The organism is Sphingopyxis sp. 22461, from assembly GCF_052044915.1.
Taxonomy (GTDB): domain Bacteria; phylum Pseudomonadota; class Alphaproteobacteria; order Sphingomonadales; family Sphingomonadaceae; genus Sphingopyxis.
Window position 1 is genome coordinate 1 of sequence record NZ_JBQENY010000012.1, and the last position, 55013, is coordinate 55013.

Below are 55013 nucleotides of genomic sequence, written 5' to 3' on the forward strand. Positions count from 1 at the left end.
GCTGGCAACCTTACTCTACGCCGATAGCGGCCCCCGCCTCCGCGGGGGCGACGGTCATGGGTAGGCTTGCCAACCCCTCGCGAAAACTCGGATAGCGCGGTGTCCAGCCAAGCAATCGTTTCGCCTTGCCATTCGCAACACGGCGGTTCTCGGCATAAAATGCGCAGGCGGCGGGCGACAGGCCGGCTTCTTCCAGCGATTGCAGCGGCGGCGCCGCCACCCCCAACATTGCACAGCCCCATTCGACCAGTTCATTCTGATGGCACGGCTCGTCATCGGCCAGATTATAGACGCCCGCCGGTCCCCTGAACGATGCCATGACCCCGCCCGCGATGTCATCGACATGGACGCGGCTGAAAACCTGTTCGGGCAAGTCTATCCGATGTGCCCGGCCCTCGGCGATGCGATCGAGGATCGAGCGGCCGGGGCCATAGATGCCGGGGAGACGAAAGGTGCGGACATCGCTGCGCAGCATGCCCCAAGCCGCGTCGGCCGCGTTGCGGTCGGGACGACGACCCTTGATGGCGGCACTTTCATCGACCCACGCGCCGCCCGTATCGCCATAGACGCCGGTCGACGACAGATAGCCGACCCAGCCCGCCGGGGCGAGAGCAACAGCCTCGCCATAGCGCGCGAGCACCGGGTCGGCGCCCTCGGCGGGCGGCACTGATGACAATATGTGCGTCGCGCTGCGCAGCGCGCCGAGCACCGCTCGCTCGTCGGCAAAGGCAATACTGCCCTCGCGCCCGTCCTGCGTCGTCCCGGTCACCTCCCAGCCGCGCGCGCGGAGGCGGCCCCCGAGGTGGCTCGCCGCATAACCCATCCCGAAAATCAGCATCTGTCCCATCGCGCGCCTTATTGCGCGTCGGCGGCGCTGTGCCTAGATCGATCACATGACCGACGCCTCCTCAACCCCCGCCATCCCCGTCACCATTCACCGCAGCGACTATCGCGCGCCCGATTGGTCCATCCCCGACATCGCGCTCGATTTCGCGCTCGGGATCGATGCGACGAAGGTCGGCGCGGCGCTGTCGGTGGTGCGGCAGGGCGGCGCCCCGGTGCCGCTGCTGCTGCGCGGCGACGGGCTGACCCCGGCGGCGGTGCGCGTCGATGGCGAAGTGTGGAACGACTGGCGGATGGAGGGCAGCGACCTGATCGTCGACCTCGGCGAACGCACCGCGGCGGCGGTCGAGGTCGACACGGTGATCGACCCCGCATCGAACACCCAGCTGTCGGGGCTCTATGCGTCGGGCGGCCTGCTCTGCACGCAGTGCGAGGCCGAAGGCTTTCGCCGCATCACCTTCCACCCCGACCGCCCCGACGTGCTCAGCCGCTACAAGGTACGGATGGCGGGCGACAAGGCCGCGTTCCCGATCCTGCTGTCGAACGGCAATTGCGTCGATCAGGGCGAAGAGGGGAGCGATCATTGGGCGCTGTGGGAAGACCCATGGCCGAAGCCTTCCTATCTCTTCGCGCTCGTCGCCGGCGACCTCGTCGTCAACAAGGATAGCTTCACGACGATGTCGGGGCGCGAGGTCGAACTCGGCATCTGGGTGCGGGGCGGCGATCAGGATCGCACCGGCCATGCGATGCAGGCGCTGAAGGACAGCATGGCGTGGGACGAGCGCGTCTATGGCCGCGAATATGACCTCGACCTGTTCAACATCGTTGCGGTCAGCGATTTCAACATGGGGGCGATGGAGAATAAGGGCCTCAACATCTTCAACACGCGCTATATCCTCGCCGATCCCGATACTGCGACCGACGTCGATTACGACGGGGTCGAGGGTGTCGTCGCGCATGAATATTTCCACAATTGGTCGGGCAACCGCGTCACCTGCCGCGACTGGTTCCAGCTCAGCCTGAAGGAAGGCTTCACCGTCTTTCGCGACCAGAATTTCTCGGCCGACATGGGGTCGCCCCCGGTCAAGCGGATCGAGGATGTCCGTCTGCTTCGCGCCGCGCAATTCCCCGAGGACGCCGGGCCGCTCGCGCATCCGATCCGCCCCGACAGCTTTCAGGAAATCTCGAATTTCTACACCGCGACCATCTATAACAAGGGCGCCGAGATCATCCGCATGATGGCGACGATGGTCGGCCCCGAGCGCTTCCGTAAAGGCACCGACCTCTATTTCGAGCGCCACGACGGCGAGGCCGCGACGTGCGAGGATTTCGTGCGTGCGATCGAGGAAGGCGCGGGCATCGACCTTGCGCAGTTCCGCCGCTGGTACGAGCAGGCGGGCACGCCGCGGCTCAAACTGTCGCTGGCCGAAGAAGCCGGCCACTGGTCGCTCGATATCGTGCAGACGGTGCCGCCAACGCCCGGGCAGCCCGAAAAGCAGCCGATGATGATGCCGCTCCGCCTCGCCGCCTTTGCGATGGATGGCAGCGGCGATGCGCTCGCCGACACGCTCGTCACCGTGACCGGCGCAACGCAGCGCATCGCGCTCGGCAAATTTGCGGCGCGTCCGGCACTGTCGGTCAATCGCGGCTTTTCGGCGCCGATCATCGTCGATTTCGAGCGTGGCTCTGGCGAACTCGCGTGGCTCGCCGCGCACGACGACGACCCGTTCGCGCGCTACGAGGCGTTGCAGCAGCTGATGCTCGACACGCTCGTTGCTGCAGTATCGGGAAAGACGGGCGATCATCGGGCGGTGATCGACGCGGTCGGCCAGACGCTCGCCGGCGCGGCAAGCGACCCCGCTTTCGTCGCCGAGGCGGTGCTGCTGCCAAGCGAAGCCTTTATCGGCGACCAGATGGTCACCGTCGACCCCGACGCGATCCGCCGCGAGCGGCTCGCCTTGCAAGCCGCGATCGGCACCGCGCTCGAAACGAAATGGCGCGCGATCCTTGCCGGCAGAGCGCCGCCCGCGACCGACCTGTCGAGCAAGGCCAAGGGCGGCCGCCGCCTGCGCGGCGTCGCGCTCGCCTATCTCGCCGCAACGGGGGCCGACGATGCCCCGGCGCTGGCGTTCCGCATCTTTTCCGATGCCGACGGCATGACCGAACGGCAGGCGGCGCTCGCGACGCTCGCGCATGGCGACAGCGACGAGCGCATCGCCGCACTCGACATCTTCTATCAACGCTATCGCGACAACCCGCTCGTGCTCGACAAATGGTTCCAGGTGCAGGCGTGGTCGCTGCGCGGCGACACCGTCGATGCGGTGAAGGCGCTGGCGCAGCACCCCGACTTCACGCTCGCGAACCCGAACCGTGTACGCTCGCTCTATGGCGCGCTGACGGGCAATCAGGCGGCGTTCCATCAGGCCGATGGTGCGGGCTACACGCTGATCGCCGACCTCGTCATAGCGCTCGACCCGAAGAACCCGCAGACGTCGGCGAAGATGATCCCGCCGCTCGGCCGCTGGAAACGGTTCGACGAGGGGCGGCAGGCGCTGATGAAGGCCGAACTCGAGCGCATCCTCGCGCAGCCCGGCCTGTCGCGCGATGTAACCGAACAGGCGTCGAAGAGCTTGTTGGGGTGAGGGCGGCTTAGGGGTGGGGAGCCGTCGATGCTTCCTTACCCTTCGTCATCCCGGACTTGATCCGGGATCCCGCTTTTTTGAGGCATCGGCAGGCTTTGATCTCAAGCGGGACCCCGGATCAAGTCCGGGTGACGAGAGTGTTGGAGGCGGCACCCGGTCGAAAACCGCCCCACGGTCTCGATCAGGCCGTCGAAAACAGCTTGGTCCCGGCGACGCCGATGACGATCAGCGCCATGAATCCGATCTGGACCGCGTTCACCTTCTCGCCGAACCAGAATATGCCGCCGATGATGACGCCGACCGCGCCGAGGCCGGTCCAGATCGCATAGGCGGTCCCGGCCGAAATCCCGCGCATCGCGAACGCGAGCAGCGCCATGTTCAAAAAACTGAGCGAGACGGGAACGACCGATGCCTGCCAGGTCCCGAGCGTCGCAGCCCATTTCAGGCTGAGCGCCCAGATGATTTCGGTAACAACGGCGATCGCGAGGATGACCCACGCCATGGCATAGTCCTTTCAAGTCAGCGGGCTCGAAAGGAAAGGGCACAGCCGGAAACCCGGAAGAGGCTGCGCAGATACAGGCGATATGATGCGGCGCCCTCTAGGCGCAGCGGCACGAAATGGCAATGGGCAGGCCGGTCTAGGTTCTGACCCTAGCCGCCCAGCCAGCCCGTAACTTCGACCGCGACCTTGTTCGCGGCGCGGGTCAGCGCCTCGCCGACGGGCTTCGCCTCGACCTTGCCGCCGATCGCCTCGCGCGCTTCGAAGCGGCGCTGCGTCACGGTCTTGCCGCCCGCCGACACCAGCATCGCCTGATAGACGACGACGACCTCGTTCGTCGCGGCGTCGACGCCGAACTCCATCAACTGCCCCGCTAGCTGTTCGCCCGGCGCGGTCAAATATTGCCCCTCGTCGAGTACGACGCGCGACGTGCGCGCCGACACGGTTTCGGACACCAGCCGCTGGAACAGGCGCGAGGGCGCCTCGACCCATTGCGCGTCCTTCACATAGGCGACACTCGATCCGTCCTGCTGCACCGGGATGCGCGTCGTGCGCAGCTTTTGCGGTGCGGTCGGGATCAGGATCGTCAGTGTCGCCGCTTCGGCCGCGGTGCGCGCACCGCCCGCGCTCGGCGCCGCGTCGGCGTCGAGCGTCAGCAGGAAGGGCGGTGTCTTGCCGCCGAGTCCGATGCAGCCCGAGAGCGTCACAGCCGCGATGACGGCAACCAGCGGGGCGCGGAATGTTCGCATCATGGGCATCCTCATTTCTTGTAGTCGGGCAGCTGGCTGCCGCCGAGAACCGCGCCCGCGCCCTGCTGGTCGAGCTTGTCGGTCAGGCTGGACAGCGAGGCAGAGGTACGGCGTAGATCGCGGATCAGCGCATTGGCTTCGGGAATCGTCGTTTCGCTGAACGTCTTGAGCCCCGGCCGCGCGTCGCTGATCGCGGCCTCGAGCGTCGCCATCGAGGCATTCGCCGATTTCAGCGTATCGCGCAGGTTCGCCATCGCGGGGTCGACGTTGCGGTCGATCGTGCCCTGCGCCGACGCCGCGAGGTTGCCGACCTGTTCGGCGGCGTTGCCCGCTTGCTGGATGGCGATGCGTGTATCGGCGAGCGCGCGTTCGAGCGCCGGCCCGTTGCGCGCGAGCGTCGCGGTGGTCGCTTCGACATTGGCCAGTATCTTGGCAAAGCTTTCCTGATTCTTGTCGTCGGCAAGTTCGGCGAGGCGTTCGCTCAGCGTCGACAGGCGTTGGAGCAATTGCGGCGCGGTGTTGAGCAGTTCGCCGAGGCCGCCGACGCGCGTCGGGATGACGGGCTTGCCCGCGGGCCCTTTGTCGGCGATCGGCGGCGCGCCCTTGACCGCGCCATCGAGCGAGATTTGCGACACGCCGGTAAAGCCGACGCCTTCGAGCGCGGCGGTCGTTCCCTGCAGCACCGGGACGCCCTCGTTCACCTCGATCCGGACGCGGACGAATTGCGGATCTTCGGGCCACAGCGCGATTTCGCGCACCTGGCCCGCGGGAACGCCGGAGAATTGCACCTGCGCGCCCTTGTTCAGCCCGTCGACCGACTGCTTGAAGAAAATGTCATATTCGCGCTTGTCGCCGCCGCTGTCGTTCGCCAGCCAGACGACGAAAAAGGCGAGCGCCGCGGTGAAGAGGAGGACAAAAGCGCCGACGAGGACGTTGTTTGAGCGTGTTTCCATCAGCTGTTCCTATCGCGGCTTCGCGGTTTGGTTCCCGCTTGCCGCAGCACGGCCGCGTGGCCCGTTGAAATAATCCTGTATCCACGGATGCTCGGTGGCAAGCAGTTCCGGGATCGTGCCGACCGCGATCACCTTCTTTTCGGCCAGCACCGCGACCCGGTCGCAGGTGGCATAAAGCGAGTCGAGGTCGTGGGTAATGAGGAAGACGGTAAGGCCCATCGTGTCGGCCAGTTCGCGGATAAGTTCGTCGAACTTCGCCGCCCCGATCGGGTCGAGCCCCGCGGTCGGCTCGTCGAGAAAGAGCAGCGCGGGGTCGAGTGCCAGCGCGCGCGCGAGGCCGGCGCGCTTGACCATCCCGCCCGACAGCTCGGCGGGATATTTCGGGCCGGCATCGGGGGGCAGGCCGACCATCGCGACCTTGTATGCCGCGATCTCGTCGAGCAGCCGCTGGTCGAGGCGCGGATAATATTCGCGCAGCGGAACCTGGATATTCTCGGCCACGCTCAGCGTCGAGAAGAGCGCGCCGCCCTGAAACATCACGCCCCAGCGCCGGCGCAGATCGCGCGATTCCTCTTCGTTGGCGATCGTGTCGAGCGTCTTGCCATACACTTCGATCTCGCCCGCGGTCGGCGTTTGGAGTCCGATGATCGAGCGCATCAGCACCGACTTGCCGGTGCCCGATCCGCCGACGACGCCCAGAATCTCGCCCGAACGGACGTCGAGGTTCAGATCCTCGTGAACCACGGCATCGCCGAACTGGTTCTTGAGCCCGCGGATGCAAATGGCGGTTTCGAACTTTTCGGGCCGCACCGCGTCGGCGGCGGCAAGCTCTTCCTTGATCTCCTGCTCGATCTCTTCGCTCATCAATTCCATCCCAGCGAAGAGAAGAAGACGGCGAACATCGCGTCGAGGACGATGACGAGGAAGATCGCGGCGACCACCGCCGATGTCGTGCGCTGGCCGACCTCCTCGGCATTCTGGCGCACCTGCATGCCTTCGTAACAGCCGGTAACGCCGATCAATATGCCGAACACGGGCGCCTTGATCAGCATGATGTAAAAATCGGTCATCGGAATAATTTCGCGCAGCCGCTGGATATAGGTGAGCGGCGGGATGTCGAGCCCGATCCAGACAAAGGCGCCGCCGCCCGCGATCGCGCACAGGCTGGCGTAGAAACCGAGCAGCGGCATGGTGATGGTCGACGCGGCGACGCGCGGCAGCACGATCGCTTCCATCGGCGACACCCCGATCGTGCGCATCGCATCGATCTCTTCGGTCAGTTTCATCGTGCCAATCTGGGCGGCAAAGGCCGATCCCGAGCGGCCCGCGACCATGATCGCGGTCATCAGCAGGCCAAGTTCGCGGATCGAGGCGCGGCCGACGAGGTTGATCGTGAACACCTCCAGCCCGAATTGTTCGAGCTGCACCGCGCCCTGCTGCGCGATGACGATCCCGATCAGGAAGCTCATCAGGCCGATGATCGGCAGGGCGTCGACGCCGACGGTCTGGAAACGGGTGACAACGGCATTCCAGCGGAGGCGGCGGCGCGCGCGAATCTGGATGCCCAGCGCGACGATCATCGCACCGAAAAAGCCGACGATGCCCAGCAGTTCGTGCCAGATCGCGACGCTGGCATGGCCGACCTGTTCGAGCATCCGCGCCCAGCCCGGGCGGCGATCGCGGTGGACGCGATATTCGCTCTTGTCGCTGGCGAGTGCCTCGAGCAGGCGCTGCGCTTCTTCGCTCGCGCCGACGACCTTCGAACCATGTTCCTTGGCGGTGCGTGTCACGATCCAGGCGCCGACGGTGTCGATGCGCTCGAGCGCCGACAGGTCGAGCGTCCCGATCGGACCCAGCGCATCGAGACGCGCGGGAACGTCACCCAGACGCGCGAGCGTCAGACGGCCAGTGAAGCGAACTTCGGCACCATCGGCACCGTCGCTATGTTCGAAATCCGCCCTGGCAACCATCGTGCGGGAACATTGTCTTATTTGCCCCATGACGGCAAGTGAATCCATGGTTTAGTTTGCCGGGCCTTGGCCGCCATGCCGGGCCACACTATGGGTGGGGGATGGAAGACCCGCTCGCCACGCCGATCCCCGACTATGCGCACCGCGTCGCGATGTACGACATGGACCGGACGATAACGCGTTCAGGGACTTACAGCGGCTTCCTGATGCATGTTGCGCGGCGGCGCCAGCAATGGCGGCTCTTGTTGCTGCCGCTCGTCGGGCTTGCGGGGGCGGCCTATTCGCTGCGCCTGATTGACCGCTCGCGGCTGAAGGCAATCAACCTCCGGCTGCTTGTCGGCAAGCGCTTTCGCCGCACCGAAATCGCGCCGCTCGCCGAAAGCTATGCCGACAAGGTCGTAGCGCGCGGGCTCCACTCCGCAGCGCTCGAGCAGATCGCCGCCGACCGCGAGGCGGGGTATCGGCTGCTGCTCGCGACCGCGTCGTTCCACCTCTACGTCGATGCGATCGCGCGGCGGCTCGGGATCGACGATGTGCTCGCGACGCAGCTCGACGAGCCCGACGGCGCCGACCATATCCACGCGCGGCTCGCGGGCGACAATTGCTATGGCGAGGCGAAGTTCGCGCGGATCGACGACTGGATGGCGGCCAACGACATCACCCGCGATCGTGCGCATATCCGCGCCTATTCGGACCATGTGTCCGACCACCCGATGCTGCATTTTGCCGACGAGGCGGTCGCGGCGACGCCATCGCGCAGGCTGAAATTGCTCGCCCCGCAAATGGGCTGGCAGGTCGTCGACTGGCGCGCGCGGCGCTGATTCTCCCCTCCCGTTTACGGGAGGGGTCGGGGGAGGGCCTGTTTTTCAGAGAGCGCCGTTTCCGACATGCCCTCCCCTAACCCCTCCCACAAGTGGGAGGGGGATTTTTAAACCGCGTCCAATGCCTGCGCGAAATCGGCGATCAGATCGTCGGGGTCTTCGATGCCGATCGACACGCGCACCAGATTGTCGGTTATGCCGAGCGCCTTCTTGCGCTCGATGGGAACCGACAAATGCGTCATCGCGGCGGGATGGCTCGCGAGCGTCTCGGTGCCGCCAAGGCTGACCGCGAGCTTTGCGATCTTGAGCGCGTCGAGGAAACGGAAGCTTTCTTCCTCGCCGCCCTTGATGAACAGCGAGAAGGTCGATCCGGCGCCGGTGCAATGGCGGTCGAAGATGTCCTTCTGGCGCGCGTCCTGAATGAAGCCGAGATAGCCAAGACCTTCGACCTTGGGATGATCGCGCAGGAAGGTGCAGACCTTCAGCGCATTTTCGCCCGCGCGGTTCATGCGCAGTTCGAGCGTTTCGAGGCTGCGCAGCAGCATCCACGCGGTGTTGGGGTCGCAGATCGTGCCGATCGTGTTGCGCATCGGTCGGATGATGTTGAGCAGCCGCTGGTCGCCCGACACGCCGCCCGCGACGAGGTCCGAATGGCCGCCGGCATATTTGGTGAGGCTGTAGACGACGAGTTCGGCGCCCTGGCGGATCGGTTTCTGCCACAGCGGGCCGAGGAAGGTGTTGTCGATCGCGATCGGCGGTTGCTGCTCGCCGGGGAAGGCGGCGTCGCGCGCGCCGCGAACCGCTTCGACGTCGACGAGCGCGTTGGTCGGGTTCGCCGGGCTTTCGAGATAGACGAGCGCGACCTTGCCGCCCTTCTCGTCGGCGAGCGATTTCGCACGCGCCAGAATGTCGTCGATTTCCTCGCGCGTCGCGCCGGCGGGGAAGTCGAGGAAGCTGACCCCGAAGCGCGACAGGATGCGCGCGATCAGCGTTTCGGTCGCGGCATAGAGCGGGCCCGAATGGACGATTACGTCATTCTGGCCGACGAGCGCGAGGAGCAGGGTCGCGATCGCCGACATGCCGCTCGAAAAGACGAGGCTGTCGTCGGCGCCGTCCCACACCGCGAGGCGGTCCTCGAGGATTTCCTGGTTCGGGCCGTTGAAGCGCGAATAGACGAGGCCGTCGGCCGGGCCTTCGCGCTTGCCGGTGATATGTTCGAAGAAGCGCTTGCCCGCCGCTGCGCTTTCGAACGCGAAGGTCGAGGTCAGGAAGATCGGCGGCTTCAGCGATCCTTCGGAGAGCACGGGGTCATAGCCGAGTCCCATCATCAGCGTGGCGGGACTGAGGTCGCGATCGCCGATTTTCTTGGTGTTGTTCTTGGGTTTGCCGCGCATGGCCATGGGAATGCTCCTTGAGGTGTTGGGGCCCTGTATAGCACGCAGGTTTCGTTTGAAACTATATTGCGCGGTTCATCCGACCATCGCGATGGTCCAGATCACCCCGATCAACAGCGGGGCGCCGATAATGTCGAGCGCGAACCCCGCCTTCAATATGCGCGGCAGCGCGATATGGCCCGTCGCCCAGGCGAGCGCGTTCGGACCGGTCCCCGACGGCAGCATGAAGCCCCAGCTCGCCGCCATCGCAACGGGAAGCGCCAGCAGAATCGGGTCGACGCCGGTCGCCGCGATCAGCGCCGCGAGCACGGGCATGATCCCGCTCGCGGTCGCGACGTTGCTCGCGAATTCGGTGATCAGGATGGTGAGCGCCACGATAGTCGCGGCGAGGACGATCGTCGGCACGCTGCCGAGCGGTGCGAGCACCGCGCCGAGCCAGGCGGCGAGCCCGCTTGCGGTGATCGCGGCGGCGAGCGCGAGGCCGCCGCCGAACATCATGATGACGCCCCATGGCGCGCGGTCGGCTTCCTTCCAGAGCAGCAGCGGCCGGCCGGTGCCATCGGGCAGGATGAAGAGCAACAGGCTGCCCGCAACGGCGATCGTGCCGTCGGTCAGCGCGCCCTTGGGCAGCATCGGTTCGAGCCAGGGCTGCGCGATCCACGCGATGAGGACGATCAGGAAGATCGGGACGACGCGGCGCTCGGCGGTCGACCATGTTGCCTGCTTGCCGAGCGCCGCTGCCGCCGCACTGCCGTCAAACGGGTGATCGGCCAGCCGCTGGACGCGCGCGAGAATCCACATGGCGATCGGGACTGAGAGCAGCACGATCGGCACGCCGTAGATCGCCCAGTCGAGGAACGAGATACGCAGGCCGAGCGCCTTTTCGATCAGCCCCGCGGCGATCGCATTGGTCGGGCTGCCGACAAGCGTACCAAGCCCGCCGAGCGAGGCGGCGAAGGCGATGCCCATCATCACCGCGCCTGCGAAACCGCCGGTCTCACCCTCTTGCACGCCGCCCGCGCGCACGACCGCGAGCGCGATCGGGATCATGATCAGCGCGGTCGAGGTGTTCGAAATGAACATGCTGAGCAGCGCGGTCGCCGTCATGAAGGCAAAGAGTAGGCCGCTCGCGGTCGGCGAGGCGCGCTTCAGAAGCGCCAGTGCGAGCCGCCGGTGCAGCCCGACGCGCTCGATCGCGAGCGCCAGAAAGGCGCCGCCGAGGATCAGGAACAGGATCGGCGAATAATATTCCTTCGCGATCGCATTCGCATCCATCACGCCGAAGGCTGGCACGGTGAGGAAGGGCATGAGTGCGGTAACGGTGAGCGGCAGCGCCTCGGTCATCCACCAGATCGCCATCAACACGGTCAGCGCCGCGACGCGCCATGCGGTGACTTCCATCCCGGCGGGTGCCGGGAGCAGAAGCATGATGCAAAAGACGACGAGCCCGCCGATCAACCCCAACCAGCGCGTGCGCGTCATCGGCCCCTTATCCTCCCGTCAGTCCGATCACCGACAATTGGCGGCCGTAGGAGTTCTCTCCCTTATGGCACGCGCGGCGATAGCTGAAATAATCTTGCCCTTCGGCATAGGTGTCCTGTCCGCCGATGGCAATTCGCGTCACGCCCGCCGCGGCGAGCCGCGCCGCAACATAGGCGGCGATGTCGAACATCGCATGGCCGGGCTTGCCCGCTGCGAAAAAACGTTCGTTCGCCGGATCTTCGGCGACGAAGCGCTGTACGAAATTTTCATCGACCTCATAGGAAGCGCGCGCGATGCACGGCCCGATCGCAACCGCGATATTGGCGCGGCTGGCGCCGAGGCTCTCCATCGCGCCCAGCGTCGCGTCGGTGATCCCGGCGATGGCGCCCTTCCACCCCGCATGCGCCGCGCCGACAACCCCGGCCTCGCGGTCGGCGAACAGCACCGGAACGCAGTCGGCGGTCAATATGCCGAGCAAGATACCGGGCGTGCGCGTCGCGAGCGCATCGGCCTCGGGCCGCGCGGCGAGGTCAGTGTCGCCATCGACGATAACGCAGCGATTGCCGTGAACCTGGTACAGCCCGGTCAACGCCGCGCCCGGAAGCACCGCGTCGGCCACGCGCCGCCGGTTCTCGGCGATCAACGCCGGATCGTCACCCGAACCGAGGCCGCAGTTGAGCGAGGCGAGCTCGCCCGCCGACACCCCGCCACGGCGGCCGAAAAAGCCGTGCGCGACGCCCGCCAGCGTTGCCGCGCTCGCAAAGGGCGCGCTCACAGGTCGAGCCGGAAGATGCGGTCCTCGTCGATATGGTTGCCGACGCGAAAGGCGTTGCGGCCGACATCGACAAAACCATAGCGGCGGTAAAAGGCCTGCGCGCGGGGGTTCTCGGTAAAGACCGAAAGATAGAGGATCGACGCGCGTTCGCGCGCCCATGCGATGCCCCAGTCGGTCAGCGCCACCGCGATACCTTTGCCCTTCGCGGCCTCCCCGACATAAAGCTGGTGGAGCTCGGTCGCGTCTTCGAGCGGCTGGCCTTCGGGCAGATCGAAATCGATCGGGCCCATCTTGATGAAGCCGGTGATCGCACCGGTGTCGTCGTGGGCGAGGGCGATCGCCCACGCGGGGTCGGCGATTTGTGCGCGGAGGCGCTCGGGCGGATTCCAGCTGGCGAGGAAGGCCGCGAGGTCGGCCGGGTCATAGATATGCCCGAAAGTGTGGGTGAAGGATGTGCTCGCGAACAGGGTCAGTTCGCCGACATCTTCGTCGCGCGCGAGGGTGATGGTCGTCATGCTGCTGCCTTTGCCCCGAAACCTTCGGGTCGCGGCCAGCCGGGGGCGGAGGCAGCCATGACCTTGAACAATTCGCCCATCGCGTCCGGCTCGACAAGCCGGTCGCGTTGGCCCGCGAGTTCGCCGGCGCGGTCGGGCGCCGCGTTCGTCAACGCCTTCAGCCGCGCGTCGATGCCGAGCGCCTGAAGCCATGCGCCTTGGCTGACCGGGCCGGCGATGGCGACGCCGGCGCGCCTGGCTGCATCGGAAAGCGCGGTGAAGTCGACATGCGTCGTAAGGTCGACCTCGCCCGGATCGGCGAAAGGATCGGTGAATTGATGCGCCTTGACCGCCTGCAGCGTGTCGCCCGCGGCGGGCCCCTGGTAGCCATAGTCGATCACCAGCATCGCGCCGCCCTGGCGCGCGAGGCGAAAAGCGCAACGCTGCATGATCGCGGCCGACACGGGCGCGGTCTCGACGATGCTTCCCACGCGGCCGGTGCGCAGCATCGCGGAGACGCTGTCGTCGGCAGGAACATTGCCCGGCACCGCGGCCAGCTTTCCGTCGGTGCGTTCGACCATTCGCTCGCGCCAGCCGTCGATGGTGCGGATATATTGATGCACCGGCAGGGCGTCGAAAAATTCATTGGCGACGATGATCGCGGCGCCGTCGTCCGGCAGGTCGTCGATATCGTCGTGATGGATCGCGGCGGGCAGGCGCGCCAGCTGCGCCGCGCGGAGCGTCGGGCTCGTCTCGACCAGATGGACGCCCTGCGGTGTGCAACCGAAGCGCGCCATCGCGCGCAGCGCATCGGCGGCGAGCGTGCCGCGGCCCGGGCCGAGCTCGATATAACGAAACGCCGGGCTGCCCGCGCGCGACCAGAGGTCGGCGATCCAGACGCCGATCATCTCGCCGAACATCTGGCTGATTTCGGGCGCCGTCGTAAAATCGCCCGCGGCGCCGAGTGGATCGCGCGTCGCGTAATAATGGCCGTTCGCTGCCGCCATATAGTCGGCGATCGTCGTCGGCCGCGCCGCCGCGATTTCGCCGATCAGCTGCTCGGGGTTCGGCGGTCCGTCACGCAACGCTGTCGAGTCCGGCGACCGGTTCGATCCGCTGGCGGCGGCCCTTCGCGGTGGCGACGAGCCACACACCGATCAGCAGCATCGGCACGGTCAGCGTCTGCCCCATCGTCAGTCCCCACGACAGCGTGCCGAGCTGGACATCGGGTTCGCGGACGAACTCGACCGCAAAGCGGCTGAGGCCATAGATGATCGCTGCCATGCCGAACAGAAATCCGGGCTTGTAGCGCGCATCGGTGCGCCAGAAGAAGAAGGCGAGGACTGCCATCATCAGCAGGCCTTCGAGCCCGGCCTCGTAAAGCTGGCTCGGGTGGCGCGGGTCCATCGTGCCGCTGTCAGGGAAGATGATCGCCCAGGGGACGGTGGTCGCGCGGCCCCACAGCTCGCCATTCACGAAATTGGCGAGGCGGCCGAAGAAGAGCCCGAAGGGAACGACGCACGCGACATAGTCGCAGAAGCGCAGAAAGCTGAGCTTTTCCTTGCGCGTCACATACCAGATCGCGATCAGCACGCCGATCACGCCGCCATGGAGCGACATGCCGCCATCCCAGAGCTTGAAGATTTCGAGCGGCTTCTCGAGATAATTGCCGAGGTTGTAGAACAGCACATAGCCGAGCCGGCCGCCGAGGATGATCCCGAGCATCGCATAGAAGATCATGTCGTCGGCGTGGCGCCGCGCCATCGGGGCGCCGGGCTGCGCGATCAGCCTGAGCAGATACCAGTAACCGACGAAAATCCCGGCGAGATAGGCGAGCGCGTACCAGCGGATCGGCAGGCCGAAGACGCTGAACGCGATCTCGGAGTTCTCACCCATGAGATCGTGAAAGTTCACATATTGCGTTGCTTCGGCTAAGGTTGCAAAAAGAAACATATCGTCGCGCTGTCCTTCCCCAGGAGAGGCCTCCCCATAAGGGGTTAGGCGAGCGAGACCAAGAGGAGAGATAGAAGATGCCATCTGCGCTCGATTTGCGCCTGGAAGCCGCCTATAATCTGATCACCGGTCCGGGCGGACCGATCCAGCTCGGGTCCGTCGAACGTTTCGGCCACCAGCTTCCCTTCATCTCCAACGCGCCGACCAACCTTGCCGATTATGTGGCGTTTTTTGCCGCGCAGCACGGCGATGCGACCTTCCTCGTCGAAGGCGATGAGCGGCTGTCGTTCAAGCAGGTCTATATGGCGGCGCGCCAGGTCGCGGCGGGGCTGGCCGAAGGCCATGGCGTCCAGCGCGGCGACCGCGTCGGGCTTGCGATGCGTAACGCTAATGCGTGGTGCGTCGCCTATATCGGCATTTTGATGGCGGGCGGCTGCGCTACGCTGCTCAACGGCTGGTGGCAGGGCGGCGAACTCGCCGCGGGCATCCTCGACAGCGAAGCGAAGCTGGTCATCGCCGACGTCCAGCGCGCGGCGCGGCTCGAAGAGGTCGAGCACGGCGCGAAAGTCATCACGCTCGACCTAACCCAGCCGATCGATCAGGCAATCGCGCCGATCACCGGTGCGGGCGGCAGCGCCGCCACCGTGCTGCCGACGCTGACCGGGCAGGATCTCGCGACCATCCTCTTCACCTCGGGCTCGACCGGCCAGTCGAAGGGCGCGTATTCGCGCCACGAGGCGGTGTGCCAGGCGATCTTCAACTATGTCACGCAGACCGCGAGCATCGTTCACCTCTTGACCGAAGACGGCCAGATGTCGGACATCCAGCCCGCGACGCTGATTTGCACGCCGTTGTTCCACGTCACCGCCGAAATCCCCGTCTTCCTGCAAAGCTTCGCTCTCGGCCGCAAACTGGTGCTGATGCCCAAGTGGAACGCCGACGAGGCGATGCGGCTGATCCAGGACGAGCAATGCAATTATTTCGTCGGCGTCCCGCTGATGAGCTATGAAATCCTCGTCAGCCCGAACCGCAAGAATTACGACCTCTCGACGTGCAAAAGCTACGCCGGCGGCGGCGCGCCGCGCCCGCCCGAACATGTGCGGCGCCTTGCGTCGGAGATGGGCGAGGCGAAGCCTTTGCTCGGTTACGGTCTCACCGAAACCAACGCGGTCGGCTGCGGCATCATCAACGAAAATTATGTTGCGAAACCGATGTCGACCGGCCCGGCGTCGAAGCCGCTCGTCGATCTTGCGATCCTCGACGACAATGGCGAGCCGGTTGCCCAAGGCGGCGTCGGCGAAGTCTGCATCCGCTCGGTGTGCAATTTCGAGGGCTATTGGAACAATGAAGCCGCAACGAAGGCGGCCTTCTTCGACAATGGCTATTTCCGCTCGGGCGACCTCGGTTATCTCGACGAGGACGGCTATCTGTTCATCGTCGATCGCAAGAAGGACATCATCATCCGCGGCGGCGAGAATATCAGCTGTCAGGAAGTTGAGGCGGCGATCTACGAGCATGCCGAGGTCAACGAATGCGCGGTGTTCGGCTTGCCTGACGAGCGCCTCGGCGAGTGCGTCGGCGCGGTCGTGTGGACGAAGCCGGGCAGCAGCGTGACCGCCGAAGACCTCGTTTCCTTCCTCACCGCGCGGCTCGCGCCGTACAAGGTGCCGTGCCAGATCTGGATGTCGAACGATGCGCTGCCCAAGCTTGGCAGCGAAAAGATCGACAAGGTCAGCTTGCGGAGCCAGTATCGCGAGGAATATGCAGCGAAGGCCGTCGCGTAACCGGAAGCAGAAAAGGAGCGAACCGGGATCATGGCCGAGGCTGAAACTCCCGTCGCTCCCACCCAGCCGGCGCCGCTGCGCGTCTATCGCCACCGATTGCCCGCGCGTATCTGGCATTGGGTAAATGCCGTCACCTTGCTCATCCTCCTGATGAGCGGGCTGATGATCTTCAATGCGCATCCGCGGCTCTATTGGGGCGAATATGGTGCGAATTTCGACCGCGCCTGGCTGGTGATCGGTTCGACACCGGACAGCGGCTATTTGCGCATCGGCGATTATCGGGTCGAGACAACGGGCGTGCTTGGCCGCTGGACCGATGCGGAAGGCGTCCAAAAGACATGGGCTTTTCCGGGCTGGGCGACGATTCCGACCAGCTACAGCCTGGCCGACGGGCGGCGTTGGCATCTGCTGTTCGCGTGGGTGCTGTCAATCGGGCTGACGCTCTACATGGTCTGGACGCTGCTGGGCGGGCATTTGCGCAAGGATCTGCACATACGCCGCGCCGAATGGTCGCCTCGCCATATCTGGCACGATGTGAAAGAGCATGCGCGGGTGCGCTTTCCACGCGGCGAGGCGGCGGCGCGCTACGGCATCCTTCAGAAGCTCAGTTACATCGGGGTGATCTTTGTCCTGCTGCCGCTGATGATCGCGACCGGCCTCACCATGTCGCCGGGGATGAACGCCGCGTGGCCGTGGCTCCTCGATGTTTTCGGCGGGCGGCAGTCGGCGCGCTCGATCCACTTCATCGCCGCCTGGGCGCTCGTCGCCTTCTTCCTCGTCCATATCGCGATGGTGCTGCTGGCGGGACCGATCAACGAGGTCCGCTCGATGGTCACCGGCTGGTTCCGCCTGCCGCCCGAGAGGGGGGAGCGCGCATGAGCGAGATCGTCCTGCCGCGGCGTCAACTCATTGCGCGCGCCGGCGGACTGGTTGCCGCAGCGGGTGCGTTGCCGTTGCTATCGGGATGCGACGCGATCAACGACGCGCCCGCGGTACGCAAGATCCTGTCGATGGGCGAGGAGATGAACCGCGCCAGCCAGCGCGCGCTGATCGATCGCAATGCGCTCGCGCGCGAGTTCGGCAAAAGCGACCTGTCGCCCTATTTCCGTCCCAACGGTACGCGCCTGCCCGCGGGCGCTGCCTATGCCGCGCACGCGTCGAGCGGCTTTGCCGATTGGCGCGTCAAGGTGACGGGGCTCGTTGCGCGACCGCTGTCGCTGTCGATGGTCGACATCCGCACGATGCCGCAGCGTACGCAGATCACGCGCCATGACTGCGTCGAGGGGTGGAGCGCGATCGGGCAATGGACCGGCCCGCAGCTGAGCGATATCCTCGCCGCGGCGGGGGTGCGCGACAGCGCGCGCTATATCGTCTTCCGCTGCGCCGATCGGCTCGGCGATGCGCTCTATTATGAAAGCTGCGACATGGTCGACGCGCTGCATCCGCAGACGATCATGGCGTGGGCGCTTAACGATAAACTGCTCCCAATCGCCAATGGCGCGCCGCTGCGCCTGCGGATCGAGCGCCAGCTCGGCTACAAGCACGCCAAATATGTGAACGCGATCGAGGCGGTCGCCAGCCTCGATCAGATCGGCGCGGGCAAGGGCGGCTATTGGGAAGACCGGATCGATTATGAATGGTATGCCGGGATCTGACGGCAACCATTTGACGCGATGGAGGTTTTTGGCGTTGCAGACATGTCGATCCTAGCTCCGTTTCTTTCCCGCGTGGTGCGTCAGGGGCGGCTGACCGTCATTGCACCCGACGGCGCCGAGGAGCGTTTCGGCACGCCGACACCGGGATTTCCCGAGCTCGTCCTTCGCTTCAAGACCCGCGCCGGGATGCGCCGGATCATCCTCGATCCCCGGCTTGGCGCCGCCGAATCCTTCATGGACGGCGACATGCGGATCGAGGGCGGCGACATCATGGACCTGATCGGCCTGATCCGCATGAACACGCCATGGGATCGCGGCGCCGCGCTCAAGGACAAGACCTGGCTGGGCCAGCGCGCCGACTGGGTGAAAACGCGGATCGGGTCGATCAACCGCCAGCGCCGGTCGCGCGCCAACGTCAGGCATCACTATGACATCGGCAACGACCTCTATCGCCTCTTCCTCGACGACGACATGCAATATAGCTGCGCCTACTGGCCGCGCCCGGACATGACGCTGGAGGAAGCGCAGGTCGCAAAGAAGACGCATATCGCCGCCAAGCTCGCGCTCAAACCGGGGCAACGCGTGCTCGACATCGGTTGCGGCTGGGGCGGGATGGCGATTACGCTGGCGAAGCTCGAGCAGGTCGAAGTGCTCGGGATCACGCTATCGGAGGAGCAGTTCGCTCTCGCGCGCCAGCGCGCCGAAGCGGCGGGGGTCGCCGACCGCGTCAAATTCGAACTGGTTGACTATCGCGACCTCGCCGCGCGCGAGCCGGGGCGTTTCGACCGCATCGTCTCGGTCGGCATGTTCGAGCATGTCGGCGCGCCCAATTTCGAAACCTTCTTTCGCGCCGCTGCCAACCTCATGACCGCCGACGGGGTGATGCTGCTCCACACGATCGGCCGCTTCGGCAGACCGGGGGCGACCGACGCCTTCACGCGCAAATATATCTTCCCCGGCGGCTATATCCCCGCGCTGAGCGAGACGCTGGCGGCGAGCGAGAAGAGCCGGCTGATCGCCACCGACATCGAGACGCTGCGGCTGCATTACGCGCTGACCTTGCGCCAATGGTATGCGCGAACGCTCGCACACGAGGCCGAGATCGTCGCCATGATGGGCGAGCGTTTCTTTCGTATGTGGACCTTCTATCTCGCGGGCGCGACCTCGGCTTTCGAAAGCGGCGGGATGGGGAATTATCAGATCCAGTTCGCGCGCAGCCGCCACGCGCTGCCGCTGACGCGCGATTATATCGCGGCGACGGAGGAGGATTTTGGCGCACGCTGGGTGTGACATCAAACACAGTCGCCGCCGTCATAATTCCCCATGGGACCGGCCCGAAGGAGGGCGGAATGGCTGACGAAGACATGGGCGCCGGGCGTGACCGGATTGGGGTTCACCGGATCAGGAATTGCTGGGCGCTGCGCCGCGAAGGTCTGAAAGGCTTGTGGGTCGACGCGGAAGTCGCAGCAGGCGACTCGCCGGCGCTGGTCCTGACCGGTTCGCGGCGCGGGCGCGCCGAAATTCCGCTCACCGATATTCGTCGAATCCGCGCGAGTCTCGACGAAGGCAAATTCCGCTGGCTCGATTCCTTTCGCTGCCTGATCTGGTGCGACGACGGGCGAAAGTTCGTGCTGGTCCCGAAATCCCTCGGGAACGTCAGCTATCGCGATCTCATCCTCGAAATCGCGCGAGGGATGAAGCGCGTCGGGCGGTTCGACCGGGTCGAGCGCGGGCAGCAAGTTTGGGAAGCCGCCTTATATTCGGTGTTCATGGTCGCGATGGCCCTGCTGATCGCCTACGCCGGCTACGACTCGCTGAAGATTTACGGCTCGACGAGGACGAGCGATATCGTCTTTGCCTGCATCACCGGGGGCTTTAGCCTATTGCTGCTTGTCGGCAGCGTCGCGATATGGGGAGACAAGAAGCGGCCTCGCCCAGTTCGCAGCTTCAAGGATTTACGGGGCGTGCTGCCCTGATCGCCGTCAATCCGGATATCTTTCGTTCATCACGTCCCAGCTCAGCACGACGAGCTTTTCGAGAACCGCCAGGTCCACGTCGGCGAGCTTGTTGATGTAGAGGCACGATTTGCCGTTCTTATATTTGCCCAGCTTGGCGAGCAGCGCGTCTGCTTCGGGCTGGCGGTCGCCGTAATGGCCCATCAGATAGAGCGTCATCGCGGCCTTGCGCGGGCTGAACCCGGCACGGCACATCGTCCCCGAACGGCCGCTGTCGTATAGATAGTCGTAGCTGCCATAGCCGATGATCGACGGCCCCCACATTTTCGGATCGAGCCCGGTGACGCGGCGGTGCATCGCGTCGATCGCCTCGGCTTCCTCGCGGCGGCGCGCGTCGGGGACGTCGGCGATGAAATCGGCGACGGCAACCTCGGTGGCTTTGGTCTTGATCTCGGTTTTGCCCATGGCCTGTCTCCCTGCCGCGAGGATAGCGTTTCGGGAGGGCGAAGCCAATCAGCCGTGCCGTGCGGCGATCGCGCAGGCGAGCGCAGCGATACGGCGGCGGAAGCTGAAGGGCGAGATCACTTCGACCTCGGCGCCGAGCGCGAGCATGTCGCGTGCGCCATGATCGCTGTCCTCGACCCGCATCGTCATTTCGCGCCAGCCATCGATGGCGGGTACGCCTGCCCGCGCGACCGCTTCGGCGCCGCGCGGCGACTGCGCGGTGAGCCGTTTGCAGCCATCGGGCGAGGCACGGACGGTCGCGGTCGCCCCGAACAGTTCGGCCTCGAACCGCACCTGTTCGGCCTGCCACCAGCTTGCGAGATGGAAATCGGCAGGGCGCTCGAAGGACGTATCGCCGACTGTTAGCTCGTCGATATTCGCGATCCGGAAGATGCGGATCTTTCCGCCCCCGCGCGCTGCGAGATACCAGATGCCGGCTTTCAGCACGAGGCCGAGCGGCTCGACCGTCCAGTCGCGCACGTCCTGCCAGCTTTCGTAGCGCATCGTCAGCGCCTGCTGATCGAGTACCGCGCGCGCGATCGCGGGAAGGTGCGGCAAGGCTTCGCCGCTGCGATACCAGTCGACCGCGTCGAGGTGGAAGCGCGCCGCCATCCGGTCGGCGAGCGCGCCGCCGCCGCCGGGGAGCGCGACGAGCAATTTGTTGCGCGCGGCGTTTGCTGCGGCACCGATCCCCAGCTCCGCCGCCGGGCCGGGAAGGCCGATCATCGCCATCGCCTCGGCCTCACCGGCCGATAGCCCGGTGAGGCGCGTGCGATAGCCGCCCAGCAACTCGAACCCGCCGCCGGGCCCGCGGTCGCCATAGACGGGCACACCCGCTGCGGAGAGCGCGTCGATGTCGCGGTAGATCGTGCGTTCGGACACTTCGAACTCGGCCGCGAGATCAGCCGCGGTCAGCCGTCCGCGCAATTGCAGCAGCATCAGGATCGAGAGGAGGCGGCTCGCGCGCATTTTTTCGCTGTAGCAGAAAATAGCTGACAGAAAATGTCAGGATGGGGCGCGTAGGGCAAATGCGTCACGAAGGGAGCAAGTCATGACCCACATCGAACGACGCACCATCATCGCCCTTTCCGTAGGAGCCCTTATGTCCCGTCTCACCCCCATTGCCTTCGCCGCCGCGATCAATCCCGCCCCCGTCGGCAAGCCCGGCGATTTCGATTTTCTCACTGGCGAATGGCGCATCCACAACAAATTCCGCGAAGGCGAAAAGTGGATCGAATTCCCTGCCGAAGCCACTGTCGTCGGCATTCTCGGCGGTATCGCGAGCGTCGAGGAACTGCGCATCCCGGCGCGCGGCTTTTCGGGCATGGGCCTCCGCCTGCTCGACGTCGAAAAGAAGATCTGGTCCGATCATTTCGTCAACGCCAAGTCGGGCGTCGTCGCGGTGCCGGGCGAGCTCGGCATATTCGAGGACGGCGTCGGAACCTTCCTGTCCGAAAGCGAGGGCGAAAAGGGGGCCGAACTTTATCGCGGCGTGTGGGACCGGATCACGGCGAAAAGCTGCCGCTGGTTCCAGGGCACCTCGCGCGACGGCGGCAAGACGTGGGACGACAACTGGTTCATGGACTGGACGCGCGTCGCCTGAGGAGGGCCAAGCCGGTTGCACCTTTGGCGGCGGACTGCTAGCGGCGCCCGCGTCTTTCCCTCGCCAAAGGTGCCATCATGTCCGAGTCCTTCAAGCGCGTCGTCCTCGCCTATTCGGGCGGCCTCGATACCAGCGTCATCCTGAAGTGGCTGCAGGTCACCTATGGCTGCGAGGTCGTGACCTTTACCGCCGACCTCGGGCAGGGCGAAGAGATCGAGCCCGCGCGCGCCAAGGCCGAGCTGATGGGCGTGAAGCCCGAACATATCTATATCGACGATGTGCGCGAAGAATTCGTCCGCGATTTCGTCTTCCCGATGATGCGCGCCAATGCCCGCTACGAGGGCGACTATCTGCTCGGCACCTCGATCGCACGCCCGTTGATTTCAAAGCGTCTCATCGAGATCGCCAAGGAAACCGGCGCCGACGCGGTCGCGCACGGCGCGACGGGCAAGGGCAATGATCAGGTCCGCTTCGAGCTCAGCGCCTATGCGCTGAACCCCGACATCAAGGTGATCGCGCCGTGGCGCGAATGGGACCTGACCAGCCGCACCGCGCTGATCGACTTCGCCGAAAAGAACCAGATCCCCGTGCCGAAGGACAAGCGCGGCGAAAGCCCGTTCTCGACCGACGCGAACCTCCTCCACACCTCTTCGGAGGGCAAGGTGCTCGAGGATCCTTGGGAAGAAACCCCCGACTATGTCTATTCGCGCACGGTCAATCCCGAGGACGCGCCCGACACGCCCGAATATATCACGATCGATTTCGAGCGCGGCGACGGCGTCGCGCTGAATGGGCAGGCGATGTCGCCCGCGACCTTGCTCGCGGCATTGAACGACCTCGGCCGCAAGCATGGCATCGGCCGCCTCGATCTCGTCGAGAACCGCTTCGTCGGCATGAAGTCGCGCGGCATGTACGAAACGCCCGGCGGCGAAATCTATGCGCGGGCGCATCGCGGCATCGAAAGCATCACGCTCGACCGCGGCGCGGCGCACCTCAAGGACGAGCTGATGCCGAAATATGCCGAGCTCATCTACAACGGCTTCTGGTTCGCGCCCGAGCGCGAGATGCTGCAGGCGGCGATCGACCACAGCCAGGCGAATGTCACCGGCACCGTCCGCCTCAAGCTCTACAAGGGCAACGCCAGCGTCGTCGGCCGCAAGTCGCCGCTCAGCCTGTACAGCGAACGCCATGTGACGTTCGAGGACGATGCCGGCGCCTATGATCAGAAGGATGCGGCGGGCTTCATCAAATTGAACGCCTTGCGCTTGAAATTGCTCGCGAAACAGGGTCAATAAGGCGGCCGGGCACGGACCCGGCTGCGACAGGAGCCTTGGTCCATGTTCTCGCTTTTGCTGGCCGCCGCCGGCTTGACGCCCGCGTTCAACGACGCCTCTTATGTTGATCTCGGCTATGTGAACCGCACCGCGGGTGAATGTGTCGCGCGCTTCGGCACCGGTTCGATCGAGATTCGCCAAGCGTTCAACGAGGCCGACCGCACGATGATCAATGTCGCGGTCGTCACCGGCAAACCGACGCGCGCGCTGCCTTTGGGCGCGAAGCTGTGGGCGAAGTCGAGCTATGGCCCCGCGTGGCGCGCGGTCGTGATCGAATCCTCGCCGCAGCGGCTTCGTTTCGTGGCGCACAATCGTTTCGTCGGCGATCTGTTCAGCGAAGACTCGCTGACGATCGCACTTCACGAGCGGCTCGATGCGGGCGATGCGGTGCTCGTCGACGCGGGATCGGACACCACCGGTTTCCGCGAAAAGCTCGCCTCGGCATTCGACTGCTCGGACGGCCTCGGCATCTGATTTTGACGCCGATGAACGGCGACGCGGCGCCGGGCAGAAAATCGGTGGCGCCCGCGGGTGATCGTCGGCACATTCGGTAGCATGCGCTTCTTCGACTTCTCATCGTGGCAAAGCATCGGAACGACGCTGCTCGGCCTCGCGCTCGTCACGCTGATCGGCGTCGGCATCCGGCTGATGGTGATGATGACGATCCAGCAGCGCCGTGAACGGATGAACCGCCAGATCAACGAGCGGCTGCGCACGCTGATGGCGGCGTACAAGACGCTCGGCGGGTCGTTTACCGGCGATCTGATGGTCGATCCGCGCCATCTTCGCGACATCAGGCGTCAGGCGGGCGAGACGAAAGTGGAGCCCGCGATCGACCTGTCCGACGAGGCGGCGCCGGAGGATGACGAACCCGGCGAATCGGATCGCCCGCGCCGCATTCGCGACGCCGTCGAGGCCGCGCTCTCCGACATCATTCTGCTCGGCACCGAAACGCAGGTGCGGCTCGCCAGCCGCGCGGCGCAGGAGCTTGCCGAGGGGCGGCCGGTGCATGTCCACGAACTCGTCGTCGAACTGCGCGATTTCATCCGCAAGGCGCTCGACCTCGATCCGGTCCCCGCCGACGTTATCATCCCCGCGCAGGGTCCGACGCGTCCGTCGGGCAGCGGCGGCAAGAGCGGCGGCCGCGGCAGCGAAGCGCGCGGCGGCGCTGGCGGCGGGCGCGGCGGCGGAGGAGGCGGCGGAATGGGCATGGCGGGCGGCCTCGGTGTCGCCGGCGGCGCGAGCCTCGCGCGCGGATCGACGCCGGCCGAGGCCGCAGACGTATCCGGTGAAGCGCAACAGAAATGAGGGGTTAGCAAGCGGCCCGCACCTGCGCTAAGGCGCGGTCCATGACTGCGACCCGCTTTTTCTCCGACAATGCCGCGACCGTCCATCCCGTGGTGATGGAGGCGATGGCGGCCGCGAACCAGGTCGACACCGCCTATGACGGCGATGCGCTCAGCCAGTCGCTCGACGCGACATTCTCGGAGCTTTTCGAGACGACATGCGAAGTCGTCTGGATCCCGACCGGGACCGCGGCGAACAGCATCATCCTCGCGCATTTCGTGCGGCCTTGGCAGGGCATCCTCTGTTACGAGGAAGCGCATATCGAAGTCGACGAATGCGGCGCGCCGACCTTCTATTCGGGCGGCGCCAAGCTGATGCCGCTCCCCGGACGCGGCGCGAAGATCGATACCGAAGCCCTGAAAACCCGCATCGCCGGCATTCGGCAGGATGTGCATCAGGTACAGCCCGCGGCGGTCAGCATCACCAACGCGACCGAATATGGCCTTGCCTGGCGCGCCGAAGAAATCGGCGCGATCAGCGAGATCGCCAAGGGCGCGGGCATGAAACTCCACATGGACGGCGCGCGCTTCGCCAATGCCGTCGCTTTCCTCGGCTGCGCGCCCGCCGATGTGACGTGGCGGGCGGGGGTCGATGCGCTGTCGTTCGGTTTCACCAAGAACGGCGCGATGATGGCCGAGGCGATCGTCTTTTTCGGCGGCAGCGGCGGGGCCGGGGTGCGCGAACTCAAGAAGCGCGGCGGCCATTTGCTCAGCAAGGGGCGGTTCGTCGCGGCACAGATCCGCGCCATGCTCGCGAACGACCTGTGGCTCGCCAACGCGCGCGCCGCCAACGCCGGTGCCGCCAAGCTCGCGGCCGCGTGCGGCGAGCGCTTGATGCACCCCGTCGAGGCGAACGAGCTGTTCGTGCGCCTCACCGCCGAGGAGGCCGCCAAATTGCGCGCGGCCGGGTTCGACTTCTACGACTGGGGTGAAGGCGCGGCGCGCCTCGTCGTCAGCTGGGATCAGGATGCCGAGGCGGTCGCACCGCTGGCGGCCGCGATCGGCGCATTGTGAGTAGCGAGCAGCCACCCACGCTGCTCAGCCCGCGCGTCCTGCTGCCCTTCATGCTGGTGACTTTGATCTGGGGCTCGACCTGGATTGTCATCACCGGGCAGCTCGGCGTGGTCCCCCCCAGCTGGTCGGTGACCTATCGTTTCGCGGTCGCGGCGATCGCGATGTTCGCCTTTGCCGCGATCCGCCGCGAACCGCTTCTGCTCGCGCCGCGCGCAATGCTCTTTGCGGTTGCGCTCGGCATCGCGCAGTTCGCCTTCAACTTCAACTTCGTCTACCGCGCCGAGCAGCACATTACTTCGGGCCTTGTCGCGGTGCTGTTCGCGCTGCTGATCGTACCCAACACGCTGCTCGGCCGTGCCTTCCTCAAGACCCCGCTCGAAGGGCGCTTCCTTGCGGGAGCGGGGATTGCGATTGTCGGCGTCGGGCTGATGATCCTTCACGAGTATCGCGCGGCCGCGGTCGGCGCGGGCGAGGTGCTGCTCGGCACGATACTGACCCTCGCCGGGGTGATGAGCGCGTCGACCGCCAACGTCATGCAGGGAACGCGCATTGCGCGCGCGCAGTCGATGGTGGTGATGATCGCGTGGGCGATGCTCTTCGGCGCGCTCGCCGACGGCAGCTATGCGTGGATCACCACCGGTCCGCCGGTGATCGAGCCGACCGCGACCTACATCGGCGGCGTCCTCTATCTCGGCGTGATCGCCAGCGCGGTGACCTTCCCGCTCTATTTCAACATCATTCGCGCGGTCGGGCCGGGACAGGCGGCGTGGTCGAGCGTGCTGATTCCGATCATCGCGATGGGCTTTTCGACCGCGTTCGAGGGCTATCGCTGGGCGACGCTGTCGATCACGGGCGGTGTCGTCGCGCTCATCGGGCTGGTGATTGCCGTCGCGAAGCGGCCCGATCGGCCGTCGGTCAGCGGCAATATGGTTTCGGTCCCGGTCGAGCCCGAGAGCTAGTTGCCATTGGTGTGTTGTTTCAGTAGGACGCTCCCATGAAACATCTCCTCGGCACCCTTCTCCTTCTCGCTACGCTTCCGGCAGCACCCGCCTTTGCGCAGACCGCCTGCACACCCGGCACCTATGCCGCCCCCGACGGCGATTTCGTCGTGCTGGTGAAGTCGCCCGCGGTCGCGGCGCCGGGGCTGCGCTATATGTTCCGCGACGGCCGCCGCGGCGCGACCACCGATGCCGACGTGCCGCTGACATGCGGAACGGGCGACGTGGCCGTCGGCGACAAGCGCTGGGCACCGATCGCCTTTCGCGAAACCCCCGCGACCTTCGACAGTGTCGGCACGAAGATGACCGGTGTGCTGATTGAACCACCGGGCAACGACGCCAAGCGGCCGCTCGTCGTGATGGTGCACGGATCCGAACGCACCTCGCCGATCGGCGGCGTCTATGGCTATGCGATGGCAGCGCAGGGGATTTCGGTCTTCGTCTACGACAAGCGCGGCACCGGCGGCTCCGAAGGCGAATATACGCAGAATTTCGAACTGCTTGCCGAGGATGCGGCGCACGCGCTGGGGCGGGCGCGCAGCATGACGGCGGGCCGTCACGGTCGCGCGGGCTTCTTTGGCGGCAGCCAGGGCGGCTGGGTCGCGCCGCTCGCCGCGACGCGGACGAAGGCCGATTTCGTCGCGATCGGTTTCGGCCTCGTCGCCTCGCCGATCGAGGAAGACCGCGAGCAGATGGTGTCGGAGGTCCGCGCGGCGGGGCTTGGCCGCGACGCCGAGGCGCTCGTCGGGCGATTGTCGGACGCGACCGGCAAGCTGCTGCTGTCCGGTTTCGCCGAAGGCTACACCGAACTCGACGCGGTGCGCGTCGAGATGGCGGGCCAGCCGTGGGCGGCGAAGATCGCGGGCGAACATAGCGGCGCGATCGCGCGGATGTCCAACGGCGAGCTGCGCCGGGTCGGGCGCGCGCGTTTCGACAATCTCGAACTCATCTGGAATTATGACGCGCTTGCGGCGCTGAAGAAACTCGACGCGCCGCTGCTCTGGGTGCTCGCGGGCGAAGATCGCGAGGCGCCGATCGAAACGACGCGCGGCGCGCTGCTCGGGCTCGCCAAAGCGGGCAAGCCCGTCGACGTCTATCTCTTTCCGCAGACCGACCACGGCATGTGGGAATTCACCACCGAAGCCAACGGCGAACGCCAGATCACGCGCATCACCGACGGCTATCTGAAACTGCTCGCCGACTGGATCAAACGCGACGTGCGCGGCACCTACGGCCGCGCGGAGCGGCTTACCCCGCGCTGATCCGCTCGATATCGGCGCCGACCGCCTGCAATTTCTCCTCGAGCCGCTCATAACCGCGGTCGAGGTGATAGACGCGGTTGACCTCGGTCGTGCCCTGCGCGGCGAGGCCGGCGATGATCAGGCTCATCGAGGCGCGCAAGTCGGTCGCCATCACGGGCGCTCCGACCAGCTGATCGACCCCGCGCACCACCGCGCTGCGGCCGCGCACGTCGATGTCGCAGCCCATGCGTGCCAGTTCGGGGACGTGCATATAGCGGTTCTCGAAGATGGTTTCGGTGAATAGCGAGGCGCCCTTGCCGAGCGTCGCCATCGCCATGAACTGCGCCTGCATGTCGGTCGCGAAACCCGGGTAGGGCGCGGTCGACAGCGTGACGGGTTCGGCGCGGCCCGACATGGCGACGCGGATGCCGCCCTTGGTTTCCTCGACTGTCGCGCCGGCCTGGCGAAGCGCGGCGAGCGTCGCTTCCATCTCGTCGGCCTTCGCGCCGACCAGTTCGACGTCTCCCTCGGTGATGACGGCGGCGCAGGCATAGCTGCCCGCCTCGATCCGGTCGGCCATCACGCGATAGGTCGCGCCGTGCAGCCGGTCGACGCCTTCGATCGTCAGCGTTTCGGTGCCGATGCCGTCGATATGCGCGCCCATCGCGACGAGGCAGTTGCAGAGGTCGACGATCTCGGGCTCGCGCGCCGCATTTTCGAGGACGCAAGTGCCCTTCGCGAGCACCGCGGCCATCAGCGCATTTTCGGTCGCGCCGACCGAGACGACGGGGAAGGTGAATTTGCCGCCGGGCAGGCGTCCGCGGCCCGGCGCGCTCGCCTTCACATAGCCCGAGGCGAGCTCGATCTCGGCGCCAAAGGCTTCCAATGCTTTCAGGTGGAGGTCGATCGGGCGATTGCCGATCGCGCAGCCGCCGGGCAGCGACACCGTCGCCTCGCCCGCGCGCGCTAGCAGCGGGCCGAGTACGAGGATCGACGCGCGCATCTTGCGCACGATGTCATAGGGCGCGACGGTCGAGGTCAGCGTCGTCGTGCGCGCGGTCATCACGCGGCCGAAATCCTCGGGGCGCGATCCCTCGATCGTCGTCGAGCAGCCGAGCTGGTTGAGCAGGTGCCCGAACCCGTCGACATCGGCGAGCCGCGGCAGGTTGCGCAGCGTCAGCGGCTCGTCGGTAAGCAGCGCGCAGGGCAGCAAAGTGAGCGCCGCATTCTTCGCGCCGGAGATGGGGATTCGGCCCTTGAGTCGCTGGCCGCCGCGAATGACGATCTGATCCATCGGCTGTCTTTAGCGCATGCGCGATGCCGCGCAAGCGGCGCTGGGCAGGTGACTGTGGAAGATAAGCTGCTTTGCCCTTGGCTCTCCTGTTGCGGTGGCGCGATCCGGCGCGAAAGCCAATAGATCCGGCGGAACAAGCGAAGTCGCACCATGGTTAAGTCGTCCCCGATGACAACGGGCTTTCGCCGTGGCTTTCCGGTCCGAAATATGAAACTATTCAGGTCAATATTTCGTCGAACCAGGGCAAGCGTAAGCGGAAACGACTTTTCACAGGGGAGTAAGGTCATGCGGAATAATGTCGTCACGATCATCACTACGGCCACGTTGATCGCCAGCCAGCTTGCCGTCCCGGCGATGCCGCAAGCGACGACGCTGCCCTATCCGCCGCCGGGCGGCCCCCAGATCCAGCCACCGCGTCCGGTGCCGCCTTATCCGGGCGGGCCGCAAATCCAGCCGCCGCGTCCCGGAAATGGCTATGGGTATCAGGGAACGATCCGCTGCGAGTCGCGAAACAACAACATGCAGCGCTGCAATGTGCGCACCGGCAATCGCGTCGACCTGCAGCGCGTGATCGGCGGGCGCTGTTCGAAGGGGCGCGACTGGGGCTTCACTGCCAACCAGATCTGGGTGTCGGGCGGCTGCCGCGCCGAATTCGCGTATGGCTATGCCAATGATGGCGGCTATCCGACTCCGCTGCCGCAGCCGGTCGACGATTATGCGGGGACGCTGCGCTGCGAGTCGCGTAGCAATCGCTACGAACAGTGCAACGTTCGGACCAACGACCGGGTCGAGTTGCTGAACAGGTTCGGCGGCAAGTGCAACGCCGGGCGCCAATGGGGTTACACCAGCGATTATATCTGGGTGGACAAGGGCTGCCGCGCCGAGTTCGGCTATGGCTACCGGAACGTCCGTCCGCCCGAAAAGGACAAGGACAAGGGGCCGAGCACCGGACTCATCATCGGCGGCATCGTCGTCGCGGGCGGCCTGATCGCCTTGCTGGCGAGCCAGAAGAAAAAGAAGGCGGCGACCGAGCAGACGACGACGCCCGTGGATACGGCAACGCCGACCTATCCGGCCGGTCCGCCGGCAACGCTGAGCGCCAACCTCTCCGCGCTGCCGAGCGCGGCGCGGCCGTCGGTGCAGAATTGCATGACCGATGCGGCGCGGCAGATCGGCGTCACCGGCGGCACCCGGCTGTCCTACGACAAGCTGATCTCGCTCGAACAGGGCAATGGCGGCTGGCGCATCCGCGCGACGATGACCGCGACCTATCCCGACGGCGCCAAGCAGATCGAAATGTATTGCCGCGCGACGCCGAGCGACATCGTCCAGCTCGACTTCACCTAGACAGGAGGCGCGCGTCCGATATCTTCTGCCGCCCGGGTGAAAGCCGGGGCGGCTAATTTTGGACGAAGACAGGGTCGGAAACGCGATGCGAAGGGATGGTGGGCCGGCTGCGGCGCTTTGGTCGCGGGCCTATCCGCTGCTGACCGTAACCGCTCTGTTCTGGGCGGGGAATTCGATCGTCGGGCGCGCGGCGCGCGACCTGGTGCCGCCCGCCGCCTTGTCTTTCTGGCGCTGGACTTTTGCGCTTTTACTGTTGTTGCCGCTCGCCTGGCCGCATCTGAAACGCGACTGGTCGGTGCTGCGCGCGAACTGGCCGATCGTCGCGCTGCTCGGCGCATTGGCGATCGGGTCGTTCAACATCCTGCTCTACACCGGCCTGCAAAGCACCACCGCGCTCAATTCGATGCTGATCCAGTCGGCGCTGCCGGCGCTGGTTCTCGTCGTTGGTGCGTTGGTGATGGGCGACCGCACCAGCCTGCGCCAGATCGCGGGTGTGCTGATCTCGCTCACCGGCGTGCTGGCGATCATCGCGCGCGGCGACCCGGCAATGCTGTGGGGATTGCAGCTCAACATCGGCGACGCGATCATCGGCGGCGCGGTGCTGCTTTGGGCGCTTTACTCGGTGCTGCTCCGCCGCCGGCCCGCGGTGCATCCGCTGAGCTTCCTCGCGGCGTCGATGGTGGTCGGCATCGCGGTCATTGTGCCCTTTTACGCGCACGAGCTGTGGTCGGGGCGGCTGATCGTTCCTGCGACGGGTAGCGCGCTCGCCATCGCCTATGTCTCGATCTTTCCGTCGTTCCTCGCCTATCTCTTCTTCAATCGCGGGGTCGAACTGATCGGCTCGGCGGCGACGGGGCAATATATGAATGTGATGCCGCTGATGGGGGCGGGCCTCGCGATGCTGTTCCTCGGCGAAGTGCTGCACCTGTTCCACATCATCGGGCTGGCGCTGATCGTCGCCGGCATATTGGTGGCCGGGCGACCGTCACAGCCCGCAGCGCAGGCCTAAGCGAGCGCTTCCTCGACCTGTGCGAGGCGGTCCTTGCCGAAGAACATCTCGCCCCCGACGAAGAAAGTCGGAATGCCAAACACGCCGCGTGCGACCGCGGCCTCGGTGTTCTGGGCCAGCTTCGCCTTGATCTCGGGTTCCTGCGTGCGCGCGAGCAGCGCGGGGGCGTCGAAGCCGTTCGCCGACAGGAAGGTCGCGATGACCTCGGGATCGTCCATCTTCAGGCCATCCTCCCACATCGCGCGGTTCACCGCGTCGACATAATCGTCGAGCACGCCTTCGTCCTCGGCGACAACCGCGCCGCGCATGATCGTGAGTGTATTGACCGGGAAGTGCGGGTTAATACGAAATTTCGTGAGGCCGTGCCTTTCGATGAAGCGCCGCATTTCGAGGTTCTCGTAGGCGAGCTTTGCGGGGGCGTCGGCATATTGCACCATCGGCGCCTTGTTGCCCGTCGCCTTGAAGATGCCGCCCAAAAGACAGGGGGTTATGATCAGGTCGGCGCCGGTGCGGTCGAGCAGTTCGGGGAGCGCCTTCATGCACAGATAGGCGTTGGGGCTACCGAAATCGAAGATGAGTTCGAGGCTTTTCGTCACCATTTTTCTCCCCAGGGACGGAGGTCGAGTTCGTGGGTCCACGCGCTTTTGGGTTGCTTGTGGAGCATCACATAGTTGGCGGCGATGGCGGCCGGATTGAGGATCAGATCCTGCGCTTTCGCATTGTCGAAATCGGGGTGGCGGCCCTTGATGAAGTCGGTGTCGATCGCGCCGTCGATGATCGTGTGCGCGACATGTACGCCCTGCGGCCCGAGCTCGCGTGCCATCGACTGCGCGAGCATCCGGAGCGCACCCTTGGCGCCCGAGAAGGCGGAAAAGCCCGATCCGCCGCGCAAGGATGCGGTTGCGCCGGTGAAGATGATCGTGCCGCGGCCGCGCGGGCTCATGTGTTTCGCCGCTTCGCGGCCCATCAGGAAACCGCCGAGGCACGCCATTTCCCAGACCTTGGTGTAGACGCGCACGGTCGTTTCGGCGATCGGGAAATTGACGTTCGCGCCGATGTTGAACACCGCGACCTCGACCGGGCCGACCTCGGCCTCGACCTGATCGAACAGCGCTATCATCGCGTCCTCTTCGCGGGCATCACCGGGGAAGGCACGCGCTTTGTTTCCTTCGTCCCGGATCGACTGCGCCAGCGCTTCGAGTTGGTCGGCGTTCCGTTCGCGGCGATTGACACAGGCGGTGAGGCCTTCGGCGGCAAAGGCGCGGGCGATGGCGCCGCCGGTGGCGTCTCCGGCCCCGATGATAACGGCTGCGGGATTGGACATAAGCGACTCTCCTCTTGCGCTCGATAGTAACTATGATAATCATAGTGACAAGAGATTTTTCCTTCTTCGTCATTCCCGCGGGGCCGTAGGCGGCGCTAAGCGCCAACGCGGGAACCCAGTTTGGGCAAGCGAGGATGTCACTGGGTCCCCGCTTTCGCGGGAATGACGAAAACAGGAAGGGGCGTATGCCTAAACGCGCGGACCTGTCGGACACATTATGCCCCGTTGGCCGATCGGCCGAACTGCTCGGCGACCGCGCGGTGCTGTTGATCCTGCGCGAATTGCTCTTCGGTCGGCGGCGTTTCGAACTGATCGCGGCGAACACCGGGCTGGGGCCGCAACTGGTATCGGCACGGCTCAAGATGCTCGTGGCGGAGGGGATCGCCGAGCGCCGCGCCTATAGCGAACGGCCGCTACGCCACGATTATTGGCTGACCGATAAGGGCAAGGCGCTGTTCGATGTGCTGTACGCGATGCGCAACTGGTCCGAACGCTGGGCTTACGAACCCGGTGAAACGGGCGACGGGCCAGCGATCCGTTATGTCCACCGGACGTGCGGGGCCGATGTCGGGACGGCGAAAATCTGTCCGGGGTGCGGCGCGGAACTGGGTTATGGCGATTTGAAAGGCGAACCGTCGCTGGCGCTCAAGGCCGAGCAGGTAGCGCGAACGGCCTGACTTACGCCTTCTCCAGCGTGCATTGCAGCGGATGCTGATTCTGCCGCGCGGCATCCATCACCTGGTTCACCTTGGTCTCGGCGACCTCATAGCTGAACACGCCGCACACGCCGACGCCCTGCTGGTGGACGTGCAGCATCACCTGCGTCGCCTGTTCGATATCCATGTTGAAAAAACGCTGGAGCACCATCACGACGAATTCCATCGGCGTGTAATCGTCGTTGAGCAGCAGCACCTTGTACATCGAGGGCTTTTTCGCCTTCGCGCGCGTACGCGTCGCGATGCCGACGCCGGGGGTGCCGGGCGAGCCATCGTCCTTGTCCGCCATGGCGCGGGGCGGCTGGTTTGTTGCAACAGGAAACATCATGGGCAGGAATATCGCAAGCCGCGGGCGAAGCGCAAGAGGCGCGGTCGCGGATTTTAACCTCTCGTTCGCCAGCCGGATCGGGTGGCCGCAAACAAGAACCGCCCGCTTCCCGGGGGAAGCGAGCGGCCTTGGGGTGTCGGCGCAGGCGGGGAGGGGAGGGGGAGGGTGCCAGCGCCAACGGTGGAAGGTGAAGTCGCTTAAGCGGCCTTCATCTTCGAAGTGATGACCGAAACGCGGTTCGAGATCGGCGCAAAGCTGTCGTTCGTCAGCTTGACGACGAGTTCGCTGGTCTTCGAGGTCTGCGCAACAGCGGCGTCGAACGCCTTCTTGCTGTTTTCGGCATAGAGCTTGAAGAAGTCGGCCGGGGTCTTGACGGCGGTGTAGCCCTTCAGCGCGGCGGTCGTGTCTTCAAAGCTCTTGCGAGCATAGGTCACGCCTTCCTGGCCGAGCGTTTCGATGCCCTTGGCAGCGATCTTGCCGGCTTCGACGAGCGCTTCGACGTTCGCCTTGTTGAATTCGACGGCATCTTCAGCCAGCTTGCTGGTCTTGCTCATCGCTTCCTTGGCCTTCTCGTTGAAGTCGGCGGTCAGGGCTTCGGCGCGGGTCTTCGCTTCGTCGGCGAACTTCTTGACGGTGTCGTTCATGGTCTTGAATCCTTTGGTGGCGGCAGCGACCGGCTTCGGCGCGGCGTTAAGGGGCTTGGATGCAATTTTCACGGTCGCCTTCTTGGGAGCGACCTTCTTGGCAACCGCCTTGGGGGCAGCGGCCTTCTTCGCGGCCGGCTTGGCTTTTGCCTTCACCGTCTTGATCTTTGCGGGGGCCGGTTCGGCCTTGGCTACGGCCGGAGCAGCAGCGGGGGCCGGCGCGGCGGGGGTTGCCACCGGCTTGGCCGGGGTTTCCAGCGTCGCGGCTTCGAAAGCCTTTTCGGCACTATCCATCTTGGTAGCCATCGGTGGTACTCCTCTATGTTGCAGTGCACAATATAGGAGCGGCGCGGCGATTTCAAGGATATTTTTTGTGCACTGCACAAAATTCTTGTCGCTGCGCCCCGAAGACAGGATATTCGCTAGATATTACCGCTGTTTGACATAGCGGCCGGGGGCGTCCTCGATGGCCTTTTTGGCGCCTTTTCCGGGGATGCGCGCGCCCTTCGCCGGGATTTTTGCGCTATCCCGCTGCGAAATCCACCCGATCCAGTGCGGCCACCAGCTGCCCTTGGTCTCGCTCGCGCTCGCAACAAAATCGTCGAGCGTCGCGGCACCGCTGTCACCGGTCCAATATTGATATTTGCCCGCGGCGGGCGGGTTGACCACCCCCGCGATATGGCCCGAGCCCGCGAGCAGGAAGGTCTTCGGCCCCGACAGATGATCCATCAGCCGCCAGACGCTGGCGAGCGGCGCGATATGATCCTCGCGCCCTGCCTGAATATAGGCGGGGGTTTCGATCTTCCTGAGATCGATCGGCGTGCCCATCACCGACAGGCTGTTCGGGATCACCATGCGATTGTCGCGGTACAGGTCGACCAGATATTGCCGGTGCCACTTCGCGGGCAGGTTCGTCGTGTCGCCGTTCCAGTAAAGGAGGTCGAAGGGCGGATAGTCGTTGCCGAGCAGATAATTACTGACGACATAATTCCAGATGAGGTCGCGCCCGCGCAAGCTGTTGAAGGTCGCGGCCATATAGCGCCCGTCGAGGAAGCCCGGCGCCGAGAGCTGTTGGAGCAGCGCCAGATAGCTGTCGTCGACGAACATCTTGAGGTCGCCGGCCTGTTCGAAATCGACCTGCGCGGTGAAGAAGGTCACCGACTGGACCTTGTCGGCTTCGCCGCGCGCCGAGAGCATCGCGAGCGTCGCGGCGAGCGTGGTGCCCGCGACGCAATAGCCGATCGTGTGGACCGCCGGGACATCGAGCGCCGCGCGCACCGTGTCGATCGCATCGACCTGCGCCGCGACATAATCGTCCCAGACGATCTCGCTCATCGACGCGTCGGCCGACTTCCACGACACGACGAACACCGACAATCCCTGTTCGACCGCCCAGGCTACGAAGCTTTTCGCAGGGTTGAGGTCGAGGATATAGAAGCGGTTGATCCACGGCGGGAAGATGAGGAGCGGGACGGCGAGCACCTCCATCGTCGTCGGCGTGTACTGGATCAGCTGGTAAAGGTCGGTTTCGTGGATCACCTTGCCCGGGGTCGTCGCGATATTGACCCCGACCTCGAACGCGTCGGGATCGACATGGGAGAGCTGCCCGCGCGACAAATCGTTGAGCATATGGCGAAGCCCTTTGAGCAGGCTTTCGCCGCGCGTCTCGACCGCGCGCTTGATCACTTCGGGATTGGTGAGCGCCAGATTGGTCGGCGCCATCGCATCGGCCATCGCCTTTGCGGCGAACTCCATCTTCGCGCGCGCCGCGGGGTCGAGCCCCTCGAACTGGCGCGTCGTCGCGAGCATCTGTTCGGCGAGCAGGCCATAGGTCTGGCGGATCATCGCGAAGACCGGATTGGTCGTCCATTCGGCATCGGTGAAGCGGCGATCCTTCACGCCCTCGGCCGGCGCGTCGGGCGTGATCGGCTGGCCGATGCTGGCGAGCGAGGTCCAGAAGGCGACGCCCTGATCCCACATCTTCGACGATTGCTCGGTCCACAGCTTCGTCGCGGGATTGTCGAGCCATTTGGCGGGGTCGAACAGCGCCGCGGCACTCGCATTGCCGTCGTTCGCCTGACCCAGCGCATATTCGAGCATCATCTGCTGCGCGCGGCCGATCACGCTCGCCCAATGTTGCATGTCGTCGGGGGATGGCATGAAGGGATTCGGCGTTTCGATCGTCTCGTCCTTGCCCGTGTCGTTCATGCTCGTTCCTGCTGGTCAGTGCGGATAATATGCCTATAACAAGCCGCGATGCGGCTGGCGAGGCTGCCGCTCGCGTCAATCACACCTAATGCAAAGGAGTTGTTCTAGTTTCCCATGTCCGAAGATGAATTCTATCGCATCAAGCGCCTGCCGCCCTATGTCATCGCTGAAGTCAATGCGATGCGTGCGGCCGCCCGCGCCGCGGGAGAAGACATCATCGACCTGGGGATGGGCAACCCCGACCTGCCGCCGCCGCCGCATGTGATCGAAAAGCTCTGCGAAGTCGCGATGAAGCCCGACGCGCACGGCTATTCGCAGTCGAAGGGCATTCCGGGCCTCCGCCGCGCGCAGGCGAATTATTACGCGCGCCGCTTCAACGTCGAACTCGACCCCGAGAGCGAGGTCGTCGTGACGATGGGGTCGAAGGAAGGGCTCGCGAGCCTCGCGACCGCGATCACGGGTCCCGGTGACGTCGTGCTCGCGCCGAATCCGAGCTATCCGATCCACACCTTCGGCTTCATCATCGCGGGCGCGACGATCCGCAGCGTGCCGACGACGCCCGACGAGAATTACTGGCGCGCGCTCGACCGCGCGATGGCGTTCACCGTGCCGCGTCCGTCGATCCTCGTCGTCAATTACCCGTCGAACCCGACCGCCGAAGCCGTCGACCTCGCTTTCTATGAGCGCCTTGTCGCGTGGGCGAAGGAGAATAAGGTCTGGGTTCTCAGCGACCTCGCCTATTCGGAACTTTATTACGACGGCAACCCGACGCCCTCGATCCTGCAGGTGCCGGGCGCGAAAGATGTCGCGATCGAATTCACCTCGATGTCGAAAACCTATTCGATGGCGGGCTGGCGCATGGGCTTCGCGGTCGGCAACAAGCGGCTGATCGCGGCGATGACGCGCGTCAAATCCTACCTCGACTATGGCGCGTTCACGCCGATTCAGGCTGCGGCCTGCGCCGCGCTCAATGGCCCGCAGGATATCGTGCAGAAGAACCGCGACCTCTACCAGAAGCGCCGCGACGTGATGGTCGAAAGCTTCGGTCGCGCGGGCTGGGACATCCCGAGCCCGAAGGCGTCGATGTTCGCCTGGGCGCCGCTGCCCCCCGCGCTCAAGGAGATGGGCAGCCTCGAATTCTCGAAGCAATTGCTCACCCACGCCAAGGTCGCGGTCGCGCCGGGGGTCGGCTATGGCGAGGACGGCGAAGGCTATGTCCGCATCGCGATGGTCGAAAATGAACAGCGCATCCGTCAGGCCGCGCGCAACGTCCGCAAATTCCTCGCAATGCATGGCGTGAACACGCCCTCGGTTGCCGCCGGGGGATGACGGGACTCGACGCGGGCGCGATTGCGCAGACGATTCAGCTGTCGGTCACGCCGGTATTTCTGCTGGTGGCGACCGGCAGCCTGCTCAACGTCATCGCGGGCCGCCTCGCGCGCGTCGTTGACCGCTCGCGCAACCTGATGGAGCGCTGGTCCGAGACCGAGGGCGTCGAGCATGAGCGCATCGTCGCCGAACTGCGCATCGCCGACCGCAGGATGGGGATCATCAACAATTCGATCCTTTCCGCCGTGGCGTGCGGGATCGTCGTCTGCCTGCTCGTCGCGCTGCTCTTTGCGCAGGAGGTCGCGGGATTCAACCTCGGGCGCGCGTCGGCGTGGGCATTCACGGTCGCGATGCTGCTGCTGCTGATCTCGCTGATCCTGTTCCTCGTCGAGGTGCGGCTGGCCGTGCGCGCGATCCATGTGCCGATGGAGTTGCTCGAACTCGAGGAAATGGGCTGGAAGAAGCGGCGCGACCGGCGCTGACGGCGTGAGGACGATGGTTAGGGCGTCACGCTGGCCCGATAAGTCGGCGCCACGCGCTTCCCGCTCGCCTGCTCATAGGCGTAGCCCGCGGCCAATATGGCGGCGTCGCTCCATTTGGCGCCGATGAAGGAGAGGCCGATCGGCAGCCCCTCGACCGCGCCCATCGGCACCGTCAGGTGCGGATAGCCGGCGACCGCGGGAAGCTGACTGGTGCCCGGACTCTTGTAGCTGTCGCCATTGACCAGGTCGCTGACCCACGCGGGGCCGTTGGTGACCCCGACGAGCAGGTCGACGTCATGGGTTTTCAGCAACCGGTCGATACCCTCGGGGCCCGCGAGCCGCACCGCCTTTTCGCGCGCGGCGCGATAGGCTGGGCTGTCGAGGCCGCCCTTCGTCTCGGCGAGTTCGAATATGTCCTGGCCGAACCACTTCAACTCGTCGGGGTTCGCCTTGTTGAACGCGATGACATCGGCGAGCGACCGCGGCGCATTCGCGTTCGGCAAGCTGCCCAGATAGGTCGCCATGTCGGCCTTGAGTTCGGTGAGCAATATTTCGAATTCGGCAGCGCCAAGCCCCTCATCGCCCTTCCGGCTGTCGGCGATTTCGACCAGCGTCGCGCCGAGCCCTTCCATCTGCTTCAGCGCCGCATCGAACAGTGCCGCGATGTCGGCGCGGTCGCCGACACGGTCGCGCATCACCCCGATGCGCTTGCCCTTCAGCGCGTCGGGCGACAGCGCGGCGACATAGTCGGCTTTCCGCGCATCGGCTTCGGCGGTCGCGGGATCGGCGGGGTCGCTGCCCGCGATCACGCTCATCACCGCCGCGGCATCGCGCACCGTCAGCGTCATCGGTCCGGCGGTGTCCTGGCTGTGGCTGATCGGGACGATATGCGTGCGGCTGACGAGGCCGACGCTCGGTTTGAACCCGACGATGCCGTTGACCCCGGCGGGGCAGGTGATCGATCCGTCGGTTTCGGTGCCGATCGCGAGCGGCGCGAGGCTCGCGGCGACCGCGGCGGCGCTGCCCGACGACGAGCCGCAGCTGTTGCGATCGAGCGCATGCGGATTCTTTGTGAGGCCGCCGACCGCGCTCCACCCGCTCGTCGAATTGTCCGACCGGATGTTCGCCCATTCGCTGAGGTTCGTCTTGCCGAGGATGATCGCCCCCGCATCGCGCAGCCGCGCGACGAGCGGCGCATCGCGGTTCGTCACATTGTCCTTGAGTGCGAGCGAGCCCGCCGTTGTGGGCAGCGGCCCCGCCGCCTCGATATTGTCCTTGAGCAGGATGGGGATGCCGTGCAGCGGGCCGCGCGCCTTGCCCGCGATGCGCTCGTCATGGAGCCGCTTCCCCTCGGCATTGAGGTCGGCTTGCGGCATCGTCGCGATCACGGCATCGAGCTTGGGTCCATGATCGTCGATCCGTCCGATCCGGTCGAGATAGACGAGCGCGGTCAGCCCTTCGTAAATCCGCCCGCTCTCCATTTCGGCGCGCAGCGTCGCGGCGTCCTTGCCTTCGACCTCGGGAAGCGGCGGCGGCATGGCGGAGACCGGTGAGGTGGCGGGAGCGATCGCGAGAAGGGCGGCGGCGCCGAGCAGCGAAATTTTTTGCATGGGCTGCAGGCTGGCAGCCGTAGCGGCAATTGCAAGCGGGCAATTTCGGTTCGCCCCAACGGCGTTGACACCACTCCCCCCGGTCTGCTCCCTTGGCGGCGGGAGATCATAATGACGGATAAAGCTGCCTCGTCGCAGGGCATCGCCTCACCGGCCACCGGCGTTTCCGCAGAGACGCGGACGATGCTGTGGATCCTGCTGATCGTCTATATCTTCAACTTCCTCGACCGGCAGATCGTCAACATCCTCGCCGAACCGATCAAGGCCGACCTCGGCTTGTCCGACACGCAGCTCGGCCTGCTCGCCGGCCCCGCCTTCGCGGTCTTTTACGCGCTGCTCGGCATCCCGATCGCGCGCTATGCCGACAAGGACGGCACGAACCGCGTCCGCCTGATCGCGCTCGCGCTCGCGATCTGGTCGGCGATGACCGCGGTGTGCGGACTCGCGCAGAATTTCGTGCAATTGCTCTTCGCACGAATCGGCGTCGGCGTCGGCGAGGCGGGGTGTACGCCCGCGGCGCACTCACTGATTTCGGACAGCGTCGCGCCCGAAAAACGCTCGTCGGCGATCGCCTTCTATGGCCTGGGCGTACCGATCGGGTCGCTGCTCGGGCTGATCATCGGCGGGATCGTCAACGATCTCTACGGCTGGCGCATCGCGCTGATGCTCGTCGGCGCGCCGGGCCTGCTGCTCGCGCTCGTCGTGCTGTTCGTGATGCGCGAGCCGCGGCACAGCCGCACCGCCGAAGCCGCCGCGACCGCCGCCGCCGCGGTGCGGCTGTCGACGGGCGAGGCGATGCGCGAAATCTTCGCGTCGCGCGCCTTCATCTATATCCTGATTGCGTCGTCGGTCGTCGCCTTCCTCGGTTATGGCAAGGCACTGTGGACGATCAGCTTCTTCATCCGCAGCCATGGCCTGTCGACGACCGAAGCCGGGCTGTCGATGGCGGTCGTGCTGGGGCTGGCGGGTGTGTTCGGCACCTGGCTCGGCGGCAAGATGGCGGACAAGTTCGGCCCGCGCGACAAGAAGCATCTGTTGACCTTCCCTGCCTATGGTATGGCGGTTGCGGCGCCGATCCTGTTCCTCGGCTACTTCATGGAGGACTGGCGCATTGCCGTCGCGCTGCTCATCATTCCGACGATCCTGAACTCGGCCTATTACGGCCCCGCATACGGTTGTGTGCAGGGGCTGGTGCGCCCGCAGGCGCGCGCGGTCGCGGCATCGATCATGTTGTTCGGGCAGAACCTCATCGGGCTCGGGCTCGGGCCTTTCCTGTTCGGGGTGCTGTCCGACGCGCTGCAGCCGCTTGCGGGGCAGGAAAGCGTACGCTGGGTGCTCTACGGCGCAGCATGGCTGGGCCTGATCCCGGCCTTCTTCTTCTGGCGCGCAAGCCTGCGGCTGAAGGCCGAGCTGAAATCGGGTTAGTAAGGTGGATCCTGCCGCGCGCGCTGCGCCTTGGCGGCATCGATCCACCAATTGAGGTCGTCGGCAAAGCGCGGGAAGCCCTTGACCAGCCGCGCGCCGTCCTCGCCCGCGGGTTCGCCATTGGCGTCGAACGCGCCGCCGATCCGTCCGACGGGCAGGATCGAGGAGGTGACTGCCATTCCCATCTCGCCCAGCGTATCGCGCCAGCCCATCATCGCGCGCACTCCCGACCACGGTCCCGCCGAGTAGCAGGCGATCGCCGCGGGGCGCCAGAACCATTCCTCGAGATAATGGTCGGTCAGGTTTTTGAGTCCCGGCTGGGGCCCCCAATTATATTCGCCGGTCACGAACAGGAAGCCGTCGGCGGCGCGGATCTTTTCCGCGAGCTCCTCCATCGCGGCTGGCGCCTCGCCCTTCGGATATTCCTTGTACATCCGGTCGAGCATCGGGAGGTCCACCGCCTTCGCGTCGATCAGTTCGGCACTGTCGCCGCGCGCCATGATCGCGTCGACGATCCACTGCGCGAGCTTGATGCCCTGCCGGTCGCGGCGATAACTGCCGTAGAAGACGAGGATGTGCCGTGACATGGGGTTTCCTAGGGCCGGATGGTGATCGGGATGCCGTCGGGCACGATATCCCACAGCTGCTTTATCTCGGCGTTCGACAGCGCGATACAGCCGTCGGTCCAGTCGCGCGCAAAGGGCGGCCCCGGCCACGCGTTCGGCTGGCCGTGGATGAAGATGTCACGGCCGGGCGCGCGTCCCTTAGCCTTGGCGAAAGCGCGATCGGCGGCGTTCGGATAGGATATGCGCAGCGACAGATGATAGGCGCTCTTCGGGTTGCGACCGCTGATCCGGTACTTTCCCTCGGGTGTGCGCTCGTCGCCCTCGAACTGCTTGTGCCCTGTCGGCGCGTCGCCGAAGCGGATATTCCTGTAACGGACGATCTCGCGATTCCCGGCATAGGCGATCAGCACGCGCTCGCTCTTGTCGACGAGCAGCCGGTCGGCCTTGGCGCCCGCGGGCAGTGACGGCTGCGAACTCGCGGCGCCGCACGCGGCGAGAAGCAGGCAGGCGAGGGACGAGGCGCGGCGCATCGTGCGACCCTACGCCTTTGGCGCGGCCCGGCAAGAGGTTGCCAGTGCGGCGCCGGGGGCTAAAGTGAGCATTGGGGGGATCGACATCATGGCCATTTACCGTACGCCCGACGCGCGCTTCGAGGGGCTGCCCGACTGGCCCTATGCGCCGAAATATCTCGAGATCGAGGACGGCCTTCGCGTCCATTACGTCGATGAGGGCGCGGCCGATGCGCAGCCGGTGCTGATGCTGCATGGCGAGCCGACCTGGTCCTATCTCTGGCGCCATATGATCGGTCCCGCGACGGCGTCGGGTTTCCGCGTCGTCGCGCCCGACCTCATCGGTTTCGGCCGCTCGGACAAGCCGCTGGGCCGCGGCGCCTATAGCTATGCCGCGCAGGTCATGTGGATGCGGCAATGGATCGAGGCGCTCGACCTGCAAAATATCGTCCTCGCCTGTCAGGACTGGGGTTCGCTGATCGGCTTGCGACTGGTTGCCGAAATGCCCGAACGCTTCGCCGGGGTCGCGCTCTCGAACGGCGGGCTTCCCGAAGGCCAGCCTGCGCCGCGCGCCTTCGCGATCTGGCGCACTTTTTCGCGATACAGCCCCGTCTTCCCGATCGGCAAGATCGTCAAGGCGGGGGCGAAGCGCGAATTGAGCGCCGCCGAGATCGCCGCCTATGACGCGCCCTTTCCGACACGCGCGTCAAAGGTCGCGGCGCGCGTCTATCCGTCGTTCGTCCCGCTCGGCGACAATGTCGCGGTCCCCGACCAGAAACGCGCGTGGGCGGCGCTCGAAGCGTTCGACAAGCCGTTCCTCTGCTGCTTTTCCGACGGCGACCCGATCACGCGCGGCGGCGATACGTTGTTCACGGCGCGCGTTCCGGGAACCCACGGCATGACGCACCGCACGCTGAAGGGCGGCCACTTCATTCAGGAGGACGATCCCGCCGGCTTCGTCGCGGCGATCCGCGACGTCGCCGCCGCCAGCGTCAATCGCTGAACGGATCGCGGATCAGGATCGTGTCTTCGCGCTCGGGACTCGTCGACACGAGCGCGATCGGGGTTTCGATCAATTCCTGCACGCGCTGGATATATTTGATCGCCTGCGCGGGCAGGTCGGCATAGCTGCGCGCGCCCGCGGTCGATTCGTGCCAGCCGTCCATTTCCTCATAGATCGGCTCGACTTCGGCCTGATCGGCCGAATGCGCGGGGAAATAATCGAGGATTTTCCCGCGGAGGCGATAGCCGGTGCAGATGCGGATCGTGTCGAAGCCGTCGAGCACGTCGAGCTTGGTGAGCGCAATGCCGGTCACGCCTGACACCGCGCAGCTTTGCCGAACGAGCACGGCGTCGAACCAGCCGCAGCGGCGCTTGCGCCCGGTGACGGTGCCGAATTCGTGGCCGCGCTCGCCGAGCTTCTGGCCGATCTCGTCCTCAAGCTCGGTCGGGAAGGGGCCGCTACCGACGCGCGTCGTATAGGCCTTGGCGATCCCCAACACGAAGCCGACCGCGCCGGGGCCGAGGCCCGAGCCGCTGGCTGCGGTGCCGCTGACGGTGTTCGAGCTGGTGACGAAGGGATAGGTGCCGTGATCGACGTCGAGCAGCACGCCCTGCGCGCCCTCGAACAGGATGCGCGCGCCGGCCTTGCGGACCTTTTTCAGGCGCTTCCACACCGGCTGCGCATATTCGAGCACATAGTCGGCGATTTCGGTGAGGTCGGCGATCAGGCGTTCGCGGTCGATCGGCGGTTCGCCGAAGCCGGCGCGCAGCGCGTCGTGATGTGCGGTCAGGCGGTCGAGCTGCGGCTCCAGCTTGTCGAGGTGCGCGAGGTCGCAGACGCGGATCGCGCGGCGGCCGACCTTGTCCTCATAGGCGGGGCCGATGCCGCGCCCGGTGGTGCCGATCTTGCCCGCGCCCGCGGCGGTCTCGCGGAGGGCATCGAGGTCGCGGTGGAAGGGCAGGATCAGCGCGCAATTGTCGGCGATCGCGAAATTCTCGGGGTTGATCGCAACGCCTTGTTTGCGCAGCTTGGTGATCTCGTCGCGCAGCGCCCAGGGGTCGAGCACGACGCCATTGCCGATGATCGACAACGTCCCGGTAACGATGCCCGAGGGAAGCAGTGACAGCTTGTAGACCTGTTCGCCGACGACGAGCGTATGGCCGGCATTATGACCGCCCTGGAAGCGGACCACGGCGTCGGCGCGGCTGGCGAGCCAGTCGACGATCTTGCCCTTGCCCTCGTCGCCCCATTGCGACCCGATGACGGTAACATTTGCCATGACAATGTCCTGCTGTGCGGGGCCATCCTGACCCGGCGCGGCCTTAGCGGATTTGGCCGCAGAGGCAAGGGCAGTGGCACGGTTGCGTCGCTCTTTTTGGCAGGGTAGCGAGGCGAAAAGAAGGATGCCCGCGATGATCGACCCCGACGCCCCTTATCACGCCCATATCTATTTCGACGATGCCGAGCGCGCCGCCGCCACCGAACTGCGCGACGGGTTCAGCCACGACGCAGCGATTCTATTCGTCGGCGATATGACTGACGGCGCCGCGGGGCCGCACCCGATTGCGCAATATGAGGTGCATTTTCTGGGTGCAGCGGTTCCGGCGGTGGTTGCGACGATCGAGGCGACAGGGCTGCGCGCGCTCGTGCACCCGCTGACCGACGACGACCTTGCCGATCATACGACGCTGGCGCACTGGATCGGCGAGCCCGTCGAGCTCGACGTCACCGTGCTCGATCCGCCGGGCGTGAATCAAGGCATTCCGCGCTTTGGGATTTCGGATTTTTAGGCCTCGACCGGCCCGTCGGGACCGAGAATAAACCCGCAGCCGAGCGCGCGCGCACTGTCGCTGTCGGACAGTGCCGCGACCGTCTGCCAATCGTCGGCGCGCAAGCTCGCAGCCAGCACAGGATCGTGGCCGAGCGGCAGGAAGATGCGGCGGTCGGCATCGTCCTCGGCGCCGAGCCCGGCATCGATCAGCGGATCGGGATAGAGCGAAAAGCCCACGGCGGATTCTTCCTGTTCGCCGACGGGAATCGAATAGCCGCCGCCGCGGCCGACCGCATCTCCTTGTCCGGGAACGAAGATCTGGAAGCCGAACCAGCTTTGATAGGCGAAACCATGACGCTCGGTCGGGTCGAGGGTCAGTGTCACGCGGTCGCGGATCGGCGCGGCGATCGCTTCGAGCGCGTCGATGCGCGCGGTGAGGACGCCCGTGGTATCGAACGCGCGCAGGTCGGGGATCGCCTGATCGAACGGGCCGGTCGCGCGCAGCAGCGGCAGATAGGCTTCGGCCCCGAGGCGGGTCAGCGCGCCCGCGTCCTTGGCGTCGAGTTCGTCGCGGAGCTGTTGGATGTCGGCGTCGACAGGCAACGGCCCGTTCGCGAGCAAATCGACGACGTCGGGCAGGGTGAAATCGATCGTAACCGGGCCGATCCCCGCGGCTTCGAGCGCATCGATCGCGACGGTGACGATCTCGCGCGCCGCGGCGACGCTGTCGCTGCCGATCAGCTCGGCGCCGACCTGCAGCATCTCGCGCGCCGGGCGTAGCTGGCTCGCACGCAATTTGACGACCTGCCCGGCGTAGCAAAGGCGCAGCGGGCGCGGTGCCTTGGCGAGCAGCGAGGTTGCGATACGGCCGACCTGCCGCGTGATGTCGGGGCGCAGCGCGAGCGTGCGCTGCGACACCGGATCGGTGAAGCGGAGCAGGTCGCGCGTCGAACGCTCATCCTCGCCGCCGAGCGTCTCGCGGAATTCGGCGAGCGGCGGCGCGACGCGTCCATAACCATGCGCGCGCATCGCATCGACGAGCGCGCGGGTGACGCGCGACGCGGCCTCCGCCTGTCGGGGGAGGCGGTCGCGCAAACCTTCGGGCAGCAGGGCAGGGGCCTTGGTCATGCGTGCGGCCTTAGAACGGCGGGGGCCGGAGTCAATGACTCCCCTCCCACTTGTGGGAGGGGTCGGGGGAGGGCCCGTTTGGTCAGGACTGTGCTGACATGCCCTCCCCTAACCCCTCCCGCAAGCGGGAGGGGGACTAAAGTCAGAACTTCAAACCCTTCACCGTCTTCACGCCGGGAAGCTGGCACAGCTGCCACAGCAAAGGCTCGGGCATCGGCGAATCGAGCGACAGCAGCAGCACCGCTTCGCCGCCCGCAGCGCGGCGGCCGAGGTGGAAGGTGCCGATGTTGAGCCCCGCCTCGCCAAGCGCGGTGCCGATGCGGCCGATGAAGCCCGGGGCATCCTCGTTGACGATATAGAGCATATGGCCGTCGAGGTCGGCCTCGACCTTGATCCCGAACATCTCGACGAGGCGCGGGTCGCCGTTGCTGAACAAGGTGCCCGCGACCGAACGATCGCCCTGCTCGGTCGCCACGGTGACGCGGACGAGCGTGTGGTAATCGCCGTCGCGGTCGTGGCGAACCTCACGAACGTCGAGCCCGCGCTCGCGTGCGAGGTGCGGGGCGTTGACCATGTTCACGCTGTCCGAATAGCGCCGCATCAGGCCGGTGAGCACCGCGGCGGTGATCGGCTTGAGGTTGAGCTCGGCGGCGGCGCCCTCGACCTCGACCGAGATCGTCGTGAGGTTATCGTGCGCGAGCTGGCCCACGAGGCTGCCGAGCTTTTCGGCGAGGCTCATATAGGGGCGCAGCTTCGGCGCTTCCTCGGCCGAGAGGCTGGGGACGTTGAGCGCGTTGGTGATCCCGCCGGTGAGCAGATAATCCGACAGCTGCTCGGCGACCTGGATCGCGACATTGACCTGCGCTTCGTCGGTCGATGCGCCGAGGTGCGGCGTGCAGATGAAGTTCGGCGCGCTGAACAGCGGATGATCGGCCGCCGGCGGCTCCTGCGCGAACACATCGAGCGCGGCGCCCGCGACATGGCCGCTGTCGAGCGCGTCCTTGAGCGCTGCTTCATCGATCAGCCCGCCGCGCGCGCAATTGATGATCCGCACGCCCTTCTTCGCCTTCGCGATATTCTCGGCCGACAGGATGTTGCGCGTCTGGTCGGTCAGCGGCGTGTGCAGCGTGATGAAATCGGCCTTGGCGAGCAAGGTGTCGAGATCGGCCTTTTCGACGCCGAGCTCGATCGCGCGCTCAGGGGTCAGGAACGGATCGAAGGCGACGACCTTCATGCGGAGGCCCAGCGCGCGTTCGGCGACGATGCTGCCGATATTGCCGCAACCGATCAGGCCGAGCGTCTTCGAGGTCAGCTCGACGCCCATGAAGTCATTCTTCGGCCATTTGCCCGCTTGGGTTCCCGCGTTGGCTTCGGGAATCTGGCGCGCGAGCGCGAACATCATTGCGATCGCATGTTCGGCGGTGGTGATGCTGTTGCCGAACGGCGTGTTCATCACGATGACGCCCTTCTTCGACGCCTCCGGAATGTCGACATTGTCGACGCCGATACCGGCGCGGCCGACGACCTTCAGGTTCGTCGCGGCAGCGAGGACGTCGGCGGTCACCTTGGTGGCCGAACGGATCGCAAGGCCGTCATAGTCGCCGATCATCGCGATCAGCTCGTCCTTGGTCTTGCCGGTGATGACGTCGACGTCGATGCCGCGCTCTTTGAAGATCGCGGCGGCTTTGGGGTCCATTTTGTCGGAAATGAGAACTTTGGGAGCGGTCATGTCATTTTTCTCCGTCATCCCAGCGAAAGCTGGGATCGTTGGGAATGGGAATGATCGATAGCGGCCCAGCTTTCGCTGGGACGACGTCAAGCGTTGAGCGAGGCGTAAGCCCAGTCGAGCCACGGGCCGAGCGCTTCGATATCGGCGGTGTCGACGGTCGCGCCGCACCAGATGCGAAGGCCCGGAGGCGCGTCGCGATAACCCGCGATGTCGTATGCTGCGCCTTCGGCATCGAGCAGGCCCGCGAACTTCTTGATGAAGCCCTCGTCGGCACCCGCGACCGACAGGCAGACCGAGGTCTTCGAGCGGCTAGCGGGATCGGCGGCGAGATGGCTCAGCCACGCGCGTTCCTCGACGATCTTGTCGAGCGCCGCGGCATTCGCGTCGCTGCGCGCCTTCAGGCCGTCGAGACCGCCGAGCGATTTCGCCCATTCGAGCGCAAAGATTGCATCTTCGACCGCGAGCATCGACGGGGTGTTGATCGTCTCGCCCTTGAACACGCCTTCGGCGAGCGCGCCCTTCGAGACGAGGCGGAACACCTTCGGCAGCGGCCAGGCGGGGGTGTAATTTTCAAGCCGTTCGACCGCGCGCGGGCCGAGGATCAGCACGCCATGCCCGCCTTCACCGCCGAGTACTTTCTGCCAGCTGAAGGTCGCGACGTCGATCTTGTCCCACGGCAGGTCGTAAGCGAACACCGCGCTGGTTGCGTCGGCGAAGCTCAGGCCCCCGCGGTCGGCGGCGATCCAGTCGCCGTTCGGAACGCGGACGCCGCTCGTCGTGCCGTTCCAGGTGAAAAGCACATCGTTCGACCAGTCGACTTGGCCGAGGTCGGGAAGCTGGCCGTAATCGGCGCGGATGACGGTCGGATCGAGCTTGAGCTGCTTGGCCGCGTCGGTGACCCAGCCCTCACCGAAGCTCTCCCAAGCGAGCGTCGTGACGGGGCGGGCACCGAGCATCGTCCACATCGCCATCTCGAAGGCGCCGGTGTCGCTGCCCGGAACGATGCCGATGCGGTGCGTGTCGGGGAGCTGCAGCATCTCGCGCATCAGGTCGATGCAGTACTGCAGACGCGTCTTGCCGATCTTCGCACGATGCGAGCGGCCGAGCGATTCGGTGTTCAGTTTTTCAGGGGACCAGACCGGCGGCTTGGCGCAGGGTCCGGAAGAAAAATAGGGGCGCGCAGGGCGCAATACAGGCGTCGGCACTTCAGTCATTTTAGTCTCTCCTCGCAGAGAGCTCGCGCGGCGTTGGGACCGCGTGGCCCGGCGCCGCGTTTAGGGTGGAGCGCGCAACTGTCAAACAAATTGCACGGACCGGGCGAAATTTTCGACGAGTGGAGAAAAAGGTATACAGCTTGTTAACCATTTCGGCGGTATTTTGGCGTCATGGGGGTCCCTGCGTTCTTGAAGCTCCGGATATTGGTTGCCGCTAGTGCGGCGCTGGCACTGTCCGCCTGTTTCGGCGCCCCCGAGGCGATGAAGAACGGCGGCGGGAAACGCCCGACCGCGAGCAAGCCGAACCGCCCGCAAGCCGTCGGCACCCCCTCCTTCACCAGCGCCGAAGCACAGCAATGCGCGTTCGATCTCAAGCAGGCGGGCGTGCGCTTCACCCCGCTACCGAACGAGGATCATGGCGGCGGCTGCACCTCGATCGATTCGGTGAAGCTGCTCGATATCGGCACGCCGGTGTCGGGGCTCGGCGCGATGACCTGTCCGCTCGCGAAGAATTTCGCCGCATGGGTGCAATATGCGGTGAAACCCGCGGCGCGGAAATATCTGGGGCAGGAGGTCGTTAAGATCGAGACCTTCGGAACCTACAGCTGCCGCAACATTTATGGCGGCCGGTCGGGGCGGATGTCGCAGCACGCCTTTTCGAATGCGATCGACGTCTCGGGCTTCCTGCTCGCCGACGGCCGCCGCGTTATGCTCGACGGCGGATGGACCGGCGACAAATCGTCGCAGGAATTCCTCCGCGCGCTCCACAAATCGGGCTGCCGCCGCTTCGGGACCGTGCTCGGCCCCGATTACAACGCGGCGCATTATAATCATTTCCACTTCGACATGAGCGGCACCGGCTACTGCCGCTAAGCTTGGCAAAGTCGCGCGGAACGGCTAGCCGTCCGCCAATGGCAGAAGACAAACAACCCCATCGCTCGCGTTTCCACAAAGCCAAGGACGACGCGCAATTCGCCAAACAGGCGGTATCGACCCCGCAGACGCAAAGCCCGGCTTATCGGCTGGCGTTCCAGGACACCGAGTTCCTGCTGCGCGAAGATCTGCGTCCGGTGCGCTTCCAGCTCGAACTGCTCAAACCCGAACTGATGCTCGACGAAGCGAAGATCGAGTCGATGCTCGTCATCTATGGCTCGGCGCGCATTCCGTCGCCCGACGGCGCGCAGGCCGTGCTCGACGCGGCGCGTACGCCCGAGGAGCAGCGGATTGCCGAGCGGCTCGCGGCTAAGGCCAAATATTATGAGGAGGCGCGGGGACTCGCGCGGATCGCGAGCCAGGTGCCGCCCGACGAAAATGGCTGCCGCAACTTCGTCGTCTGTTCGGGCGGCGGGCCGTCGATCATGGAAGCCGCGAATCGCGGCGCCGACGACGTGGGCAAAGAATCGGTCGGGCTCAACATCGTGCTGCCGCACGAGCAGGCGCCGAACCGCTATGTTACCCCCGACCTCAGTTTCCAGTTCCACTATTTCGCGCTGCGCAAGATGCACTTCCTGCTCCGCGCGCGCGCCGTCTGTGTGTTCCCGGGCGGGTTCGGGACGTTCGACGAGACGTTCGAACTGCTCACGCTGATCCAGACCGGCAAGATCAAACCGATCCCGATCGTGCTGTTCAGCGAGGAATTCTGGACCCGCGTCGTCAATTTCGACGCGCTGGTGGAGGAGGGCGTGATCAGCCAGCGCGATCTGTCGCTGTTCCACTTCGTCGAAACCGCCGAAGAGGCGTGGAAGATCATCCAGGATTTCTACGGCAACGTGCAGAACCCGAATTGAGGGAATATTTCCTCCCTGTCGCGAAGCGATGGGGAGGGGGACCGCCCGCGAAGCCGGGGGGTGGAGGGGGCCGCAACGTCGCGTTTTGGCCCCTCCGTCAGCACTCCGCGCTGCCACCTCCCCATGACTTCGTCACAGGGAGGATCGAAATTATTTCGACTGTTCTTCGAGAAAGAGGATCAGCGCCTTGCGGTCCGCGGCGTCAATCACGCCGGCGAACGCCATGCGCGTGCCCGGAACATCTTTCATCGGGGCCGTGAGATAGGTGTTGAGCGCGGCCTCGTCCCAGACGCCGCCCTTTGCCTTCATCGCGCCCGAATAGGAAAAACCGGGCTTCGACGCGACCGCGGCGCCGACGACGCCGTGCAGGTTGGGGCCAATGCCGTTGTTGCCGCCCTTGTCGACCGTATGGCACGCGACGCAGCGGCGAAAGACCTGTTCACCCATCGCGGCGGTCGGGGCGACCGCGGGCGCCGGCGCTTCGACGCCGGGCTCGCCCGTCGCCGGCGCCTCGGACGGCGTCTCGCTCTTGCCGCAACCGGCGAGCGCCAGCGCGCCCGCCAGCAGGACGGGCGCGAGCCGCATTATTTCTTGGCTTCGGCCGGCGCGGGCGCAGCCGCGGCGTCAGCGGCCGGAGCGGCCGCGGCGCCTTCGGCTGCCGGTGCAGCGGCAGCGGTCTCGGCCGGAGCGGCGCCTTCCGCGGCTGCGGGCGCCGCTTCGGCGGCGGGCAGCGGCAGGTTCGAACCCTGGCTGTTCATATAGACGATCAGGTTCGCGCGATCTTCGGCGCTGCCGAGGCCGGCGAACGACATCTTCGTGCCGGGGGCATATTTACGCGGGCTGGTCAGCCATGCGTTCATGCCTTCGAAATCCCAATTGCCCGCAACGCCCTTCAGCGCCGCCGAATAGGCGAAGCCCGGGACATGGCCATGTGCCTTGCCGAGCGCACCGAACAGATTCGGGCCGATGCCGTTGGCGCCGCCCGAGTTGATCGTGTGGCATGCGGCGCATTTCGCGAACACCGCTTCGCCCTTCGCCGGATCGGCGGCGGCGAGCAGGTTGGCGAGCGGCACGGCCGATTCGCCGCCACCCGCGCCGGCTTCGGCGTCTTCGATCGGATAACCGGGCTTTTCGGGATTGTGGCTGGCAAACAACATGCTCGACCCGATGGTCAGGCCCAGCGCGCAAATGCCGGCAAACAGCACCCAGCCGGCAATAGTATTGTTGCGATTGTCCATGCGTAGCAGCCCCGTTAGCTGACGCCCGCTTGCCGGGCGCATATTTGATTTGGACGCTCCCTTACTGGTGCGGCGACGGCGGCGCAAGGGGATGAAATCGGGGAATGGCAACGGCGTGCGCGCCGGTTGCGCGGTCGCGGCGGGGCGGCTATGCGCCGCGGCTCCGGAGCACTTCCCGAAAAGTGGGAACCGGTTTTCGGACGAGAAGTGCTCCCCGACAAGGAATCGAGCAGCTTTCTCGCCGAGAAAGGTGCGAGCTTGGGAAGGCAATCATGGGCAGTTATTCGGCTTCGGCACAGCATCTGGTCGACGAAATGCGCAACGCGGCACTCGCCGAACCCGCGCGCGGGCTGGCATTCCAGGGCGCGCCGGGCGCGAACAGTGATCTTGCCGCGCGCGAATATGACCCGAACTCGCTGCCGATGCCCTGCTATGCGTTTCAGGACGCGATCGACGCGGTGCGCGACGGCCGCGTCGACCGCGCGATCATCCCGATCGAAAACAGCCTGCACGGCCGCGTCGCCGACATCCACTTCCTGCTCCCCGAATCCGGCTTGTCGATCGTCGGCGAGCATTTCCTGCCCATCCGCTACGGCCTGATGAGCCGCGACCTCGGCCCCGTCACGCGCGCGATGAGCCATGAGCAGGCGCTCGGCCAGTGCCGCCACTGGCTGCGCGCCAACAATATCGCGCCGGTCGCGCACAGCGATACCGCGGGCGCCGCGGCGTGGGTTGCCGACAGCGATGAGGTCGGGCTTGCCGCCCTCGCACCGCCGCACGCCGCCGAACTTTACGGGCTGACGCTCCACGGCACGGGGATGGAGGACGCCGATCACAACACGACGCGCTTCGTCATCCTCGCGCGCGAACCGCTGGCCGACGTTGCCGCGATCACCGGCCCGGTGATGACGACCTTCATGTTCGAGGTGAAGAATATTCCTGCCGCGCTCTACAAGGCGCTCGGCGGCTTTGCGACCAATGGCGTCAACATGACCAAGCTCGAAAGCTATCAGACCGGCGACAGCTTCGCCGCGACGCAATTCTACTGCGACATCGTCGGTGCGCCGGGCGACGAGCGGATCGACCGCGCGCTCGAGGAACTCGATTTCCAGACCAAGTCGCTGCGGTTGCTCGGCACCTACCCGCAGGCGCGGGCGCGCCGCTGATTCTGGCTATCCGCCGCGGCGGCGCAGCATCCGGGCGGTGGCTGACGTCTGGACGATGAACAGCGTCACAAGGATGCTAGAGACGACCAGCGCGAACAGGTCGAAGGCCGAGAAATTGGTGCCGTGGATGTCGCCGCCGCCGATGATCGGCATCGAAATCGTCATCGCCATCAGCATCAGGCGCAGCTCGGTCGGGCCGCCGGCCATATAGGACAGGCGGAATTCGCCGACGACCTTGGCGGCGATGAAGGTGTGGATCGACAGCAGGAAATAGCCGATCACCGCCATCAGCGCGACGTCGAGCCGCATATAGGGGCTCATCCCGATCGCGCTGATCATCAGCAAAGTCGCGAGTGCATCGACGCTATGGTCGACGAAATAACCGTAATTGGGGCGTTCGATACCGCGCCAGCGCGCGAGGCTGCCGTCGAGCGAATCGCCGAACCAGTTGACGATGTAGCCGAGGAGCGACAGCCCGAGCCATTCGCTGTCGAACCAGCTGAGCACATAGCCCGCGGCAACCAGCACCGCGCCGGCGAAACCGAGCGTGGTGAGCTGGTCGGGGGTCACCCAGCCCGGAAGGCGCGCGCATAACCAGTTGAGAAGACGGCGTTCGCTGCGCGCGAGGATATTCTGCTGGATGCGGACCGGCGCCTTGGCGACGGGTTCGAACTTGCTCATGAGAACCCTTTGTTGCCGGCTGTCACAAAAGTGCCGGCCGGATGTCATCGCGGCGTCATAGAGGCAAAGTCGGGTTTGCGAAAGGGCAGGGCGGTCAGTGCGCCGCGTGCGTGCGACGATCAGTCCCGCCAGGGACCGATTTCGCCGACATCGCCGACTGCGCGATAGCGTACCGCGTCGTCGACCCACGCAACCTCCCACATCGGCGCTGGGCGCGCCCATTCGCCGATCACGAACAGCGGCAGCTTGTTTGCGGCGACGAAAGCAAGATCATCGGGAGTGGGGCCTGGGATGGTCGTTTCGTACCGCTGGTGAATGCGGATGACCGCGAGCGTCGTCGCGGGCGGCCCCGGAAGCGACTGGCGCACGGGAAAGCCCATGCTCGCGGCGACGACCGGATAGCCCTTGTCGTCGCGGGCGATCAGCAACACCTTGTCGGCGTTCGCATAGGGCCTGCCGACCGCGCGGCCGACAACCTTGCGACCCGCAATCGCGG

Annotated in this window: 56 protein-coding genes (1 of these 56 running past the window's edge); 25 read left to right on the plus strand and 31 right to left on the minus strand. The window is 65.6% G+C overall.

From position 1 onward, the window contains the following. Positions 1-10 precede the first annotated feature (10 nt). Complete coding sequence (locus ACTJI5_RS18880) at positions 11-847, minus strand: SDR family NAD(P)-dependent oxidoreductase (protein ID WP_440861389.1); 837 nt, start codon at positions 845-847, stop codon at positions 11-13. Positions 848-893: 46 nt separating this feature from the next. Between ACTJI5_RS18880 and pepN the strand changes: the two genes are divergently transcribed. Continuing rightward, the gene (gene pepN / locus ACTJI5_RS18885) at positions 894-3485 is read left to right on the plus strand and encodes an aminopeptidase N (protein WP_440861390.1); all 2592 of its coding nucleotides are present in this window, start codon (positions 894-896) and stop codon (positions 3483-3485) included. Between the two features lie 181 nt (positions 3486-3666). On the opposite strand, the gene ACTJI5_RS18890 is transcribed toward pepN, so the two are convergent. The 5 genes from ACTJI5_RS18890 to ACTJI5_RS18910 form a co-directional block, all read right to left on the minus strand. Continuing rightward, positions 3667-3987, minus strand: a complete 321-nt coding sequence (locus ACTJI5_RS18890; RefSeq protein ID WP_058536726.1) for a DMT family transporter — start codon at positions 3985-3987, stop codon at positions 3667-3669. A 149-nt stretch (positions 3988-4136) separates the two neighbouring features. Then, a complete protein-coding gene (locus tag ACTJI5_RS18895; RefSeq protein WP_082639652.1) occupies positions 4137-4736 on the minus strand; it encodes an ABC-type transport auxiliary lipoprotein family protein in 600 nt (199 codons plus the stop codon). An 8-nt stretch (positions 4737-4744) separates the two neighbouring features. Further along, positions 4745-5686, minus strand: a complete 942-nt coding sequence (locus tag ACTJI5_RS18900) for an MlaD family protein (RefSeq protein ID WP_058536725.1) — start codon at positions 5684-5686, stop codon at positions 4745-4747. A 9-nt stretch (positions 5687-5695) separates the two neighbouring features. After that, positions 5696-6550, minus strand: a complete 855-nt coding sequence (locus tag ACTJI5_RS18905; RefSeq protein ID WP_231732738.1) for an ABC transporter ATP-binding protein — start codon at positions 6548-6550, stop codon at positions 5696-5698. Continuing rightward, positions 6550-7656, minus strand: coding sequence for an ABC transporter permease (locus ACTJI5_RS18910; protein WP_440861391.1), 1107 nt, complete (start codon positions 7654-7656; stop codon positions 6550-6552). Before ACTJI5_RS18910 ends, ACTJI5_RS18905 begins: the two co-directional genes overlap by 1 nt. A 101-nt stretch (positions 7657-7757) precedes the next feature. Between ACTJI5_RS18910 and ACTJI5_RS18915 the strand changes: the two genes are divergently transcribed. Beyond that, positions 7758-8477 (plus strand): HAD family hydrolase, encoded by a 720-nt coding sequence (locus ACTJI5_RS18915; protein ID WP_082639636.1) that lies wholly within the window; start codon positions 7758-7760, stop codon positions 8475-8477. A gap of 107 nt (positions 8478-8584) precedes the next feature. Here ACTJI5_RS18915 and ACTJI5_RS18920 read toward each other — a convergent pair whose 3' ends face one another. The 6 genes from ACTJI5_RS18920 to lgt form a co-directional block, all read right to left on the minus strand. Further along, entirely contained in the window at positions 8585-9877 is a 1293-nt protein-coding gene (locus tag ACTJI5_RS18920; protein WP_058536723.1) for a cystathionine gamma-synthase family protein, read from the minus strand. Between the two features lie 69 nt (positions 9878-9946). Further along, a complete protein-coding gene (locus ACTJI5_RS18925; protein ID WP_440861392.1) occupies positions 9947-11353 on the minus strand; it encodes an SLC13 family permease in 1407 nt (468 codons plus the stop codon). 7 nt (positions 11354-11360) lie between these two features. After that, entirely contained in the window at positions 11361-12128 is a 768-nt protein-coding gene (pgeF, locus tag ACTJI5_RS18930; RefSeq protein ID WP_440861393.1) for a peptidoglycan editing factor PgeF, read from the minus strand. Continuing rightward, positions 12125-12643, minus strand: coding sequence for a GNAT family N-acetyltransferase (locus ACTJI5_RS18935; RefSeq protein WP_058536720.1), 519 nt, complete (start codon positions 12641-12643; stop codon positions 12125-12127). Before ACTJI5_RS18935 ends, pgeF begins: the two co-directional genes overlap by 4 nt. Next, complete coding sequence (locus ACTJI5_RS18940; RefSeq protein WP_440861394.1) at positions 12640-13707, minus strand: class I SAM-dependent methyltransferase; 1068 nt, start codon at positions 13705-13707, stop codon at positions 12640-12642. The genes ACTJI5_RS18935 and ACTJI5_RS18940 overlap by 4 nt, the downstream gene beginning before the upstream one ends. After that, positions 13700-14575, minus strand: coding sequence for a prolipoprotein diacylglyceryl transferase (gene lgt, locus ACTJI5_RS18945; protein ID WP_440861395.1), 876 nt, complete (start codon positions 14573-14575; stop codon positions 13700-13702). The genes ACTJI5_RS18940 and lgt overlap by 8 nt, the downstream gene beginning before the upstream one ends. A 77-nt stretch (positions 14576-14652) precedes the next feature. Here lgt and ACTJI5_RS18950 point away from each other — a divergent pair, with 77 nt between their 5' ends. The 5 genes from ACTJI5_RS18950 (at position 14653) to ACTJI5_RS18970 (ending at position 19990) form a co-directional block, all read left to right on the plus strand. Further along, positions 14653-16359 carry a class I adenylate-forming enzyme family protein gene (locus ACTJI5_RS18950; protein ID WP_440861396.1) on the plus strand — a complete coding sequence of 569 codons (1707 nt, stop codon included), beginning with the start codon at positions 14653-14655 and terminating at the stop codon, positions 16357-16359. Between the two features lie 30 nt (positions 16360-16389). Continuing rightward, complete coding sequence (locus ACTJI5_RS18955) at positions 16390-17238, plus strand: cytochrome b/b6 domain-containing protein (RefSeq protein WP_440861397.1); 849 nt, start codon at positions 16390-16392, stop codon at positions 17236-17238. Then, entirely contained in the window at positions 17235-18014 is a 780-nt protein-coding gene (locus ACTJI5_RS18960; RefSeq protein ID WP_310251896.1) for a molybdopterin-dependent oxidoreductase, read from the plus strand. Before ACTJI5_RS18955 ends, ACTJI5_RS18960 begins: the two co-directional genes overlap by 4 nt. 42 nt (positions 18015-18056) lie before the next feature. After that, positions 18057-19304 carry an SAM-dependent methyltransferase gene (locus ACTJI5_RS18965; RefSeq protein ID WP_058536988.1) on the plus strand — a complete coding sequence of 416 codons (1248 nt, stop codon included), beginning with the start codon at positions 18057-18059 and terminating at the stop codon, positions 19302-19304. 74 nt (positions 19305-19378) lie between these two features. After that, positions 19379-19990: a hypothetical protein gene (locus ACTJI5_RS18970; protein WP_440861398.1), complete on the plus strand. Its 612-nt coding sequence runs from the start codon at positions 19379-19381 to the stop codon at positions 19988-19990. A gap of 6 nt (positions 19991-19996) precedes the next feature. Here the strand turns inward: ACTJI5_RS18970 and ACTJI5_RS18975 are convergent, their stop codons facing one another. Beyond that, positions 19997-20434 (minus strand): DUF1801 domain-containing protein, encoded by a 438-nt coding sequence (locus tag ACTJI5_RS18975; protein ID WP_310251902.1) that lies wholly within the window; start codon positions 20432-20434, stop codon positions 19997-19999. A gap of 48 nt (positions 20435-20482) precedes the next feature. After that, entirely contained in the window at positions 20483-21442 is a 960-nt protein-coding gene (locus ACTJI5_RS18980; RefSeq protein WP_440861399.1) for a helix-turn-helix transcriptional regulator, read from the minus strand. A gap of 133 nt (positions 21443-21575) precedes the next feature. Here ACTJI5_RS18980 and ACTJI5_RS18985 point away from each other — a divergent pair, with 133 nt between their 5' ends. From ACTJI5_RS18985 to ACTJI5_RS19015, 7 genes are all read left to right on the plus strand, one after another. Beyond that, positions 21576-22076 (plus strand): hypothetical protein, encoded by a 501-nt coding sequence (locus ACTJI5_RS18985; protein WP_439512959.1) that lies wholly within the window; start codon positions 21576-21578, stop codon positions 22074-22076. Positions 22077-22153: 77 nt separating this feature from the next. After that, complete coding sequence (locus ACTJI5_RS18990) at positions 22154-23371, plus strand: argininosuccinate synthase (protein ID WP_058536710.1); 1218 nt, start codon at positions 22154-22156, stop codon at positions 23369-23371. A gap of 42 nt (positions 23372-23413) precedes the next feature. Beyond that, on the plus strand, positions 23414-23884 hold the full coding sequence (locus ACTJI5_RS18995; RefSeq protein WP_440861400.1) for a hypothetical protein: 471 nt from the start codon (positions 23414-23416) through the stop codon (positions 23882-23884). A gap of 57 nt (positions 23885-23941) precedes the next feature. Next, a complete protein-coding gene (locus ACTJI5_RS19000; protein ID WP_440861401.1) occupies positions 23942-24718 on the plus strand; it encodes a hypothetical protein in 777 nt (258 codons plus the stop codon). Between the two features lie 41 nt (positions 24719-24759). Next, positions 24760-25770, plus strand: coding sequence for a threonine aldolase family protein (locus tag ACTJI5_RS19005; RefSeq protein WP_440861402.1), 1011 nt, complete (start codon positions 24760-24762; stop codon positions 25768-25770). A gap of 50 nt (positions 25771-25820) precedes the next feature. Then, on the plus strand, positions 25821-26729 hold the full coding sequence (locus ACTJI5_RS19010) for a DMT family transporter (protein WP_310252705.1): 909 nt from the start codon (positions 25821-25823) through the stop codon (positions 26727-26729). Positions 26730-26764: 35 nt separating this feature from the next. Next, positions 26765-28030 carry an alpha/beta hydrolase family protein gene (locus ACTJI5_RS19015; protein ID WP_440861403.1) on the plus strand — a complete coding sequence of 422 codons (1266 nt, stop codon included), beginning with the start codon at positions 26765-26767 and terminating at the stop codon, positions 28028-28030. Here the strand turns inward: ACTJI5_RS19015 and murA are convergent. Further along, positions 28017-29303 (minus strand): UDP-N-acetylglucosamine 1-carboxyvinyltransferase, encoded by a 1287-nt coding sequence (murA, locus tag ACTJI5_RS19020; RefSeq protein ID WP_440861404.1) that lies wholly within the window; start codon positions 29301-29303, stop codon positions 28017-28019. The two genes, ACTJI5_RS19015 and murA, sit on opposite strands and share 14 nt — an antisense overlap. A 285-nt stretch (positions 29304-29588) precedes the next feature. Between murA and ACTJI5_RS19025 the strand changes: the two genes are divergently transcribed. Both ACTJI5_RS19025 and ACTJI5_RS19030 read left to right on the plus strand, forming a co-directional pair. Then, on the plus strand, positions 29589-30650 hold the full coding sequence (locus ACTJI5_RS19025) for a DUF3011 domain-containing protein (protein ID WP_440861405.1): 1062 nt from the start codon (positions 29589-29591) through the stop codon (positions 30648-30650). Positions 30651-30735: 85 nt separating this feature from the next. Continuing rightward, positions 30736-31659 (plus strand): DMT family transporter, encoded by a 924-nt coding sequence (locus ACTJI5_RS19030; RefSeq protein WP_440861406.1) that lies wholly within the window; start codon positions 30736-30738, stop codon positions 31657-31659. On the opposite strand, the gene ACTJI5_RS19035 is transcribed toward ACTJI5_RS19030, so the two are convergent. After that, positions 31656-32258, minus strand: coding sequence for a 2-hydroxychromene-2-carboxylate isomerase (locus ACTJI5_RS19035; protein WP_440861407.1), 603 nt, complete (start codon positions 32256-32258; stop codon positions 31656-31658). The two genes, ACTJI5_RS19030 and ACTJI5_RS19035, sit on opposite strands and share 4 nt — an antisense overlap. Next, on the minus strand, positions 32252-32983 hold the full coding sequence (locus ACTJI5_RS19040) for an SDR family oxidoreductase (protein WP_440861408.1): 732 nt from the start codon (positions 32981-32983) through the stop codon (positions 32252-32254). The genes ACTJI5_RS19035 and ACTJI5_RS19040 overlap by 7 nt, the downstream gene beginning before the upstream one ends. A gap of 185 nt (positions 32984-33168) precedes the next feature. On the opposite strand from ACTJI5_RS19040, the gene ACTJI5_RS19045 reads away from it, so the two are divergent. Continuing rightward, a complete protein-coding gene (locus tag ACTJI5_RS19045) occupies positions 33169-33660 on the plus strand; it encodes a winged helix-turn-helix transcriptional regulator (protein ID WP_440861409.1) in 492 nt (163 codons plus the stop codon). 1 nt (position 33661) lies between these two features. Here the strand turns inward: ACTJI5_RS19045 and clpS are convergent, their stop codons facing one another. The 3 genes from clpS to ACTJI5_RS19060 form a co-directional block, all read right to left on the minus strand. Next, entirely contained in the window at positions 33662-34024 is a 363-nt protein-coding gene (clpS, locus tag ACTJI5_RS19050) for an ATP-dependent Clp protease adapter ClpS (RefSeq protein WP_405053443.1), read from the minus strand. 200 nt (positions 34025-34224) lie between these two features. Next, on the minus strand, positions 34225-34977 hold the full coding sequence (locus ACTJI5_RS19055) for a phasin family protein (RefSeq protein ID WP_439512953.1): 753 nt from the start codon (positions 34975-34977) through the stop codon (positions 34225-34227). 123 nt (positions 34978-35100) lie between these two features. Further along, the gene (locus ACTJI5_RS19060) at positions 35101-36879 is read right to left on the minus strand and encodes a PHA/PHB synthase family protein (RefSeq protein ID WP_440861410.1); all 1779 of its coding nucleotides are present in this window, start codon (positions 36877-36879) and stop codon (positions 35101-35103) included. 114 nt (positions 36880-36993) lie between these two features. Between ACTJI5_RS19060 and ACTJI5_RS19065 the strand changes: the two genes are divergently transcribed. Together ACTJI5_RS19065 and ACTJI5_RS19070 are read left to right on the plus strand one after the other, a co-directional pair. Then, the gene (locus ACTJI5_RS19065) at positions 36994-38208 is read left to right on the plus strand and encodes an LL-diaminopimelate aminotransferase (RefSeq protein WP_440861411.1); all 1215 of its coding nucleotides are present in this window, start codon (positions 36994-36996) and stop codon (positions 38206-38208) included. Next, positions 38205-38690 carry a DUF2721 domain-containing protein gene (locus tag ACTJI5_RS19070; RefSeq protein ID WP_058536695.1) on the plus strand — a complete coding sequence of 162 codons (486 nt, stop codon included), beginning with the start codon at positions 38205-38207 and terminating at the stop codon, positions 38688-38690. Before ACTJI5_RS19065 ends, ACTJI5_RS19070 begins: the two co-directional genes overlap by 4 nt. Before the next feature lie 17 nt (positions 38691-38707). On the opposite strand, the gene ACTJI5_RS19075 is transcribed toward ACTJI5_RS19070, so the two are convergent. Further along, on the minus strand, positions 38708-40300 hold the full coding sequence (locus ACTJI5_RS19075; RefSeq protein WP_440861412.1) for an amidase: 1593 nt from the start codon (positions 40298-40300) through the stop codon (positions 38708-38710). Positions 40301-40411: 111 nt separating this feature from the next. On the opposite strand from ACTJI5_RS19075, the gene ACTJI5_RS19080 reads away from it, so the two are divergent. Next, positions 40412-41725 (plus strand): spinster family MFS transporter, encoded by a 1314-nt coding sequence (locus ACTJI5_RS19080; RefSeq protein ID WP_440861413.1) that lies wholly within the window; start codon positions 40412-40414, stop codon positions 41723-41725. Here ACTJI5_RS19080 and ACTJI5_RS19085 read toward each other — a convergent pair. After that, entirely contained in the window at positions 41722-42312 is a 591-nt protein-coding gene (locus ACTJI5_RS19085; RefSeq protein ID WP_440861414.1) for an NADPH-dependent FMN reductase, read from the minus strand. The two genes, ACTJI5_RS19080 and ACTJI5_RS19085, sit on opposite strands and share 4 nt — an antisense overlap. Before the next feature lie 8 nt (positions 42313-42320). Next, entirely contained in the window at positions 42321-42821 is a 501-nt protein-coding gene (locus ACTJI5_RS19090) for a L,D-transpeptidase family protein (protein WP_440861415.1), read from the minus strand. An 88-nt stretch (positions 42822-42909) separates the two neighbouring features. Here ACTJI5_RS19090 and ACTJI5_RS19095 point away from each other — a divergent pair, with 88 nt between their 5' ends. Continuing rightward, positions 42910-43803 carry a haloalkane dehalogenase gene (locus tag ACTJI5_RS19095; protein ID WP_440861416.1) on the plus strand — a complete coding sequence of 298 codons (894 nt, stop codon included), beginning with the start codon at positions 42910-42912 and terminating at the stop codon, positions 43801-43803. Here the strand turns inward: ACTJI5_RS19095 and ACTJI5_RS19100 are convergent. Next, on the minus strand, positions 43793-45082 hold the full coding sequence (locus ACTJI5_RS19100; protein WP_440861417.1) for an adenylosuccinate synthase: 1290 nt from the start codon (positions 45080-45082) through the stop codon (positions 43793-43795). The two genes, ACTJI5_RS19095 and ACTJI5_RS19100, sit on opposite strands and share 11 nt — an antisense overlap. 133 nt (positions 45083-45215) lie before the next feature. Here ACTJI5_RS19100 and ACTJI5_RS19105 point away from each other — a divergent pair, with 133 nt between their 5' ends. Next, positions 45216-45593 (plus strand): DOPA 4,5-dioxygenase family protein, encoded by a 378-nt coding sequence (locus ACTJI5_RS19105; RefSeq protein ID WP_058536985.1) that lies wholly within the window; start codon positions 45216-45218, stop codon positions 45591-45593. Here ACTJI5_RS19105 and ACTJI5_RS19110 read toward each other — a convergent pair. The 3 genes from ACTJI5_RS19110 to ACTJI5_RS19120 form a co-directional block, all read right to left on the minus strand. Further along, positions 45590-46702: an ATP phosphoribosyltransferase regulatory subunit gene (locus ACTJI5_RS19110; RefSeq protein ID WP_440861418.1), complete on the minus strand. Its 1113-nt coding sequence runs from the start codon at positions 46700-46702 to the stop codon at positions 45590-45592. The two genes, ACTJI5_RS19105 and ACTJI5_RS19110, sit on opposite strands and share 4 nt — an antisense overlap. Positions 46703-46844: 142 nt before the next feature. Beyond that, the gene (serA, locus tag ACTJI5_RS19115) at positions 46845-48431 is read right to left on the minus strand and encodes a phosphoglycerate dehydrogenase (RefSeq protein WP_058536688.1); all 1587 of its coding nucleotides are present in this window, start codon (positions 48429-48431) and stop codon (positions 46845-46847) included. Between the two features lie 86 nt (positions 48432-48517). Then, positions 48518-49645 carry a phosphoserine transaminase gene (locus ACTJI5_RS19120; RefSeq protein ID WP_440861419.1) on the minus strand — a complete coding sequence of 376 codons (1128 nt, stop codon included), beginning with the start codon at positions 49643-49645 and terminating at the stop codon, positions 48518-48520. Positions 49646-49816: 171 nt separating this feature from the next. On the opposite strand from ACTJI5_RS19120, the gene ACTJI5_RS19125 reads away from it, so the two are divergent. Together ACTJI5_RS19125 and ACTJI5_RS19130 are read left to right on the plus strand one after the other, a co-directional pair. Further along, positions 49817-50518: an extensin family protein gene (locus tag ACTJI5_RS19125; protein WP_439512942.1), complete on the plus strand. Its 702-nt coding sequence runs from the start codon at positions 49817-49819 to the stop codon at positions 50516-50518. A 38-nt stretch (positions 50519-50556) separates the two neighbouring features. After that, on the plus strand, positions 50557-51432 hold the full coding sequence (locus ACTJI5_RS19130; protein ID WP_058536685.1) for an LOG family protein: 876 nt from the start codon (positions 50557-50559) through the stop codon (positions 51430-51432). Positions 51433-51582: 150 nt separating this feature from the next. Here the strand turns inward: ACTJI5_RS19130 and ACTJI5_RS19135 are convergent, their stop codons facing one another. Next, positions 51583-52017: a c-type cytochrome gene (locus ACTJI5_RS19135; RefSeq protein WP_440861420.1), complete on the minus strand. Its 435-nt coding sequence runs from the start codon at positions 52015-52017 to the stop codon at positions 51583-51585. After that, positions 52017-52670 (minus strand): c-type cytochrome, encoded by a 654-nt coding sequence (locus ACTJI5_RS19140; RefSeq protein ID WP_440861421.1) that lies wholly within the window; start codon positions 52668-52670, stop codon positions 52017-52019. Before ACTJI5_RS19140 ends, ACTJI5_RS19135 begins: the two co-directional genes overlap by 1 nt. A 272-nt stretch (positions 52671-52942) precedes the next feature. Here ACTJI5_RS19140 and ACTJI5_RS19145 point away from each other — a divergent pair, with 272 nt between their 5' ends. Further along, on the plus strand, positions 52943-53836 hold the full coding sequence (locus tag ACTJI5_RS19145; protein WP_058536682.1) for a prephenate dehydratase: 894 nt from the start codon (positions 52943-52945) through the stop codon (positions 53834-53836). Positions 53837-53842: 6 nt separating this feature from the next. Here the strand turns inward: ACTJI5_RS19145 and ACTJI5_RS19150 are convergent, their stop codons facing one another. Together ACTJI5_RS19150 and ACTJI5_RS19155 are read right to left on the minus strand one after the other, a co-directional pair. After that, on the minus strand, positions 53843-54517 hold the full coding sequence (locus ACTJI5_RS19150; RefSeq protein WP_431561944.1) for a CDP-alcohol phosphatidyltransferase family protein: 675 nt from the start codon (positions 54515-54517) through the stop codon (positions 53843-53845). A 119-nt stretch (positions 54518-54636) separates the two neighbouring features. After that, positions 54637-55013: the 3' portion of a hypothetical protein gene (locus ACTJI5_RS19155; protein ID WP_440861422.1), read on the minus strand. Its footprint extends 127 nt past the window's final position; 377 of the gene's 504 nt are visible here — the last part of the coding sequence; its start codon lies beyond the right edge, outside the window — the gene reads right to left on this strand; its stop codon occupies positions 54637-54639.

What these genes read in the sequence shown, in the direction of transcription:
- ACTJI5_RS18970 (WP_440861398.1), top strand. Translation starts at nt 19,379, where the DNA reads ATGGGCGCCGGGCGTGACCGGATTGGGGTTCACCGGATCAGGAATTGC.
- ACTJI5_RS18990 (WP_058536710.1), top strand. Translation starts at nt 22,154, where the DNA reads ATGTCCGAGTCCTTCAAGCGCGTCGTCCTCGCCTATTCGGGCGGCCTC.
- ACTJI5_RS19135 (WP_440861420.1), bottom strand. Translation starts at nt 52,017, where the DNA reads ATGCGGCTCGCGCCCGTCCTGCTGGCGGGCGCGCTGGCGCTCGCCGGT.
- ACTJI5_RS18895 (WP_082639652.1), bottom strand. Translation starts at nt 4,736, where the DNA reads ATGATGCGAACATTCCGCGCCCCGCTGGTTGCCGTCATCGCGGCTGTG.
- ACTJI5_RS18985 (WP_439512959.1), top strand. Translation starts at nt 21,576, where the DNA reads ATGTCCCGTCTCACCCCCATTGCCTTCGCCGCCGCGATCAATCCCGCC.
- ACTJI5_RS19030 (WP_440861406.1), top strand. Translation starts at nt 30,736, where the DNA reads ATGCGAAGGGATGGTGGGCCGGCTGCGGCGCTTTGGTCGCGGGCCTAT.
- ACTJI5_RS19100 (WP_440861417.1), bottom strand. Translation starts at nt 45,082, where the DNA reads ATGGCAAATGTTACCGTCATCGGGTCGCAATGGGGCGACGAGGGCAAG.
- ACTJI5_RS19150 (WP_431561944.1), bottom strand. Translation starts at nt 54,517, where the DNA reads ATGAGCAAGTTCGAACCCGTCGCCAAGGCGCCGGTCCGCATCCAGCAG.
- ACTJI5_RS19090 (WP_440861415.1), bottom strand. Translation starts at nt 42,821, where the DNA reads ATGCGCCGCGCCTCGTCCCTCGCCTGCCTGCTTCTCGCCGCGTGCGGC.
- serA (WP_058536688.1), bottom strand. Translation starts at nt 48,431, where the DNA reads ATGACCGCTCCCAAAGTTCTCATTTCCGACAAAATGGACCCCAAAGCC.
- ACTJI5_RS18920 (WP_058536723.1), bottom strand. Translation starts at nt 9,877, where the DNA reads ATGGCCATGCGCGGCAAACCCAAGAACAACACCAAGAAAATCGGCGAT.
- clpS (WP_405053443.1), bottom strand. Translation starts at nt 34,024, where the DNA reads ATGTTTCCTGTTGCAACAAACCAGCCGCCCCGCGCCATGGCGGACAAG.
- ACTJI5_RS18910 (WP_440861391.1), bottom strand. Translation starts at nt 7,656, where the DNA reads ATGGTTGCCAGGGCGGATTTCGAACATAGCGACGGTGCCGATGGTGCC.
- ACTJI5_RS19015 (WP_440861403.1), top strand. Translation starts at nt 26,765, where the DNA reads ATGAAACATCTCCTCGGCACCCTTCTCCTTCTCGCTACGCTTCCGGCA.
- ACTJI5_RS18965 (WP_058536988.1), top strand. Translation starts at nt 18,057, where the DNA reads ATGTCGATCCTAGCTCCGTTTCTTTCCCGCGTGGTGCGTCAGGGGCGG.
- ACTJI5_RS19065 (WP_440861411.1), top strand. Translation starts at nt 36,994, where the DNA reads ATGTCCGAAGATGAATTCTATCGCATCAAGCGCCTGCCGCCCTATGTC.
- ACTJI5_RS19025 (WP_440861405.1), top strand. Translation starts at nt 29,589, where the DNA reads ATGCGGAATAATGTCGTCACGATCATCACTACGGCCACGTTGATCGCC.
- ACTJI5_RS19005 (WP_440861402.1), top strand. Translation starts at nt 24,760, where the DNA reads ATGACTGCGACCCGCTTTTTCTCCGACAATGCCGCGACCGTCCATCCC.
- ACTJI5_RS18975 (WP_310251902.1), bottom strand. Translation starts at nt 20,434, where the DNA reads ATGGGCAAAACCGAGATCAAGACCAAAGCCACCGAGGTTGCCGTCGCC.
- ACTJI5_RS18980 (WP_440861399.1), bottom strand. Translation starts at nt 21,442, where the DNA reads ATGCGCGCGAGCCGCCTCCTCTCGATCCTGATGCTGCTGCAATTGCGC.
- ACTJI5_RS19055 (WP_439512953.1), bottom strand. Translation starts at nt 34,977, where the DNA reads ATGGCTACCAAGATGGATAGTGCCGAAAAGGCTTTCGAAGCCGCGACG.
- ACTJI5_RS19120 (WP_440861419.1), bottom strand. Translation starts at nt 49,645, where the DNA reads ATGACTGAAGTGCCGACGCCTGTATTGCGCCCTGCGCGCCCCTATTTT.
- lgt (WP_440861395.1), bottom strand. Translation starts at nt 14,575, where the DNA reads ATGTTTCTTTTTGCAACCTTAGCCGAAGCAACGCAATATGTGAACTTT.
- ACTJI5_RS19085 (WP_440861414.1), bottom strand. Translation starts at nt 42,312, where the DNA reads ATGTCACGGCACATCCTCGTCTTCTACGGCAGTTATCGCCGCGACCGG.
- ACTJI5_RS19140 (WP_440861421.1), bottom strand. Translation starts at nt 52,670, where the DNA reads ATGGACAATCGCAACAATACTATTGCCGGCTGGGTGCTGTTTGCCGGC.
- ACTJI5_RS18950 (WP_440861396.1), top strand. Translation starts at nt 14,653, where the DNA reads ATGCCATCTGCGCTCGATTTGCGCCTGGAAGCCGCCTATAATCTGATC.
- ACTJI5_RS19105 (WP_058536985.1), top strand. Translation starts at nt 45,216, where the DNA reads ATGATCGACCCCGACGCCCCTTATCACGCCCATATCTATTTCGACGAT.
- ACTJI5_RS18890 (WP_058536726.1), bottom strand. Translation starts at nt 3,987, where the DNA reads ATGGCGTGGGTCATCCTCGCGATCGCCGTTGTTACCGAAATCATCTGG.
- ACTJI5_RS19095 (WP_440861416.1), top strand. Translation starts at nt 42,910, where the DNA reads ATGGCCATTTACCGTACGCCCGACGCGCGCTTCGAGGGGCTGCCCGAC.
- ACTJI5_RS18915 (WP_082639636.1), top strand. Translation starts at nt 7,758, where the DNA reads ATGGAAGACCCGCTCGCCACGCCGATCCCCGACTATGCGCACCGCGTC.
- ACTJI5_RS19130 (WP_058536685.1), top strand. Translation starts at nt 50,557, where the DNA reads ATGGCAGAAGACAAACAACCCCATCGCTCGCGTTTCCACAAAGCCAAG.
- ACTJI5_RS18925 (WP_440861392.1), bottom strand. Translation starts at nt 11,353, where the DNA reads ATGACGCGCACGCGCTGGTTGGGGTTGATCGGCGGGCTCGTCGTCTTT.
- ACTJI5_RS18955 (WP_440861397.1), top strand. Translation starts at nt 16,390, where the DNA reads ATGGCCGAGGCTGAAACTCCCGTCGCTCCCACCCAGCCGGCGCCGCTG.
- ACTJI5_RS18880 (WP_440861389.1), bottom strand. Translation starts at nt 847, where the DNA reads ATGGGACAGATGCTGATTTTCGGGATGGGTTATGCGGCGAGCCACCTC.
- ACTJI5_RS18995 (WP_440861400.1), top strand. Translation starts at nt 23,414, where the DNA reads ATGTTCTCGCTTTTGCTGGCCGCCGCCGGCTTGACGCCCGCGTTCAAC.
- ACTJI5_RS19070 (WP_058536695.1), top strand. Translation starts at nt 38,205, where the DNA reads ATGACGGGACTCGACGCGGGCGCGATTGCGCAGACGATTCAGCTGTCG.
- ACTJI5_RS18900 (WP_058536725.1), bottom strand. Translation starts at nt 5,686, where the DNA reads ATGGAAACACGCTCAAACAACGTCCTCGTCGGCGCTTTTGTCCTCCTC.
- ACTJI5_RS18905 (WP_231732738.1), bottom strand. Translation starts at nt 6,550, where the DNA reads ATGAGCGAAGAGATCGAGCAGGAGATCAAGGAAGAGCTTGCCGCCGCC.
- ACTJI5_RS19040 (WP_440861408.1), bottom strand. Translation starts at nt 32,983, where the DNA reads ATGTCCAATCCCGCAGCCGTTATCATCGGGGCCGGAGACGCCACCGGC.
- ACTJI5_RS19075 (WP_440861412.1), bottom strand. Translation starts at nt 40,300, where the DNA reads ATGCAAAAAATTTCGCTGCTCGGCGCCGCCGCCCTTCTCGCGATCGCT.
- ACTJI5_RS19080 (WP_440861413.1), top strand. Translation starts at nt 40,412, where the DNA reads ATGACGGATAAAGCTGCCTCGTCGCAGGGCATCGCCTCACCGGCCACC.
- ACTJI5_RS19145 (WP_058536682.1), top strand. Translation starts at nt 52,943, where the DNA reads ATGGGCAGTTATTCGGCTTCGGCACAGCATCTGGTCGACGAAATGCGC.
- ACTJI5_RS18935 (WP_058536720.1), bottom strand. Translation starts at nt 12,643, where the DNA reads ATGACGACCATCACCCTCGCGCGCGACGAAGATGTCGGCGAACTGACC.
- ACTJI5_RS18960 (WP_310251896.1), top strand. Translation starts at nt 17,235, where the DNA reads ATGAGCGAGATCGTCCTGCCGCGGCGTCAACTCATTGCGCGCGCCGGC.
- ACTJI5_RS19125 (WP_439512942.1), top strand. Translation starts at nt 49,817, where the DNA reads ATGGGGGTCCCTGCGTTCTTGAAGCTCCGGATATTGGTTGCCGCTAGT.
- ACTJI5_RS19060 (WP_440861410.1), bottom strand. Translation starts at nt 36,879, where the DNA reads ATGAACGACACGGGCAAGGACGAGACGATCGAAACGCCGAATCCCTTC.
- ACTJI5_RS19035 (WP_440861407.1), bottom strand. Translation starts at nt 32,258, where the DNA reads ATGGTGACGAAAAGCCTCGAACTCATCTTCGATTTCGGTAGCCCCAAC.
- murA (WP_440861404.1), bottom strand. Translation starts at nt 29,303, where the DNA reads ATGGATCAGATCGTCATTCGCGGCGGCCAGCGACTCAAGGGCCGAATC.
- ACTJI5_RS19045 (WP_440861409.1), top strand. Translation starts at nt 33,169, where the DNA reads ATGCCTAAACGCGCGGACCTGTCGGACACATTATGCCCCGTTGGCCGA.
- pepN (WP_440861390.1), top strand. Translation starts at nt 894, where the DNA reads ATGACCGACGCCTCCTCAACCCCCGCCATCCCCGTCACCATTCACCGC.
- ACTJI5_RS19010 (WP_310252705.1), top strand. Translation starts at nt 25,821, where the DNA reads ATGCTGGTGACTTTGATCTGGGGCTCGACCTGGATTGTCATCACCGGG.
- ACTJI5_RS19110 (WP_440861418.1), bottom strand. Translation starts at nt 46,702, where the DNA reads ATGACCAAGGCCCCTGCCCTGCTGCCCGAAGGTTTGCGCGACCGCCTC.